Source organism: Paenibacillus sp. NPDC056933, from assembly GCF_042674385.1.
In the GTDB taxonomy this organism is placed as follows: domain Bacteria; phylum Bacillota; class Bacilli; order Paenibacillales; family Paenibacillaceae; genus Paenibacillus.
In genome coordinates, this window is the sequence record NZ_JBHUQN010000003.1 from 288,358 (window position 1) to 346,028 (window position 57,671).

Below are 57,671 nucleotides of genomic sequence, written 5' to 3' on the forward strand. Positions count from 1 at the left end.
ACAGCGGAAAAGCAGACGGAACAACGGTCTGCATTGCATCATTCAGCAGGTGGGCGAAGCTGACCCCGGCAAGCGCCCAATTGGCGGAGTGATTGATTTGCATTTTGCTTACAGCGGCTTGAGCCACGGGAGATCACCTCGAATTATTTTTTTTCCATGATAAAAGATACAGACAGCGATTGTCTTTGTGAAAAGTGCTTGGAAAGTGAGCACGATTTGCTATAATGTCAGCAGGTGAGGAAATGATGGAATTAAATATGATGCTGAATGGATTGGAATTGTGGAAGGCTTCTGGCGGATTCGCCAACGAACCCCATGTGCATGATGACTGGTATCAGGTAACGCTGCCGGTAAGAGGCGAGTGTCATCTGGTGCAGGAACAGCAGACGTATCCTTTGCAAGCAGGACTGGGGATTATTGCCCATCCCCGGATGGAGCACTTTTTCGAGATTGGTTCGGATTCGGCGGTTATCGTGATCAAGTTTCGTAATCCGCCAGAAGGCGGCTTGAGGGATTCAGATCGACAAGGGGCGCAGACCGAATTTCGGACCACACAAACCTTTGATCCTGCTGAAATCAGCAGACTGTTCCGAGGCTGGAACGCCATTTTGCTGGACGATGAGCCTGAACCATTGCACATACAGGAAACGGAGCTTGCCGTAGAGTCATATCTTGCAAGAGTGCTGTGTGGACAACAGAATAGAGGCAGCCTGACGGTAGCAGCCGCAGGAATGGATGCCACGGGGAGCGCCGGGGCGAGTCTGGTTAGCGGCCAGCTTCAGAATCTGCTTCAGCGAACAAGCAGCAACGGTGGCGCGTTCATCGACCCCCATCTGCGGCGTGTCCTGGAGTATATACATAGTGACTATACAAGTCCAATGGACATTGAATCCATGGCGGCAGTAGCGCACCAGAGCAGATACCATTTTATGCGCTCCTTCAAGGCACTGACAGGTTCAACGCCGTATCAATACGTGCTGAGTTTGCGTGTGGAGGAAGCGACCCGACGACTGCGCCATACCACAGATTCAGTGACCACCATCAGCTTTGGGCTGGGATTCTCCAATGTCAGTCAGTTTTACAGAGCGTTTCAGCGAGTGAAGGGTGTAACACCGATGGAGTATCGGAACCGGATGTGAGTGCAAAGAGGTTGAAGCCACAGGTACACGTTTCAAAAATAGAACAATCCTGCGATGCGCCAGAGCGCTGGCGAGGCAGGGCAAGAGCCGGGCAGAACGGAAGATACGCGTTCGTAGCCCTTTTTTCTTGCCTTTTTTGCCCACTAACCTGTCTTTCTGATCGGCAAAACGATACAGATCTCTTTGCAGGCATGCACTAATTTTTGTTGTTGCCAAACCAGATGGACTTTGCTAAGATGGGGAGAATAGTTTTATGTAAGCGTATACATTTAGGGCATAATTACAACGTTGTAATTATGGTCGCCTGCTTAAAAATGCCTATCGGATGCACCTTCATTTCGATGAAAATCCCATTTTAAAAAGCGATTAATTAACCATGGGTTCAAAGTTAAATATGCAAATATGAATAACGCAGTATATTTACGCGTAAAAATTCAAACGTTGTAATTTTAATGCGAAGGGGAGGCTATAAGGTGAAAAACCGCATGTCTACGCTGTTCAGCCTGATCAAACGGGATAAGTATTTGCTGCTGATGTTCTCACCCATTTTTCTGTATTACGTCATCTTCATGTATGTTCCCATGCCGGGTATGCTGCTGGCGTTCCGAAATTTCATGCCGGGGCAGGGAATGTTTAGCGGGGAATGGGTAGGTCTAAGATGGTTTGATCAATTTGTGAACTCTATCTACTTCTGGAGGCTGCTGCGCAACACGTTTTTGCTCGCCTTCCTGCCACTTCTGTTCGGCTTCTCCATCCCCATTCTGTTCGCGGTCTGTATTGTGGAGATCAAGAATCAGACGTTTAAGCGGTTCGCCCAGACCGTCACCTACCTTCCGCATTTCATCTCCACCGTCGTTGTTGCGGGCATGATTATTAACTTTCTGTCACCCACGGACGGGATCGTGAACACCCTGATTGCCAAGCTTGGTATGGAGAAAGTGAACTTCATGATGGACGCCGGATGGTTCCGAACGATATTCACCAGCTCCGATATCTGGCAGAGCTTTGGCTTCAGCTCCATTATCTACATTGCAGCCATTATGGGCATTGATCCTGAAATGTACGATTCCGGCAAAATTGACGGCGTCAACAAATTCCAGGAGCTATGGCACCTGACACTACCTAGCATCAAACCAACAATTGTCATCCTCCTGCTCCTGTCGCTTGGCGGCATTATGAGTGTAGGCTTCGAGAAAGTATATCTGCTCTATAACGGCGCTACCTATGAGACCGCAGACGTGTTATCTACCTACGTGTACCGGATGGGGATCGAAGGACAGAACTACGGATTTGCGACAGCCGTCGGCCTGTTCAACTCCATTATCACCTTTGTGCTTGTGTTTGCGGCTAATACGATGACCCGGCGCCTGACCAAGATGTCACTCTGGTAAGACCATATCCCGACCCAAAGGAGACCTGTATGCAAAAATCGAGAAGTGACCGGTTATTCTACGGATTTGTCTACCTGCTGACCATATTGGCAGTCGTCGTTACGCTGTACCCTTTCCTGTACGTGATCAGCATTTCATTCAGCTCGGTTGATGCGATCGACAAACAAAAGGTTGCGTTGTGGCCGGTAGGATTCACCTTGTCCGGGTACAAGATGGTGCTCCAATACCGGGAGTTGTGGGTGTCCTTCTACAATACCTTGTGGTACACGGTTATAGGTACATTGCTGAATATTGTAGCTACGTGCCTCGCTGCATTTCCTTTATCCAGGCAAACATTTTTCCTGCGTAGAAAGCTGAACTTTTTCATCGCCTTCACCATGTATTTCTCGGGTGGACTCATTCCGGTCTACATGCTGATTACGTCACTGGGTCTATATAACACCCGCTGGGTGATGGTGCTGCCCGTGCTGGTCATTACGTTTAACGTCATGATCTGCCGCTCAGCTTTCGAGGGTATTCCGAATGAAATCTTCGAAAGCGCCAGCATCGACGGGGCCAATGAACTGACGATGCTTTATCGCCTGGCGGTACCTATCATCAAGCCGACACTTGCCGTGCTGACGTTATATTACGCCGTTTTCCATTGGAACAACTTCTTCTCGGCCCTTCTATATCTGGGCAAACAGGATATGCAGCCCTTGCAGATGTTCCTGCGCCGGGTCCTCATTATGGCTTCACCCGAGGTCATGCAAAAGATGGGTGGTACGATGACCACGGGCGCACTGGCGGTGTCCACCCTTCAGGTTCGGTATGTGTCGATCGTGGTCAGCATTCTGCCCATCGTTACGATTTACCCTTTTATCCAGCGGTACTTCGTCAAGGGGATTACCCTCGGAGCCGTGAAAGGATAGCCTTATTGATCACCATGCTTCACCCAAGGTTGTTCATAACAAGGAGGAATAACGGATGATAATCAGAGGGGCCGGAAGAAAAAGTGTTCTCGCGGTGATACTTGCCATTAGTCTCGCCGGATGCAGCAGCAGTACAGGGACAGGGGGAGACACAGGCAGTGCTTCACCAAGCTCGGAGCCAACGTTCAATTACACAGGTGCAGGGCCGGTAACGGACCAGAAGGATGCCAAGCTATCCATTCTCGGGACCAATGCATGGACAACCAACGTGGATCTATCTACTGCCGAGATTGTGAAAAAAATTGAGAGTAATGCCGGGGTAACAGTCGATTGGGATCTCATTCCGCCGCAGAATTATGCAGATGCGGTGAATCCAAGGCTTGCAGCCGGAACAGGATTGCCGGATATCGTCTATCTCCCGGATCAGGATCAGCTCATGAAATACATTAACAGTGGTCTGTTTATTCCGCTGAATGACCTGGTGGAGAAGTATGGTGTGAATCTCAAAAAAATATACGACAAATCCCCATCCGTCAAAGCCAGTTTAACGACGCCAGATGGTAAAATGTATTATGTTCCGCAGCAAACGCTTACGAAAAACTACATGCCATTGTTTATGGTGAATGAACGCTGGCTGAAGAAGCTGGGACTGAATGAACCAACAACACTGGATGAGTTCACAGCGATGCTGCGCAAATTCAAGACAGATGACCCGAACGGCAACGGCGAGGCGGATGAAATACCGTTGTCCATGGAATCCAAGTTTGTGCCGATGGCATTTGGCCCTGCTTTTGGCCTCGATCTGTCCAATCAGTTCTATGCCGATGACCAGGGTAAGGTGCATTTCAGCTATTATGAGCCCGCCTACAAAGAATATCTGACATACCTCAATGGGCTGTACAAAGAAGGCCTGCTCGGGGTGGACTATGCCAGTACCACAAGCGATCAGGTGACCTCCCGTATCTCGCAGGATGTAACTGGAGCCACGTTTAATTTTAGCTGGTACATGTCGATGGTCTACAGTCCGTTGTTCAAAGATTACGATCCGGGGGAGCCTATCTTCAAAGGCATTCTGCCACTGAAAGGACCGCATGGAGACCAGTTTTATATTGGACGTACTCCTGTGAGTGGCATTTTTGGAATCTCCAAAGATAGCAAAAATCCAGAGCTCGCCTTCCGTTTCCTGGATTATGCGGTAAGTGAAGAAGCGCAGACGTATTATACGTGGGGAATCAAGGATGATACGTATACCGAAGAGAATGGCGTAAAGACATTCACGGACAAAGGTAAAGATAATGACTATATCCAGAAACTCGGCATTGGTCCCGTGAATCTGCCGAACATTCAGTCTACGGATTCGGCGGATTCCGTTGTGGCCGAATGGCATGCCAAGCTTGATAAGGAATTGGAGCCTTACATCCACGAGCCGTTCCCATTTGTATATGCTTTGCCAGATGAAGCGAGTGTAGAGAGCATGTCCATGCCGGACATTACAACTTATGTGGAAGAGATGAACTTCAAATTTATAAGCGGAGATACCAGTCTGGAACAGTTCGACAGTTATATGGAGACGTTGAAAAAAATGAACATTGAGCAGGTTATTGCCGGCAGGCAGGCGCAATACGACCGGTATAAGGCTGCACAGCAATAAGTTTCTCAAGGGTTGAGAGGTGTGGATTGATTTTGATAACCATTAAGGACATTGCCAAACTGGCGGGAGTGAGCTACAGCACGGTATCCAAGGCGCTCAACGGTGATCCCCGTATCAAACCGGCGACGCGGCAGAAGGTGCTCGCGGTTGCGGAGAAGCATCAATATCGAAAAAACATTATGGCTCAGCAGCTTTCCACCGGAAGAAGCAACATTATTGGCTTTGTGCTTGATGAACTGAGCAATCCGTTGTTCTCGAATATATCGGGCAATCTGCATGCGGAGCTGAAGCAGCGGGGATACCAGATGATTTTGGTCGTCGCGGATGATGGGCTGGATGTCTTTAGCCAGCTTCGCGTGGACGGATGCATCCTGTGGGATTATGCGTTGGACAATCGGGATGCGTTCTGGAAAAAGTTCGCAACACTGAACATGCCATGTTTCGTGCTGGGTACAGATGAAGCCCCGAGCTCTCCTTACATTAAGATTGACCGGAAAGAAGGGATATACAAAGCGGTTGAGCATCTAAAATCACTGGGACATAGCCGGATTGGTTTCATTGGAAACTCTCAAAATATCAAGCTTGAGGGGTATCGGGAAGCGTTGCAGCGCACAGGTCTTGAATTTGATCACCGCCATGTGCTGCCTGCACATTCCTCCTGGGAGGATGGGTATTTTGCCATTCGGAATTATACGTTTGAACCCGATTCGCCAACGGCATTTATTGGGTTGAACAACCTGGTGACCCGAGGCGCACTGCGGGCTTTGCTTGAAGCAGGCTACAATGTGCCAAGTGATATCTCGTTAATCGGTTATGATGATCTGCCGGATATGCAGTATGCCGAAGTGGCGCTAACAACCATTGGCCCGCCGCTGGATGAACTGGCAGCACAGGCAGCAGAGCTAATCGTATCGTTGATTCGTGATGAGCAGACGGATTATCCGGTGATTATCCAACCGAAGCTGAATCATCGCAATTCGACGGCCGTTTGTCGGCAGCAAGTGTCTGAGCATTAATGATAGGCTGAGTACAACATTCAAGGTCCAGGGAGGGTTCTTTTATGCAGGTACAAACGCAGTTATCTTGGTCGGAGCGAATAGCGGAAACGATTATCCAACAATGTGATGGAGAGGGCTATCATGTGTTTCCTTCGGAACGGTGGGCTTATGTTCAGGGGATGACGCTAATGGCAATGGCACGTACTGGCGAGCAATACGGCAAGGACGAGTATGTTTCTTTTATGAAAAGACATATGGATCTGTATATTCAGGAGGATGGTTCCATCGGAACGTATTCCCTGGAAGAGTACAACCTGGATCAGATCAATCAGGGCAAGAACCTGTTCGAACTGCTGGAAACCACCGGGGATCAGCGATACGCTGAAGCAGCTCATCTGCTCGCGGCCCAGCTTGCAGGACAGCCACGAACGTCGGAGGGTGGGTTTTGGCACAAAAAAATCTATCCGTTCCAGATGTGGCTGGATGGATTGTATATGTCGTCGCCTTTCCTTGCACAATATGCCAAGACGTTTGACCGACCTGATCTATGGGATGAAGTGGCTCATCAGATTTTGCTAATCGAACGCAAGACGCGTGATCCGCGCACGGGTCTGCTCTACCATGGCTGGGATGAATCGAAGGAGCAGATCTGGGCCGATTCCGTAACCGGATGCTCCGCACACTTCTGGAGCCGGGCGATGGGCTGGTATGCGATGGCGATCGTGGATAGTCTGGAGCACTTCCCGATTCATCATCCGAAACGGGGCACCATCATTGGCATCTTCGAGCGTATGTGTAATGCCTTGGTACGTGTACAGGAGCAGGATAGCGGGCTCTGGTTCCAGGTGCTGGATCAGGGGTTTCGCAAGGACAATTATCTGGAAGCTTCCGGTTCAAGCATGTTTGTGTATGCCATGGCGAAGGGTGTTCGCTTGCGTTACCTTGAGCCGCATTTCAGGCAGGCCGCAGAGAAGGGATGGCAAGGATTGACGTCCCGGTTGGTGGAAGAAACGGAGGAAGGCGTGAAGCTGAATGCGATCTGTCACGGGGCAGGGCTCAGTCTGGATCGGGATGGTTCATACAGTTACTATGTCGGCGAGCAGATTGTGAGTGACTCTTTCATGGGTGTGGCCCCGCTTCTGCTGGCTGCGCTGGAGATGGAGCGATTGCCATGAACAAGCCTATGTCACAAGGCTCGAATCTGGATCTGGGCATGAAGGGTTATCTGGTTGCTGCGGATGGAAGCGGCGATTATTCCACGATCCAAGCGGCCATTGATGCCATTCCGTCCAACTACAACGATAAGTTCAAGATTCGCATTAAGCCGGGAACCTATGTGGAGAAGCTGGATATCGTAAAATCGAAAGTTCAACTTATTGGGGAAAGCGCAGAGCAGACGATAGTTTCGTATGGCGATTATGCGCTCAAGAAATTCCCGAACGGGGAGTTGTATCATACCTTTCATTCCTATACGGTTTTTATCGGTGCTGATGATTTTACGGCAGAGGGGATTTCTTTTGTCAACTCTGCCGGACCGGGCAAGGACGTGGGGCAGGCATTGGCCGTTTACGTAGATGGAGACCGGGCAGCCTTTCGCCGCTGCCGATTTATGGGTCACCAGGACACGATCTTTACCGGACCGCTGCCGGAGCAGCCGATTGACCGGAGTTTCTTCGGGGGGCCGCGTGACGGGGCAGAGCGGCGGAAGCTGCGTCAATATTATGAGAACTGTTACATTGAGGGCGATGTGGATTTTATTTTTGGCTCGGCTACGGCGGTGTTCCAGGGCTGTGAGATCTTTGCGAAGAATCGCTTAGGCGATGTCGCTGCTGCGGAGGGAGAAGTGAATGGCTGGATTACCGCGGCTTCCACACCCGAGGATGTTCGTTATGGGTATGTGTTTATCGATTGCGATCTGACCAGCAACGCCCCCGCTCAGTCCGTATATCTGGGGAGACCGTGGCGTAATCATGCCAAAGTCTGCTTCCTGAACTGCTGGATGGGGGCACATGTGAAGCAGGAGGGCTGGCATAATTGGAACAAAACGGATGCGGAAACGACGGTGGTGTACGCCGAATATCATAGTGCCGGACCTGGGGCTGGCAATGTGATGGGCCGAGTACCATGGGCGAGAATACTCAGTGAGCAGGAGGCGGCCGAGTATGCTGTACCTCTGATTCTGTCTGGTGTGGACGGGTGGCAACCTTTCGAAGGGGAGGGAGGCTAATCGGCGGCAAGAGATGCCCTCTTCTCTGCGAAATAAAAGATAAAAGGCTGTCTTTCAAGTCTCCTAAGGACTTGGTAGAGAGCCTTTTTTGTGCGGTATATTACATTTTTCACCCCCAATAGAAATAATTTATCCCTTATCTCAATTGCATTTTACTGATTAAATACAGGGTGAGGATCTGTAAATTCCCTGTAAAATTTGGATGGTGTCTTCAAAAAAAGAAAACGAGAGGGAAGGTCCATTTTGATAAGGAAAGGGAGTGAAGCGAGCTCATCGTTAGACCGTTGTATTTGCTCTAATCGATTGCGAATCACATGTAAGTGCACCAGTGAAGCATTGTATGCAAGGTGAAAATAATCTGAATACAGGAGGGATTTTGCTTGAATCAAGCTGTTCGATTCCGCCCGGTCATTACATTCGCTTTGGCATTTCTTCTGATTATTACATGGTTTGCACCAAGAGCAGATGCCGCTGCCCAATGGCAGGCAGGCACCACATATAAAAAAGGAGATCTAGTAACCTATTTAAATAAAGATTATGAATGTATTCAGCCCCATACGGCTTTGACCGGATGGGAGCCCTCAAATGTGCCTGCATTGTGGAAATACGTCGGGGAAGGTACTGGAGGGGGAACACCAACTCCGGATACGACACCACCTTCCGTCCCTGCAGGTTTAACCTCATCCTTCGTCACGCAGACATCGGTCAATCTTACTTGGAACGCATCCACGGACAATGTGGGTGTCACCGGATATGAAGTGTACCGGAACGGTACTCTCGCGGCGAACACCTCAACGACTACGGCTGTAGTAACAGGACTGACAGCTGGCACCACCTATGTTTTTACAGTCAAAGCAAAAGATGCGGCAGGCAATTTGTCCGCTGCAAGCACCTCTCTCAGCGTTACTACCTCTACCGGATCTTCGAATCCTGGGCCTAGCGGCAGCAAATGGCTGATCGGCTACTGGCACAACTTCGATAACGGCTCTACCAATATTAAACTGCGCAATGTGTCAGCAGCCTATGACGTTATTAATGTCTCCTTTGCCGAGCCGATTTCACCCGGCAGCGGAACGCTCGCTTTTACTCCGTATAACGCTACGGTAGAAGAGTTTAAGTCGGACATTGCATACCTTCAAAGCCAAGGGAAGAAGGTACTGATTTCGATGGGAGGAGCCAATGGCACAATTGAGCTCACCGATGCGACCAAGAGACAGCAGTTCGAGGATTCCCTTAAATCCATTATTTCGACTTACGGATTCAATGGCCTCGACATCGATCTTGAAGGAAGCTCCCTGTCTTTAAATGCGGGGGATACCGACTTCCGCAGTCCAACGACGCCGAAGATTGTTAACCTGATTAACGGCGTGAAAGCGCTTAAATCACACTTTGGTGCCAACTTTGTTCTGACTGCTGCACCGGAAACGGCCTACGTACAGGGCGGATATCTGAACTATGGTGGTCCTTGGGGGGCGTATCTTCCAGTGATTCATGCCTTACGTAATGACCTGACCCTGCTTCATGTGCAGCACTATAACACCGGTTCGATGGTGGGGCTGGATGGACGTTCTTACGCTCAAGGGACAGCCGATTTCCATGTCGCCATGGCCGAAATGCTGCTTCAAGGCTTTAACGTAGGCGGAAGCTCGGGTCCATTCTTTAGCCCTCTGCGTCCGGACCAGATTGCGATTGGCGTACCAGCTTCCCAGCAGGCGGCTGGAGGTGGCTATACGGCGCCAGCTGAGCTGCAAAAAGCATTGAATTATCTGATCAAAGGAGTATCATACGGCGGTTCTTATACCTTGCGCCAGCCTGCGGGCTATGCCAGTCTCAAAGGCATTATGACCTGGTCAATCAACTGGGACGCGTATACGAATAACCAGTTCTCGAATGCACATCGTCCATTCCTGAATGGACTTAGCACGCAAAAGACAGAGGAGGTTGTGTATTAAATGATAAATTTAAATAAACACACTGCGTTTAAGAAGACTGCGAAGTTCTTCCTTGGTCTGTCCCTGCTCTTATCCGTCATTGTTCCTTCCTTTGCGCTCCAACCTGCTACGGCCGAAGCAGCAGATTCTTATAAAATTGTTGGTTACTATCCGTCCTGGGCTGCCTACGGGAGAAACTATAATGTAGCCGATATCGATCCGACCAAAGTGACGCATATCAACTATGCTTTTGCCGATATTTGCTGGAACGGCATTCATGGAAATCCGGACCCTTCGGGACCCAATCCGGTAACCTGGACCTGTCAGAATGAAAAGAGCCAAACGATCAATGTACCGAACGGAACAATCGTGCTGGGCGATCCATGGATCGATACGGGCAAGACATTTGCAGGGGATACGTGGGATCAACCTATTGCAGGTAATATCAATCAGCTTAACAAGTTGAAACAAACCAATCCTAACCTGAAGACTATTATCTCCGTTGGAGGATGGACGTGGTCCAACCGTTTCTCGGATGTAGCCGCGACTGCTGCAACCCGAGAGGTTTTTGCGAACTCTGCCGTCGACTTCCTGCGGAAGTATAATTTTGACGGGGTAGATCTGGACTGGGAGTACCCGGTATCAGGCGGACTCGATGGTAACAGCAAACGTCCTGAAGATAAGCAGAACTACACATTGCTCCTGAGCAAAATCCGTGAAAAGCTGGATGCAGCGGGAGCCGTGGACGGCAAGAAGTATCTGCTTACGATTGCAAGCGGTGCGTCTGCGACCTATGCTGCCAATACGGAGCTTGCAAAAATTGCAGCCATCGTGGATTGGATTAACATTATGACATACGATTTCAACGGGGCTTGGCAAAAAATCAGCGCACATAATGCGCCATTGAATTATGATCCTGCGGCTTCAGCTGCTGGTGTGCCAGATGCCAATGCATTTAATGTGGCAGCCGGAGCACAAGGGCATTTGAATGCAGGCGTGCCGGCCGCTAAACTTGTGCTTGGTGTTCCATTCTACGGTCGTGGCTGGGATGGATGCGCACAGGCAGGCAACGGACAGTATCAGACGTGCACGGGTGGTTCTTCCGTTGGAACATGGGAGGCAGGCTCCTTTGATTTCTATGATCTGGAAGCCAATTACATCAACAAAAACGGGTACACACGTTACTGGAATGACACAGCCAAAGTGCCATATCTCTATAATGCGTCCAACAAGCGTTTTATCAGTTATGATGATGCAGAGTCTGTTGGATATAAAACGGCTTATATCAAAAGCAAAGGACTCGGCGGAGCGATGTTCTGGGAGCTCAGCGGTGACCGTAACAAAACACTCCAAAACAAACTGAAAGCCGATCTGCCTACCGGAGGTACAGTGCCACCAGTAGATACGACAGCACCGAGCGTACCCGGAAATGCCCGTTCTACAGGTGTGACGGCGAACTCGGTAACGCTGGCCTGGAATGCTTCAACGGATAATGTAGGGGTCACCGGTTATAACGTCTATAATGGCGCTAATCTTGCGACATCCGTCACCGGAACGACAGCAACGATCAGCGGACTTACAGCGGGGACTTCATATACCTTCACGGTAAAAGCAAAAGATGCGGCAGGTAATCTGTCGGCAGCCAGTAATGCTGTAACCATAAGCACAACGGCTCAGCCGGGTGGCGATACGCAAGCACCAACTGCACCGACGAACCTTGCATCGACCGCGCAAACAACATCCAGCATCACGCTGAGCTGGACTGCATCCACGGATAACGTGGGTGTAACGGGTTATGATGTGTACAATGGAACGGTGCTGGCGACAACGGTAACCGGAACGGCAGCAACGATCAGTGGGCTTGCGGCGGATACCTCGTATACATTTACGGTAAAAGCAAAGGATGCGGCAGGCAATGTGTCGCCAGCGAGCAACGCTGTGAGCGTGAAAACTTCGGCAGGAACGACGAATCCCGGCGTTTCCGCTTGGCAGGTCAACACGGCCTATACTGCAGGACAATTGGTCACATATAGCGGCAAGACGTATAAATGTTTGCAGCCCCACACCTCCTTGGCAGGGTGGGAACCATCCAATGTACCTGCATTGTGGCAGCTGCAATAGTTAAAAATTTGATTACAACATTTTGAATTGAAGCACGCAGTAGACAAGAAAAACCACTGATCTTTGATTGAACTCCACCTCCAATTGGTAGTTGTGTCTAACAATGGGGGTGCAGTTCATCTTCGATCCGGTGGTTTTTCGCACATACGAATGATATTCTCGCCGTGGGTAGCATCCGGCAGTTTGTCTTGATTGTCCTGATGCGGTCATCAGCACTAGGAATACAGAGCTTTTCAAAATATTGAATTACTTTATTCCTGACGATATTCTGATAATGTCGTAATGCATCGCCTCAATGCGAAAAAAAGCCTCTCGTGCCGATGAAAAGAGCGCCCCGTTTAAGGCGCTCTGCGTTTCTGTACCTCACTGTAAACCCAACGGACCCAAGATAAAGAGGGAGGCTGATTGGCTGAGTTCTTTATCTTTTTTGGCAAGTGCAAGAAAGCGTAATTGGTCGAAGCCCTGTAATTGGATCAACCTTGTATTGCTTGATGTACATCTTTCTAAGTTCGGCAAGCTGGTTGGACAACTCAAGCCCAGATGCAAACAGCAATTCTCTCTCCTGTTCATCAATTTCCTCACAGACGCAGTTAGCGTAGGAAAGAACAGCTAAATGGACAGATCGAATACTTTTAAGTAATTGATCACGACAAATCATGTCTAGACCTCCTTAGAATGAAAAGTTTATTAATCTAACCACAGAATATCATATTGCGTAACGCTACGCAATATGATATTCTGTGGTTAGAGCTTTGAAGTGAACAATACAGGTGAGGGGTTCACATGTATTGTTACAACCCCATTAAATCTCTACAGTTCAGGTATTAAAACAAAAATATCCCAGAACGGGAGAAAAGGGTGATCGAAGATGCAAAACAGATTCGTAAAAGCTATTCAAGACAACGTTGCCTATGATGAAGGCTTTCACACAGCAACTCCATTATCTCAAAGTGATTCTATTGTTGGGAAAATCCTTAATCGATTGGATGTAAAGAAATTCGTGAAGTTTAATCAACTTGATCTTAATAACATTCAGAAGCATGTATACCGCGGTGCGAGATACTATGCTGTATTGATTCCAGTCTTAAAGCGTAATATTGAAACTTATGTAACTGTGCTTGTGCAGAACAGCGATGAAGATGATATGAAGACGAAAATTTTCACGATGGATTATAGTTCAAATTTGGAACTGAGATATGAAGATCTGAACGGTAACCTTGAAGTGACTGGAACATTTAACGGTGATTATGAACTTGTTCAATATAAGCGGGAGACGAGTAGAGATGTGACTACTTTAGATTTGGCGGATTGTTTACAGAAAGAATGGGCAAATTTGCCTTGGTATATTCAAGCTGCGTGTGGGGGATCTTGTGCGTCCTGTTTCGGTTTAATTGTTCCTGCATGTGTAGTATGTGCTGGTTGTTTGGTTGGTTTTGGTATTAATTGTTAAATGGATATTAATTATAATGGAGGTATTTCTATGATTGAAAATTTAAACTTGTATCCGAAAGAAGAGTTCCACATTGCTGCTAAGGTAGATATTAGTGATTCCCTTATCCAGAACCTAAGCAGCAATGCTGACTATGTAGCGTTGGCAGCTAAGTATATGCTTGTTATGGGTGAAGCAGAATGGCACTATTTTAAAGGGATTCCAACAAAAAACTTGCTTATTCCTATTCAACAGGAAACGGATAACGTCAATAAATTTATTGCAGTATACTATGATGAGCAACAGCTCATTAAGAAAGTCAAAATTATGTCTATTGAAAAAATTCAAAATGGTTTCTCACTGGCCTTCTCTGATGCAGAGGAAAAACGTGAGGTCAAAGGGATATACAAGCACAATAAGTACATTGAAACACAAGTGAACGGCCAAGCGATGGTTGTTCAAGGAGAAGTTACAACTATGGGACTTCAGGATTGCCTACAGGCTGGATTTGAGGGCCTTCCGTTATGGCTTAAATCGTTTTGTGTAGTAGCTTGTGGAGCTGTATGGACAGGAGCTGGTCTCGCAGCTTGTGCAGGATGTTTGGTAGGTTTAGGAATCGACTGCTAAAAAGTATGAGAAAAAAAGCCGGGGCTTAGTCCTGGCTTTTTTTTTCTCTGTACAAGTTAGAGATAAGAATGATAGCGATCCCAACAACCATTAAAATGATACTCATTGTTTTATATAGAGTAAATTCTTCAATGATCATGAAGGCTAGACCTACAGCAAATATTAAAGTCCCAAGAAGCGTAAGCAATTTTCTTATCAATGATTTGCTCATAATCTTCATCCCCTCCTTTATTATGTATACTGCTTTCAAAAGGCAGTATATTGAATTTATTTACATTATAACCTACAAACGGTACACAAAAAAGCTAAATGGGCTGTTTAAGGTCAGAAAGGAAAAACACATACAAACCCCGTTAGATTTTCACGGGTTTGTATGTGTAATACGAGATGAAAATTTCAATATTAGCCATCTTTCTTTTTGTCCTGGCGAATAGCTGGTTGTGAAGAGCTCTGATGAAATGTCCTAACTAAAAGATTCATTGTCTTATCAAGCTGAGCCAACCGCTTCTCTAATCCGTCCATTTGCTTGTTAAATTTTACAAGAATGGTTTGAAGTAGAATGAGACAAAGGGCAATGGGGAATCCAACGTTACCGATTAGCTGAATAACAGCCTGTAGATCCATAAGAAAGACCTCCCTTCTTTAGTTTCATTATACTATATTACGTAACGTATCGCTATATAATAAAACGAGTTATAATAAATGTCACAATAGCATATATACGTGTTATAACAGGGGTGAATAACGATAGGATGATGTTGATGGAATCGTTGCTTTGCGATAGTAGCTGCCTTCACGCCGAATGCTTCTAATCGTGTGTTGTACGCCTGAGACGTGTATTGGAAGCCTTCATCCGAATGGAGTACAGCTTCCGTGACGTCTCTTTTTTACGTTCACTGTTCCCCGTATCCAATACGAGTTGATCATCGTTCCGTTTGGACAATTGCCAGCCACAATCTCGTTGTTGATCATGATGTAAACCTACTTAATTATGCAAGATAATTAACAAACACAGAATAATATATTGCGTAACGTTACGCTATATGTTATTCTGTGTTTAGAGCTTTAAAGTGAACAATACAGGTGAGGGGTTCACGTGTATTGTTCCAACCCCATTAATCTCTATCTTCATTTGAAAATTATTCTTCAAAATTCAATGGATGAAAGGTTGATGAGCAATATGGCTTTTAAAGTAGAAGTATGTCCTCCGTGTAATGCTCTAGGATATGATATGCATGACATCCGTAATAGCGCAGTTAGGAAATGGCTCTACTATGCCAATGTTTACGGAAGTGCTTATAGTATGAATCCAGGTTTGTTACTTGCAGTAGTAAGTATTGAATCAGGAGGTGTCGTGTCTGCTGGACCGTACTATGGCTTAACACAAATTGGTACTGATATGCTTAATACGTACAACAAAGCGAAAAACACAAAGTATACCACTGCCGATTTACGTGGTAATGGTAGTCTGATTACGACTGAGAACGCAGCTGGAGGTCTAGCAATTAAAATCTTCGCAGAGTTTATTTCAAGATTGATCCGAACATTGGATGGAGCTACTGATACGTATACCAATGAAAATCTGATTAAACATTCTACTACGAACTGGAACGGAAGTATCTGTGGCGGAGAGGTTATGAATTTCACCCCGTTCACTGCCGAAAATGGGGGAACTACGACAACACGGGCCACCAGATTGTCTCATAGTTGCTATGGACAAAACGTTTATAATTTGATGAATTATGCCAGTGCATGGTGCGGTACATCGCCATGGTACAGTAATCAACTGTCTGATGTATCTTTCACAACGACCTACCGAAAAGCTGTCGGTCAAAACGTGTAAACATTTAAAAAGCCGTTAAATAGAGAGGGGAAACTTCCCCTTCTCTATTTTTATTTTATGGAATTTAGTGTAAAATATGAATATGCATTGGTATTAGTGTGAGGTTCATAATTATAAGATTGTGGGTGGTTAATATTAAGCTTTTACGTCTATCTATTATCATTGGGTGCTTAGTATTTATTTTATCAGCATGTAGTTCACAAAATCCAGAGAATGATGACGCTAAGGGTGATGGTGCATATCAAGAGTGGGTGCAGAAAATTAAGACCGTATTTGGAGATAGATCATATATACTTCCAGACTACGATCCTAATGTTGGACCGCTTGAAATGGTGTATGGAATATCTTCTACAAGTTATTCACTAGATCTATACCGATCAGACGCTTATAGTATCCAAAAAGACCTTTCCGGGCTTCATACTGTACATGATCTCTATTATTCTTATTCAAATAGTGAAGGAAAACAACTTTTAGAGGACACCGAAATATTGTCTCGTTTTGGTGTTGAAGGTGAAATTAATAGAAGGGAAATTACTAAGGGTCAGTTTATTTTAAATAACACTCTTTTGGAATTTCAAAAGGAGAACAGCGATATAAAGATATATGAACTTAAAGGATCTCAGGATATCCAAGGAAGAGCAGATACCATTATAGATTTTTTGAAAAAAAAAGGTATTAAATTAGGCCAGGTATTAATATTTGATTTAGAAGACCGTAGAAACTTGGAACTTTACTTAGCCTTCGATAATAGCCTTCAAGTAATATCTTTTACAATTCAAAATCTTAATGAATTGGACAAGTATTTAGCGGAATTAAATATACATTAAAGAAAAAGGGCATTTCTAGTTTAGATCTAGAGATGCCTTTTTTGCCATGTACAATCTAGAAAGGTGTGAGTCTTCAGGAACAGAAGGATGATCTGAAAGGAGGATATTTCTGAGCGTCCATAGAGTCGAAAAGAAAAAAATATGTTTTAAACCTCAATAGAATTAACGGAGTTTAAAAGTATAGTCAAGGGATGCGACGTCAACCATCATCCTTTTTATCTGGGCCATGAAGCGTTTTTGGTGTGCTTTGATGAAATGTCCTAACCAGCAGATTCATTGTCTTATCAAGCTGAGCCAACCGCTTCTCTAATCCGTCCATTTGCTTGTTAAATTTTACAAGAATGGTTTGAAGGAGAATGAGACAAAGGGCAATCCAACGTTACCGATTAGCTGAATAACAGCCTGTAGATCCATAAGTAAAACCTCCCTTCTTTAGTTTCATTATACTATATTACGTAACGTATTGCATCGCTATATAATAAAACGAGTTATAATAAATGTCACAATAGCATATATACGTGTTATAACAGGGGTGAATAACGATAGGATGATGTTGATGGAATCGATAGAAAAGCCTTCTAGGCTCACTGTGTATTTTTTCGAAAAAAGCTAGAACGGAGTTTGCTGAACATCGCTAATAATACTGGATTATCTCAATCGCAGCTGGTAGTGATGGCTATGCATAGTTTAATAGTTAGCTATAAGGCTTAAGGAAATACAATTTATTCAGAGTATTGGTTCAAATGGTAATGAAAAAGAGTTATAAAAGAAAGGGTAAACATATTGTGAGGCGTTACGAATCGCTATATAATATCCATAGCTGAAAAGGAGGGTAAATATGAAGTACAGTATCAACTTATTTGGATTTATGGTCGACTGTGATATTAAAATCACTGGTGAGCATTTTGGCGTAGAAGTACCGGTGGAAAATCAAAAGGCATTGAAAAATTACTTAATACGCGTATTACCTAAGTATGGAAGAGAAGCTTCTAATGATTCGTCCTTAGATTCTTTAGTAAGACTTGCCCTGGATGCTGAAAAGACATTAGACGGACGTATGGTAGAACCTAAATTAAAATTGCCCTATGAGTTTCAGCCTGAAATTAAAGAAAAGCTAATTGAGGCAGCCGCGTTACAAGAGATATCAGCGACTCAATTATTGATTCGTATCATTGAAAATAAATACCAAGAAATTATGGGGGAATAAATAATGGCATACGGAAATAAAGTTAAATTCCATTATGACGTACCTGTGTATATAAAAAAGCAACTTGCTACGACCGCAAAAAAGCTGAATATGACAGCAACTGAACTGTTATCTAAAACCATTGAAGAAGAATATGAACGTATGATAAGTGAAAAAAAGGCTAAGTGAGATTAGCCTGTATAACCAATTCGTGCATTCTATGGATTTGCCAAAAAAACCTTAGTAAGAATAATTTTGACCAATATGGTCATACGAAAATACATGAAAAACAAAATAGTTTTCTGATCTGTTGCCTTCGTTTAGATAAACATAGACATAAAGGAATTTCTGTATTTTTTATGGTTTTTAAGATGTATGTTACAATAACATATATTATATGCTATAATAAAATAGATAAAGATAGGGGGATATTAATGAAATCAAAAGAAAAGCCTTCTAGGCTCACAGTTTATCTTCCGGAAAAAGCTAGAGAAGAGCTACTGAATATTGCTAATAATACTGGCTTGTCTCAATCTCATCTGGTAGTTCTTGCTACACATAGTTTAATAGCGAATTATAAGACTAAAGGCAATACAATTTTTTCAGATTTGTTAGGCATTGGTTCAAATCTAAATGGAAATGATTTGAACCGCTATACAATAGCCGTAGCTGAAAAGGAGGGTAAATATGAAGTATAGTATCAATTTATTTGGGTTTATGGTGGACTGTGACTTTAAGATAGATGGTGAGAATTTAGGTATAGAAATACCGGAGGAAAATCAGAAGGCCCTAAAGCAGTATTTAATACGCGTATTGCCCAAGTACGGAAGAGAAGCATCTAATGATTCGCCCTTAGATACTTTAGTGAAACTTGCCTTAGATGCTGAAAAGTCATTAGATGGTCGTATGGTTGAACCAAAGTTAAAATTACCTTATGAGTTCCAGCCTGAAATTAAGGAGAAGCTAATTGAAGCAGCTGCATTACAAGAAATATCAGCTACACAATTATTAATTCGTATTATTGAAAATAAATACCAAGAAATTATGGGGGAATAAATAATGGCATACGGAAATAAAGTTAAATTCCATTATGACGTACCTGTGTACATTAAAAAACAGTTAGCTACGACTGCAAAAAAACTGAATATGACAGCAACGGAGCTATTATCTAAAACAATTGAAGAAGAGTATGAACGTGTGACAAGGGAAAAAAAGGCTAAGTAATATTAGCCTTTAGGACAAATTGATTTATCATATTGATTTGACTTGAGGAAAGACTTTGATAGGAATAGTCTTCTCCAATTTGATCACATGAAAAAAAATGATAAATGGTATACATTTCCCATGGGTTGTGTTCAATCAGATAAACATAGGCATTAGGTATTTCTGTTGTTACATGACAATAGAATTGAGATGTCGGACTAGCATCCACGATCCCCATAATATGTTGCTTTACATCCACTGGCAACAAAATGGAGCAGTTTTCAGGAAATTGATTTTCATATACTAACATAAGACAAGAGACCCCCTTTTAATTGAATAACCGTTTCTGTACTTGGTCTGTCCATTATACCAAACGTACGTTCGCGTGTTAAGGGTGTAATTTCCACAGGAGTATATTTTTTACGTCTGAATGGAGCCGTATGTTTCGATTTTTCAGGTTACAATATTGACTCTTCGTTGTTATTTTTATCAAATAATGTATTTTGAGGGAAGTGTGGTAACTTCATTTACTATAGATTCCTTTTTTTTGAAAAAGGTATTTTTTATATCATACCATGATGCGTAGTAATACGCTACGTTATAATTGTGGAATAGTAACTTTTTTCATTTATTCTCGTTCTATATAAGAATTGATTTATGTGGAAATGAAGCGGGGTGAAAAAGTGAAGGGAACGCAGAATAAAATGTACTTAAATTCAAACAAAAAATCCTTTTTTTAAATTTAATGGAAATAAGGTAGGACCTGCATCTGCAGGCGCTATCTTATTTTATAGCATCGTAAAGCTCTGTCATCCGGTCTGCTAATTCCGATTGCGGCTCCATCCGCTGATGATTCATATCGGTAGGCATCATATATGACACTTCTTTCTCCTGTTCAAAAATAGTGAGATGGAACAAAACCCCTGTTGTATCTTCTTGGTCCGGATCAAGTACGATTTTTAAGTGGCGTACCTTTTCAATCCATTCCTGAATTAGTGGTCTTTGCTTACTTCCATCTTGTTGTTTAATAAAAAAGGGTAAAGGGGCATCCTGGATGCAAACTATAAGCTCTGGAAGAATAATGAGCTGTCGGCTGTAGAATTTATGAAGAAGCTGGATCTGAAGAAGAACACTTATTACAAAATAGTGAGGTAATACGGGGCTATTGAAAAGTAGTGAGATCCGTTATCCTGTGAAACGCTAAAAAGGCATGACTCTTTGTTAATTGAGTCATGCCTTTTTTGGTTATCAATGATTAGCTCATGAGTTCAATTTTTACACTGTTTGCTCCAGAAGGTTTACCAATGCCTACCCATGCGCGATATGTCAATTCTACACCACGATTAGCAGGTGCAGTATCGGTTACCCGAACAACGATAGATTAGTTGTTGGAAAGGTTTGTGACTCTAATATACTTATTACGGTATGTGCTGCCCCAATTGTTGGTCGATGTCATGGCACACGTTAAATCGACAGGGTGAAGCACTTCTCCGTTACCCGCAGTGACGTTTGAAATATTCTGATACGCGCTCAGGTCGCTGTAGCCTGAGCATGATGGAGAGGTTGTGCCAGCCGGAGTACCTTGGCACGGGTGGCCGTAAAAATCGCAGCGTGCACTGGAAGAAATGACACTCTGCACAGAAGCGCTTGTATTTGTCGGAGCGACGAGCGCTCTAAGTGGGTTGTGACCGGCTGCGCTGGCAAAGTTCGGATTAACTGCCGCACGAATTTGGTTCGCGGTCAATAGGGCATTGTGCCACGGCACAGGGCCGGATGCCGTCATGATTGCCGTTTGTGTGGTGCTTGATCCTGTGTTGCTCCAGTGGGTCGGTTCATAGAGTTTAGACGGATGTTGTTTCCAACCGTCACTACCGTTTGTGTCGTACAGATAAGTGACCAGGCCTACATTTCGGCGTACACGTGGACAACTAATGACATATTGTCCGTTCTCATATGATGGAGTAATAAAGTCAAGATCCCGGTTAGGATCGGCAAAAATGTAATTCAAACGCTGCTTAACGGCATCTACACGAGAAAACGTGTCACCAACAATATATTTTCCATTAACGTACAAACCATATACGTCACCAGTAATTAAATTAATAGTAGCAGTATTAGCCATGAGAAAATCCCTCATTTCATTTTAGGATGAAAGAGATGGGACATTTAGAATAAGAGGGGTCCCTTCCTTCTCATTCCAAACTCTCTTTCTGATTTATAATAAAATGTAGCGTACCGTTACGTAATATAAAATCACAAAAAAAAGCCCGAAGGCTTCTAAGGAATGAGCACTAACTGGTTATCTTCAATCTTCCATTGTGAAACCTCGCCTTTGACCACTTCTGCTTTGAAGATGTTGGTTTCCTGGTCATACATCACGACAGCGGCATTCATGACTTCATTAAGATTTACGCTTACCAGGGAATCATTCTCCATTTTATAGATCGATGTTTCCGCTGCTGTACCCACGGTAGCAACGATCTCCTTAATCCCGTCCTGATCAACATCAGCCTCCACAGTATGTGCTTCTATATGCAGCACCGTTGGGGGGGAAGTGCTAAGCGACATATAATTAGAAATTGGGGCATTAGCTCCAACAGAGCCGGTCACTTTAACGTAAGATTGACCCAAAACATCAACTGTACTTGTCGAAAAGTCGCTGGCCCCTTCATACCCGATCTGTCCCATATCATAAGTTCCGTCTTTGGATTGAAGTGCAGCATAAATTTTCTCTACATTATCATTCTTTTTATAAGTTAAAACCGTGGATTCATCAACTGCTTGACTCTTCAATTGTTTAGATTGCTCTACTGCATTGATTTTGGTTAGTGGCTCGGCAGTTAAAGACGTTGTATACTTCAACTGAAACTGCTTTGTTTCAGGTGCTACTACATTGGCAGCAGGTTGCTCCGTTGCACTGGTAGTACTATTCGTTGCTGAAGGAGCATCTGAAGACGGCGTGCTACATCCCGTAACCACTCCTAATAAGATTAATGCTGCTACTTTTTTTTTCATTAAAAACCACCCCTCTTTCGTATTTGCTTTGATCTTTGACACAGATTTCAAGCATTATAGTTTCGTCTTTATAGACGATAACATTCGCATATTTGTTGTGAAAATATCCAATTTTTTTTAATTTTTTATCTCAAAGGTAAATGTGTGAATGGAAGATACACCTGATTAAAGTTGTTGAAGTTTGCCAGGGCAGGAACCAGCCATAAAAGATATTCCGTCATTATATGGTACATATGGGCAAGAACTGTTGGGGATTCAGCAGCTCTAACCGGGAAGCCAGTTAACTTCACCTTGTCTTTTGGATCGGCTTCGATAAGTGTTTGCGGAGCGGCCGTTTTTGTTTAAAATCCGAACGTTATTATCATGGCCAACGTGCCAACATTGTGTAAAACCTGAACGGAGCCAAGGTCAAAGGCATAGCGGTCCAATCAGGAAGGCATGGCAGCATCTTGTCCGCTTCGCTACATCATCGTGCCAGGGACCTGTGAGCTGAAGCAGGGAAGGTCGGATAAATGCCTATGTATAATTTGAGGAGAAATCTATATATGAAAGCGGGAGATTACGATTAAGAAACATGCTTTGCTGTTAGCGTCGTCGGCTTTATTATTTAGTTTGCTTGTTGCCTGCAATAATCAGCAAGATGCTGGACCGGCTACCCCTGTCAATACTGAAAACCAAGAAGGCACTCAAAATTCTAACAATTCATCTAGTCCAGAACAAAATCCTTCGGGTGATATAGCTAGTGTATTCCCTAAAACTTATCTCACCGATTCTATTACGATTGATTCAGTTAATGAGGAACAATCGATTCGTGCAGAACAAACAACGGATAAGGGAACACTCCTTATGGTTTCCAGTGGTAAAGAAGAACGAGGACACTTAAACGTATCGAGTACAATGGCCAGGATAAAGTTTTACTCGAGCTGCCGGCATATTTATTTGTCCAGCCGTCTGATCAAAAACTAACTTTTGAAAAAGTTAGCTTTAAAAATGCTGAAGTTTATGTTCTCACCCCACAATATCAAACAGGCATGGCTTGGAAGGGTATGTATTCGCGATCGACAAACAAAGTGGTGAGGCATTCCCACTAGAGATTGTTAAAGGGGACCAAACATCTAAGACACTTCTTTATTCTGAGACTGAACCAACACTAAATATTGAAAATGATGATTTAGTTGTTCATCCACCTGTGGGTGCTGGGACGTCTGTTGAAGATACGAAAGACGTAATTTACAAATTAGACTTGAGTAATAAGCAGTTAATTGCTGAATAAAAAGAAACTCTTCCGCTTAAAGGCGGAAGAGTTTCTTTTTATTCTACTATTTGAATACTTTAAAGGGCTTAGTATAAATTCGACAACCCATATACATTCGGATCAGTCTTTTGGATATAGTGTAAAGTGTTCAAGCAAGTGTTATTTGAGCTTATAATGGTTGTATCCATTCCATTATATCCTGCTGTAGCCCATAGGCGTCGTGTACTTATGCTATTAACGGCATACGAACTGCTAGTGCAATAAGAGGTTGCAGGGACCCCCATACTTTGCCCAATAGCCAACACTTAAAGCATTTGCTGCTGCACTTGTTTAGCGAATCTCAAAGCGAAGGGAAAACTAAAAAAATTTCAAGTGAGGTGCATTGGTAGCGTTACACTGTATGGTTCTCTGTTGTGTTGCGATTGTCGTATCTATGTCAATAACATTGGCTATAATGGGCATGGCTAGGGATTTAATCATAAGCATAAGTAAAAGTACATTGGGTGTTCCTGATTATTGGGAGTACCCTTTTTCGTTTAACAAGTTGTAACCATGGCTTGGTTTAAACCAAGCCTATATTCTAACCTTTTGCTCAAAATAAGCAATCCCATATACAGGAGTCGTTGAGGGAATATATTTAGTTTCTTCAGCGTAGTTTTCTCGAAAGGGGACTATAGTAATATTCTGGAGTTGAAATGTTACTTTTTTTAAAAAATAAAATACATTTTTTAAACTTATTGGATTTAAAGAATGTGTATACTAAAAAAAACTTGAAATGGAGGATATATATTTGAAAAAAATTATTATTGTCACAGTGGTAGGAGCTATTTTGTTATCTGGATGTGGGATGAATAATCAGTCATCAAGTCCAGCAAAGATAGATAAAAACGCGTCCAAAGAAAATGCTACAACGCCAGCTACATCGACTCCTAATACACTATTATCCGAGACTTCAGACAAGAAAATTGCTATTTATGGTGTTCAAGATAAAGCACAAAAAGACATGTTTTCGTCATTAGATGTCGTAATAAATGGAGAAACGAAAACATTCAATTGGATCAATGTAACGAACCCCTCCTTTTATCCGCAAATATCGGTCGTTGATTTAAATGCAGATGGGAAAGATGAAATTGTCATTGTTTTGACCAAAGGCACAGGGACTGGAGTACATGATTCAGAAGTGCATGTGCTTAAATCAGATTTTACAGAAATATCAGTTTCGGATCCAAGAAAATTCGTTCTAAGTAATATTAAAGTTGATCTAAAAACAGATAAGGGCATTCGGAAGTATACACTTTCCGTGGATGGTCAGGAGCACTTATTTGAATTCAGTGAGAGCGATTCAAACGATTGGTTTGAACAACCGACGGTTCAGAATATATTGAGATTTGGAATAAAGGATAATCAACTTATTGCGGAGTTACCAATTCAGATTTCAACAGGTAATTATTTAGGAGATGCGATAGTCAGATTTGCATTTGTTAATGGAAAATTAGAACCGTCTAAAATAGAGATTACAAAAGAAGGAAGCTCATTATGAGCTTCCTTCTTTTATTCTGAGTATTAATAGCCTTCAACTCTGTAAAACGTGTGGTCTCCAAGTACTTTCTTCTCTACAATTTTTTTGTTGCCTGCACCAAAGTTCCAATACTCTGTAGTCCCGGATTTAATTACTTTAGAAGCAAAGTAGGTGTTGGTTACAAACCATAAGCACGTTCCAATAGGGTTAGAAAGACGTGAAGAGGCAAGTGCTTGTTCAACCGAATCACTCCAAGCTGTACTCGATGTATTGGGTTGGCGGGCATTACTACTCGTCATTCCTTCAAAAGCATTTGTTTTAAGGATGACACCCTTGTACGTATTTCCACCAAATTCGCTCAAGTTTTTGTCAACACGGTTACTCACTACCCATGCTACACCAGCTTTACCGGTTTTGGACTGTGTAGATGCCTCAGAGTAAATGAGTCGTGCCAGCAAGTCAGTTGTATCAAGGTTATCGAATTCTGTCAGACCAGGTAAATTCGGAAGTGGATCTCCCATTGCCATAATAAATCGCTCCTTCATGATTATGATTTATCAAGATGGGGGGTTCTCTTCTTCTGAATGCCCCCTGCAATCAGTTAAGAGAAGATCTTGTAAACATATAATATCATATAGCGTTACGTTACGCAATATAAAATTAATTAGCATGTTTTTATATTATCCGGGAACGTCTTTTTCTTAATCCGTTTAATAGAGAAGAAGCACAAATAAAAAAAGCCGATTGAATAAACAATCGGCTATGGGCGAGAAACTTTTACAAGTTAATTCGCCCTTTAATTTTAACAATCATGAGGAAAAACGAGATGAGACCCTAGACATATTTTTCAAATCAGAAATCAAAGTTGTCCGGGTCAGGTCCAACGCGAACATCTTCGTTCAGAGCGCTAATACGCTCCATCTCATCACTGGACAGTTCAAAGTCGAAGATGGAAGAGTTCTCGACAATACGTTTTTCCTTAGTAGATTTCGGAATGGTGATGACTCCGTTCTGCAAGTCCCAGCGAAGGATAACTTGTGCTACAGATTTACCTTTCGCATTGGCAATCTCGGTCAGGACCGGGTTGTCCAGAAGTTGACCCTGCATCAGCGGGGACCAAGCTTCCAATTGAATTCCATTGTTCTCACAGAATGCTTTGAGTTCGACCTGGGTCAGACGAGGGTGGTACTCCACCTGATTGATCACCGGCTTCACTTCGGCATCCTGCATCAGGTCTTCAAGGTGGTGAATCTGGAAGTTACTGACGCCAATGGCTTTAATGCGGCCTGCTTTGTACAGCTGCTCCATCGCTTTCCATGCGGCTTTGTATTTGTCTGCTTTTGGCCAGTGAATCAGATACAGGTCCAGGTATTCCAACCCAAGTTTGTTCAGCGTTGTCTCATAGGCCGCAAGTGTCTCTTCATATCCAAGATCTGCGTTCCATACTTTGGAGGTAATGAACAGATCTTCACGCTTCAGATTATTTTCCTTCAAAGCCTCGGCAATTGCTTGACCCACACCGGATTCGTTGCCGTATATAGCGGCTGTATCAATACTGCGGTAACCGTGAGCAATCGCTTGTTTAACGGCCTCGATGAGTTCAGCTCCTTCTTCTACCTTAAATACGCCAAGTCCGAACCAAGGCATTGAAATGCCATTATTTAACGTTACAGTGGATTGTAAATGTTGTGCTGTCATGTGAAATCCTCCTCAAATTTTGTATCATTATAATTATATTTCTTTTCAGTTTAGCCCAGAGAAATTCTTCAATTAGATCACTATAGATCACTATGGATAAAATTAGAATCAACGTATTATATTAGAATACAATATTGGGCGAAACCGGTTCCGTATGATGCTTCATCACAGGGAAATGCATGTTAGCCTGCGGTTCTGACTGGATCTGACACTGTCTCTGATGGAGAAGAGGGATCTCTGCGATCAAGCACTCTTGCCCAACCTGTCAGAAGAACGGCAACCAGGACCATAATTGCACCAACCCATGTGGTATGAATCAGACCGATGGAGTCGGTAATTACCCCACCCAAATATGCGCCTATGGCGATTCCTGCATTAAAGGCCGCGATGTTGAAGGCGGATGCCACGTCTTTGGCCTGCGGTGCATAACGTTCTGCGAGCGTCACGACATACATCTGAAGTCCGGGTACATTCATGAAGGCAAGCAGACCCATGCCGAGAATGGTGATTAATGCTGCCAGCTTGAATGGAACGGTGAAATACAGTATGCCCAGAATGACGGTCTGAATGATAAACATATAGAAGAGCGCTCGTAGCGGATTACGGTTGGCCGCTTTTCCTCCGATAATATTGCCGATGGCAATGGCGATTCCGTACAGCAGCAGTATTCCCGCGACCGTTTTCTCGGAGTAACCGCTGATATCATGCAATAGTGGAGACAGGTAAGTGAACACGACGAACGTACCCCCATATCCTACAGCGGTAATGGCAAAAGCCAACAGCAGCCGCCCGCCCGTTACCAGCTTCAGCTGTTCGCGGAAAGCAGTCCGCGTCCCGCGTTGCAAGGTTGACGGGACGAGAACCATGTTGCCGATGAAGGCAACCACTCCTACGACAACGATCAGAATGAACGCTGCTCGCCAGCCCCAGTTTTGACCGATGAGTGTTCCCAGAGGTACTCCCGTTACTGTCGCAATAGTTAAGCCGGAGAACATGATGGCAATGGCGCTCGCCCGTCGGTTTGAAGGGACCAGGTCTGCCGCAATAGTAGAACCAATGGACATGAATACCCCGTGTGCCAGAGCGGAGACGATTCGCGCAATGAGCAGCATGGTAATTCCGCTCGAGAGTGCCGCCATGGTGTTACCAGCGATAAAAACAACCATGATCGCAAGCAGCAGCGTCTTGCGTGACACCGTTGACGTCATTGAGGTCAGAATCGGTGCCCCGAAGGTTACGCCTAATGCATATAAAGTAACGGTCAGTCCCGCTGTCGTTACGGAAATGCCCAGGTCATCTGCAATGAGGGGCAGCAGTCCGACACTGATAAATTCAGTGGTGCCGATGGCAAATGCACTGATTGCCAGCGCCAGCAGTGCCCATGTACTGCGTTTTGAATTTTGAATCATTTATTGCTCAACTCCCCAGAATGTAGATTTACGTACCGGCAAATGCTATTATGAATTATTCAATATAAAATGAATAGTACGTACTTTTTAGTACCCTACGTACTTTTTGGTGCCTATATAGCCATTGCTTTTATGAAATAAGAATACCAGGGAGGACCATCGGCATGATCAGAAAGAAATATAATATTTCGGTTGAAGCGACGCTTGAAGTCATTGGCGGCAAGTGGAAATGCGTCATTTTGTGTCATCTGACACATGGGAAAAAAAGGACCAGTGATCTCAAGCGTATTATGCCCGCAATTACACAGAAAATGTTGACTCAACAGCTTAGAGAGCTTGAAGATGACGGGATTGTGAACCGAATCGTATATAATCAGGTTCCTCCCAAAGTGGAGTATGAGCTGAGCGACTATGGCCGAAGTTTGGAACCGATTCTAAATGCACTTTGTAATTGGGGAGATCAGCATATTATCAAGGAGTACGGAGACAAATCCACGGTGTTGGAGGATAATGGATTAAACGATTTTAACTCTGACAACAAGGAGCTGATGAAGCCATGAACTATGAAATTTTATACGATGGTGCATTTGCGATGCTCAAGGTTCACTTGCAGCGGGGAGAACGGTTCAAGGCAGAGAGCGGGGCAATGGTATCCATGACGCCAACCGTTGATTTGAAGGGATCTGCTGAGGGCGGCATGTTCGGCGGAATCGGACGAATGCTCAGTGGCGAGAAATTTTTCTTTCAGGAATTGACGGCTGCAGGGGGACCTGCGGAAATTCTACTCTCACCATCAAGCATGGGGGATGTGGAGGCGATTGAACTGGATGGCTCTTATTCGCTCTATGTACAGAAAGATGGATTTCTGGCCGGAACCGAAGGTATTCAGGTGAATACCAAAATGCAAAACCTGAAGAAAGGCCTCTTCTCGGGAGAGGGTTTCTTTATTATAGAGATCAGCGGGCGAGGAACCGTGTTCTTGTCATCATACGGTGCAATCCATGCTATCCAACTGGCTGCGGGTGAAGAAGTGATCGTGGATAATGCCCACTTGGTGGCATGGCCCAATTATATGGATTATCGCATTGAGAAGGCTTCACAAGGGTGGTTATCCAGCGTGACCAGCGGTGAAGGACTGGTATGCCGATTCCGGGGTGAGGGGATTGTCCTGATCCAGAGTCGTAATCCGCAGGGATTTGGACAATGGGTGAAACAATTTATTCCTTCGCGCTAATTATTCCCTATAGAATGTACAACGTTGAAACGGATTCGCTTCAACAAACGTTATAAGATTAAGCTCAAGGTATCAACGATGGAGGTATAAGATGAAAATTTCACGATATAAAAACGCACAAGACAGTCCAGGGTACCTGTTATGGCAGGTTACAACGATGTGGCAAAAGGAAATGCGCAGGGTGCTGGAGCCTCTCGGATTGACGCAACCCCAGTTTGTGTTATTACATGCCTGTGTATGGCTGAATGAACACGATCAAGAGGGGAAAGGCGTAACCCAAGTTCAACTTGCCCAATTCGCCAACGTTGATGTTAACGTGACTTCCCAGGTGCTCCGAACTCTTGAAAAAAGAGGACTGATTGTCCGTAATCGTCATCTGACCGATACTCGTGCCAACATTATTACAACCACGCCGGAAGGAACGCGATTGGCAATTGAGGGGATCGAATTGGCTGAGGCAGCAGACAATGCATTTTTCGACCTTGTCAGTGATCGGAAGGATGAATACATGGAGATCATGCAGACATTTATCAAACATAAATCAGATCGTTAGTTCATAGCGATTTTTTCCTATATCCGATTAAACTACAGATTGTAGTGGAAGTGGGACTAATTATAATATGCGAATACGAATACGACATTCAGCATGTCCAACATAAACAAACAAACTAACAAACTAACCTCCCTCGAATTTATTCGCAGGGAGGTTGGTTTGTTTTAATCTAAGCGGTACGTGGCAAATGGCTCACCATGACGGAATGAATTGCTGAGCTGATCCAGCTCGGCGATCATGTCCTTGGTCAGCTTCATGTCCAGGCTGGCGAGATTATGCTCCAGCTGTTCGGGACGGGTAGCGCCCACAATTACGGTTGAAACGGCAGGTCTTGCCAGCAGCCAGGCGAGTGAAAGTACACTCGGGGAGCATCCGAATTCGGCTGCTTTCTGGCTCACTTGTTCACCTAAATTAATGTTACGCTCAAGCAGGAATCGGTTGAAGGCGGGATCGGTAACTGCCCTGGAACCGGAAGGTATGCCTGCTTCACCATTGTACTTTCCGGTTAGAATGCCACCGGCCAGCGGGAAATACGGAATGATGCCGACGCCCTGATCAAGGCACATCGGTATGAGTTCAAGCTCAGGCGTGCGATCAGCCAGAGAGTAGCTGGTTTGGGTCGAGATATAACGTACATATCTTTTCAGCTCGCTGGTGCCAAGAGCTTTCATCAGCTCCCAGGCTGCATAGTTGGAAGCCCCGATATAGCGGACTTTGCCTGAAGTGACCATATCGTCCAATGTGCGCAGCGTCTCATCCAGCGGTGTGTGCGGATCAAAGGTATGGATCTGATACAGATCCACATAGTCCGTTTGCAGGCGCCGCAGGCTATGTTCAAGCTCTTGCTGCAAATGATAGCGTGAGGAACCGCGCCCATGGGGACTGTCATGTCGGGGGAGTCCGGCTTTGGTAGCAAGCACAGCGTTTTCCCGTCGACCTGTAAGGGCCTGTCCGATAATCCGCTCTGATTCCGTTCCGGCGTAGATGTTGGCGGTATCGATAAAGTTGATTCCCTGATCCAGTGCTGCATGAATAATGCGGGTGGAAGCCGCTTCATCCGCGCGTTTGCCAAAGGCATTGGTGCCGAGTCCAAGTGCGGAAACACGTAGACCGCTATTCCCCAAACGTCGATATTCCATCGTTCATCACTCCTTCTGTGTCAGTTCTTGTATAGCAGATTATAACGTAATCTATTGAAAACGTGTTATTAATATAGTTAAATGATTCTAAGACCGTTATTAAAGGAGATACGATGGAAAACAGTGCCGCACATTTAACTAGACGGAAGCCGAAGAAACCAAAGAAAAGATGGAAGAAACCTTTGATTATCATCCTGAGTACTTTAATTGTGCTGGGGGGACTCGGATTTATCTATCAAAAGCAACTCGTCGTGTTTGCATTTAACCTGTTTGCTTCGGATACCGTAAAGGAAACGCTCGATGAATCCTTTAAGCCGGTTGGTGATAAAGATGCACCCGTTGTAGAACACACCGATCCATTCTCGCTGTTGTTGCTTGGTATTGACCAACGGGATAACGAGCCTAGTCGTTCGGATACCATGATCTATTCGGTTGTGCGTCCGGAAGAGAATAAAGTGTTGCTGCTCTCGATTCCACGTGACTCCTATACCGAAATTGTCGGCCGGGATGTGAAATCGAAGATTAATTCAGCCTATGCGCATGGTGAAGCCAAGATGGCGATGGATACCGTGGAGCATCTGTTGCAAAACAAAGTCGATTTCTATGCCGCAATTAATTTTAACGGACTCAAGGATATTGTTGATGCGGTTGGCGGTGTTGAGTTGCCGATCAAAAAGAATATTGAGAACAAGATGAAAGCGCATGAGAAGTTGTTTGTGGAAGCGAACAAACCGATCTATAGCGGTGAAGAAGCGCTGGGCTATGTGCGTTACCGTGAAGACTCCGATTTCAATCGGACGATGCGGCATCGTCTTTTTCTGAGTGCCTTCATGAATCGTGCGCTTGAAGTCAAAAATCTGACCAAGATCCCGGAGGTTATCCAGATTGCCGGATCGAATTTTACAACCAACATGAACTCGGACTTCATCGTGAAATTTGCCGAGTCTCTATATATGAAAGACAGCGCGCCAACAATCAGCAATTACATGCTGAAGGGTGAAGGCGCAACGCGCGGTGGAACATGGTACTATGATTTGTCAGAGAGTGATCTGCAATATGTGCGGACCCTGCTAACCAATTGGCTGGACCCGGATGCCACCGAAATTATGGAACCGGAGACGGCGGATACAAAAGATCCGGCGTAAGCAAGTATCCGAGGCTCAGTAAGATGACCGGAAGTTGTGTACGTGTGCAGAATGACTATATCAATGAATGAGAGTCCGGGAAGCTGATGCTTTCAGGGCTTTTTGTTTATATAAACTTTTGAAAAAATCCAGTAACGACTTCCAATCCGCAGAGAACGGTTGAAATGATTCTATTCCTGAAACCCCATTTTATAGCATACATATAGTAAAATATAGGAAACAAAATCAACATCAACCAACGGAGGAAGCTCATGAAAGAGTTCAAGGATCGGCTTCACCAGGTTCAGGAGCAGCAGAAACAGCTGCTAAAGGAATATAATGCGCTGCTCCAGGAGTATCAATCCGATGACCTGATCGTGCAGAACGAACAGCTGCGAACGCAATATGAAGCGCATCAACTCAAGCTGCAACAACTTGAAGCACGCACTCGCAAGATGGAGGAAGAGAATGCCCGTCTTCGGATGGCTCTGTCCGAACAGATGCTGGATGAGAAATTAAATCTCATTCGTGTATCCCAGGAGAAGATGGAGACGTATTTTCGGGGAAAGACGAGTTTACATAATGATCGGCTCGCGGCGCATGAACATCGTGCCAAAGTGAATTTGAATGCCATATTCAACAGGGCTTCAGAGGAGCTTCAGAGCGACGCCACCGAGATTAAGGAGAGAATTGATGATCTGGCTGCTGAGGTGCAGGAACGGATTGAGGCGCACAGACAGACCCTGTGGGAGAGAGAAGAGGCGCTGCGTGGGCAGATGCAGCAAGGATACGAGCATATGGCGGAAGAAGGCTTAAGCGAAGAAACCATTCAGCGGCGCATTCGCCAGAACCGGATGGAGATGAAGATTGGCCTAAGCTGGATCAACAGGGTCGCCATTCTGCTCATTATTCTCGGGGTTGGAGCGGCGTTTCGCTATTCATACGCTACCTGGTTCAACGATGAGATGAAAGGCGGCGCTTTTTTCCTGCTTGGCGTGCTCATGCTTACCGGAGGTGAATGGCTGTTCCGGCGCAGACGGCAGACGTTCGCGATGGGGCTGCTGGGCGGCGGCATTTCCGTCCTGTTTGGCTCCATCTTCTACAGCTACTTTTTACTGCATATTATCGGGTTATATATGGGACTTGCCTTGTCGGTGCTGGTTTCGGCGTTATCCGTGCTGTTATCGTTAAGGTACCAATCCCGGACGATCTGCTCCCTTGGCTTGGTTGGAGGGTATTTACCGTTAATCTCCTACATGGCCTATTTCGGCCTTCAAGGTTCGGCTGTGTATGTTGCCATGATCTATCTGTTGCTCTTAAACGGAATTATTGTATGGATTTCATTTAGCAAACGGTGGCCGATTGTGCATTATATCAGTTTTCTGTTCAACACACCGTCCATGCTCATCCTGTTATGGCTCTCACCAAGTGAGCAGATCGGCATGGTGTATTCCATTGTGACATTTGCATTATATCTCGGCATTACACTGGCTTATCCCTTCAAACATCGGGTGAAATTAAACTGGTGGGACTTTGCACTGTTGGCAATGAATACGAGTATCAGCTGTCTGATGTTGTATGTATTGTTCGATGCAGCGGGCTGGAATGACGCACAGGGCTTGCTTGCTCTGATTTTCGCTATGGTCTATTTCGGGCTTGCCCGGTTTGTCCAACAGAGGATGCCTCAGGAAAAACAGACCCTTCTATTGTTCTACGTGACTTCCCTGACCTTTGCCATACTGATTATACCGTTCCAATTTGGTGCAAAATGGCTGTCCATGGGATGGCTGATCGAAGGGGTTCTGCTGGTTACGCTTGGTCATCTGAAGCGGTTCAAATGGGTGGAGCGTGCCGGATGGGGAATCGTGCTGTTGTGCATGTTCACCTTTGTGTACTATGATGTGCTGGTTCTGTTTATCATGGGGGAGCAATCCTATTTCATGCTCAAATACTCCTGCATCACGCTGGGCGCACTGCTCATTACACTCTATTACGCCCTGGATCGCAATGGCTCTTTGTCCCAGGAGAAATACCGCTATAGCCTGACAGAACTCAGTTTTCTGAATGCATTCAAGTACGTCACACTAGCCAATCTGTGGTTATACGTGTTGTATGAGTCGAATGAATTGTATATAAAAGCCGTCGATGCCTCGTTCCTGTTATACCTGTTCTACAAATGGCTGATGTTCGCTGCGCTGACCCTTGCCTTGGCTTATGGATTGGGCAAAGTGAAGCTGCTGCGTGATCGGATCGTGCAGGTTTATATCGTCTTCCTGCATGCGGTGGGTTGTTGTATTGCACTGGCAGTAACGTTAACCATGCCAGCACTTCAGCCGGGTGTTCAGCAGCATACGGCGGCGGAAGTTGTAGGATTGCTTGTATTGATTATCTTTAACGTGGGCGTGTTCTTTGCAGGAAGGGATCTGCTGATCGCGGCAATCCGCAGGCAGTTCAAGAGCATTGAGTGGTACCCGGTTATCGCCGGGGTCTATCTGCTGGGTGTGATCACTGTATTCCTGACGATTCAGTTCCAATGGGGAGATATTGGGCTGATTTTCAGCCTGATCTATCTGCTTCTTGCCATCTTGTACATTGCCTATGGGTTCCGTAGAAAATATGTGATGATTCGGCGACTCGGTCTGGGCCTGACGTTGTTTTCCACCGGGAAAATGGTGCTCTATGATGTAGGATTGCTCACATCCGGCAGCAAAATCATTGCGTATTTCAGCTTTGGCATACTGCTGCTCGGGATTTCCTATCTGTATCAGAAGGTGTCGAGCCGGATGGAGGAAATACAGGCCAAAGAGACCGAACGGCCTAATGAATCGGGTCTGCTGGAGGATGAAAAGAACCAATTTTAGGATAGTTGACGCAGCATTCACACTCATGTGAGGAGGAATAGAACATGGGATTTGACTTGAGTATCATGTTATGGCAGTTGTTATGGATTGCTGGTCCTGTAGCTCTCATTGTGTTTGGGTGGAGGAAGTTACGCATTAGAAACAAGCGGCGTTGATGGCATGTAATTCCGCAGTAGCATCACTTTTGAAAGTAGTCATTATCGGGTGAACTTATCTGTATCCATATCATAAAACTGCATTAAAATGAGGCTCTTGAGCGCTGCTTCACAGCATCCAGGGGCCTTATTCTGATGAACGGATTAGGATGTGATCCTAATGCAGCATGGCCTGACCCAGCATAAGATGACATTCATGAAACGTTTTTCGCGGTGATCGCGTTATAATAGAGTAGAATTAAGGATGGGTGTTTAGTTGCAACCACGACGTTTCAGTTGTGGTTGTGCCTTTCAGTGATTCTCCGCCATCATCGTTCATACGAGATAACACGGTTAATGTAATGGACAGGGTGAAGGCGAGCAGCACATATATGAAAATGTTTTTTTTGTTCATAGTGAGGTACCTCTCTTGTTGATTGGGCTAAGGCATGTATACGACCGTTATGAGAAAAAAAGCACAACGTCTGGTATAGTAGAGATAAGCATATAACGATGCCTGTATACACTATATAAATTATTATGAATGCAAACAATGGAACAAATCTGATGAATTTATCATTATTTATGAACGGAACGCTCATAGAGATAGAGTGATATTTGAAGGTGGGAGAATAACATGCGGGAGACGGCAAAAATCGTCATTCGTACGCCAGGGCAGGAAAGTGACGGTTCGTTCGCTTATGTCAGCCAGGGGCGCTCCATTACAGTGGGGCGTTATACGGGTGGAGATGAATTGGACTTGTCTGTCTACAATCAGTTGATATCGAAGCGGCATTGCCGCATCCATTATGATGAGCAGCATCAGCTGTGGATTGAGGATCTGGATAGCAAAAATGGAACGGAATTAAACGGGCAGCGCCTTGTTCCCTATGAGAAATACCCCTTCGCCGAGGGAGACCGACTGACACTGGTCAACGGTCTGATCCAGCTTCGCACAGAGGGGGATCTCGAAGAAACGAGAGAGTATCGCATATCCGATCTGCTGGGTGAGGGTGTGCGTTTGCAGGATCACCTGCAAACCGTGCAGATTGGCGAAGTGGAAATTCCGCTGTCCAAGAAGGAGTACCAGCTGTTCAAACTGCTGTACAGCCAGTTGGATCACTTTGTGACTCGGGAGCAGATTGTTGGCCAAGTGTGGCCGGAGCGAAGCATGCTGGAGAGTGAGTCTGTAGGCATTGACGAGATTAACTCGCTGATTTACCGGACGAATCGCAAGCTGGGGGTTCATTTTACAATCAAGTCCGTGTACAAAAAAGGGGTATACATGAAGTCCCATGTGCCGGATTGAATGCGTGGAATGAGCAGCAGGATGGAATGAGATAAAAGCCAAATTAGAATAAGAAAAAGGGAGCTTCTGCTAGGTCTTTTTTGGACCTGGGGAAGTTCCTTTTGTTATGATGAAGGTGCAAATGCTGCCTCTTAATTAAATCCAAAGGGTTGAGGTTATGTTGATAATTCAATTTATACCATGGCTGATTGCTGTGGTGACACTTATATCCGTGATATCCATCGTGCTGGTCAGTTGGAAAAATGGAATCTCACCGATGCCGACTTCCAGCCTTGTCAGGCAGACAGTTATTCAGGAGGTCAATCGCATTCCCGGTTACGGTGACGTCATTGAAGCGGGCTCCGGGTGGGGAACGCTGGCACTGGACGTGGTCAGGCATTGCCCTGGCAAACGGCTTACGGGGATTGAAAATTCAATCGTTCCCTTGTGGGCCTCCCAACTGACAGCTTTTCTAAGTATCCACTTCCGGCGGGCGAAGAGAAAACGCCATTCTCTGGAGGGGCGGCTGCGGTTCATCCGTGGCAACATCTATACCAGTTCTTATGAACACGCAGATTGCGTCATCTGTTATTTGTTCCCCGGCGCAATGAATCGGCTCATGGACAAATTCAGCCGGGAACTGCCTCCAGGAGCAAAGGTAATTAGCGTTTGTTTTGCATTGCCAGACAAGATACCGCTACGGACCATCACGTGCCGGGATACGTTGCGTACCAAAGTGTATGTATATACGTTTTGATTAGTGGAAAATCATAAAATATGCGCTAATGAACCTAGAAGATCTTAAAAGGCGGATAATCAAGGATTACAGCGTTTGACGAACCCAAGTGACGTTATTGTGTCATTATGTGGGGTTGGAACTCAGAAAATCGACCCAATTGATGAAATAACGTCTCTGTGATTCGTTAGATCTCAGACCTGGGCAAATGGGAGCGAATAGCGTGTACCGGGTTCATTAGAACAAAAAAAACGTTGCTTGCTCAGCCGCGCGGCTGGGATCGTCAAATGCCAACCTTCATTACACCGCGCGATATAAGGGATGTCCCCCGTCATATTCATGACGTATGGGACATCCCCTTTTTTAATTCTCTATTTATATTAGCTTTAATGGCCTGAATCTTAACTTATTTCGTGGAATCGGTTGTGCCTGTAGTGTCGGTTGTTGTACCCGATGTACCGGACTCTGTTCTGTTTCTTCCGCCTCCGAATCCGCCTTGGCCACGGCCTCCTCCTGGACCACCCATACCTGAATTCGCAGTGGTTACACCGGATTCATTCACCCAAGTTACATTGCTTGTGGATTGGAAGGCAACTACTTTGGTCCCACCACTATATGTTCCGTCGGTATAAAGTCCATCCACTGCTGTGCCAGTCGAAGTTCCGCCGGAATAGATCACGTAAGAACCGTCTTTTTTCAGATCCGGAGAGCTAACAACCAATGTTTGATAATCTTTCGCTGGGGCAAAGGTCAGAATGTTGTTTCCTTCGCTGTCTTCCACATGTACCAGTGTTCCTGCTTTTTGCGTTTCAGGGAACGTCATGGCAATGGTATTTTGAGTCGATGCCTCAGATGTTGCCTGAGCCATGCCGGAACTGCCGGCTGAGACCAGATATCCGCCGCTAATCTCGAAGTCGCCATCGTAATCCAGTGCTCCGTTGCCATTATCGGTTGGGCCGTTCACAATGACGGTTCCGCCTGTCATGTAAATGGAGCCATTCGAATCCAGTCCATCGCCACCTGCATTTACAGTGAGAGCACCGCCGTTGATGTGAAGCTCACTGTTTCCAGCGGATTCACCCGGCATACCACCTGGAGCACCGCCTTGTGGGCGAGTCTTACTATTCGCGTCTGTACGTTGATCTGCTTGATCCGTGGTTGATGTTGTGCCTGTCGTCTCTGTAACAGAGATGTTGGAAGCTGCAGTTGTAACGGCTGCCTCAGTACTGTCATCTGTAGTGGTTGCAGTATCCGCATCCGTTGCATTGATTTCGCCAGATGCATTCACGCCATCATCCGATGCAGTCACATCCACATCCCCATCGTTCAGGGTGATGTTTGCACCTTCAAGTCCTTCGTAGCTCTTGGCAATGGTAATGGTTCCGCCGTTAATCGTAAGCGCCTGATCTGCATGAATGCCGTCATCGCCGGATTCAATGCTGAACTTCCCGTCATTGACGATCACATTGTTGTTGCTGTGCAGGGAATCGTCCATGGAGTCGATCGTATACGTACCGCCATTCACGGTAAGGTCTGCTCCTGCCTTAAGTGCTTTGGCACTCGTGGTTTCTTCTTCTGTTGTTGTTGCGCTTGTGTCCGCATCTGCATTGGAATCAGCAGGCGCTGTTGCATTCGCGGAGCCGGATGGTGCTGCACCTGTTGCATTCGTTCCATCATTGCTCGGCATATCGGCAGGAGGTTCTCCATCCGGTGGTGTGCCCATATCGGTTGGAGGTGTTCCGCCGCCCCATCCGCCGCCACCGCCAAATGGTCCTTCTTCTACTTTGGCTGGTGCATTGGCACTGCCGCCTGCGGTTACGATATTATATGTGCCGCCATCTGCGACCAATGCGGTTTCGGCTTGAATACCGTCGCTGCCGCTCTGGATGTTAAACGTACCCCCAGCAATGGCAACGAATCCTTTGGTGGTGTCCGTATCGTTTGTCGACTTGATGCCATCGCCTTCTGCATCAATGGTAATCGTGCCAGCTTGAATGGCGACCATATCTTTACCTTTGATACCGTCATCGGCGGATTTGACGTTAATTGTGCCACTAATGATTTTCAGATCATCTTTGCTCGTAATGCCTTCATTGTAGTTACCTGTAACCGTCAGCTTGCCTGTACCATTGAACGTCAGGTCCGCTTTACTGAAAATGGCTGCGTCAGGCTCATCCGTTGTATCATCGGCGTATACATAAGTTTTGCCGTCAGAAACAGCATTTTCTGTTCCTTCTTCCAGGGTGATTACGGCTTTGCCTGCTTTCTGGATATAGATGGCTGCACTGTCATTATCATTGATGGTTGCCCCGTTTAATACGAGATGTACGGTACCTTTATCCGCAACATTGACCACAATTTGCCCATCGGTTAGTTTGCCGCTAAGAACATAGGTACCTGCTGCAGAGATGGTTACCGATCCGTTGGCTGCTTTTGCACCTGACCCTGTGATGGAGGCGGTCGTTCCGTTCAGCTTAATCGTTGTGGAATCCGTTGCACTCCAGCTTACATTGGTATCATCAGCATCCATAGACACCAGATCAGTGTATTTCACAGATGTTTGCTCACTGACGGACACCGTTTTGGTTGTTCCTGTTGTTGACGTTGCGGCATTTGCGGTGCTGCTGGTCGCAGCCGGAGCGCTGCAAGCCGTGACCATTGCCGTAATCATTGCGATGGACCACAATTTGCTGCCAGTTATAATTTTCTTTTTCATCTTATATCGTTCCCTTCGAATTCAAATTAGTATTCTGGTGTTGGACTCATCGTTAACGAGATATCCAGATTGCCGTTTCGTGTACGAATCGCATCCAAAAATTCTTTTTGGCTTACACTCTCGTGAATGGTAACACTGTACACAAGCTCGTACAGACTGCCGAGTTCGGTCGTTCTGATTTTTTTGAGATCAAAAGGTACGTTGAATGTATGGAACACTTCGTTCAGTGCTTCTTCATAGCTCAAGTTTTCCGGAATAGTGACTTTCAGCGTTTTTTGCTGGGCTTTCTTCCCGCCGAAGTTGAAGCGGCTCAGAACAAACATCAATACACACAGGATGATGGTGAACATTACAGCATAACCGAATGCGCCTACACCGCAGGCAAGACCGGAAGCCATGGTGAACAGAACATAAGCAATGTCTTTCGGGTCGCCAGGTGCGCTTCGGAATCGGATGATGGAGAAGGCACCCGCCAGGCTGAATGCCCGGGCAATGTTGCTGCCGATCAGAAGAATGATAATGGCGACAATGACTGGAAGTACGACCATGGTTAGTGTGAAGCTTTGTGAATAGGTGCTCTGGTTGGTCTTCATGTACGTCAGGCTGATGATGCCCCCCATGATGATGGCAAGACCGATCGTTAGAATCGCATTACTAAAAGTCAGGGTGGTGTCGGTTAGTGCTGAGCTAAAAATGGAATCAAGCATATACTACACGCTCTCTTTCTGTGATTGTTTTTTCGTGTTCTATGGATGGGCTGAAGTCTGTACCCGGCACGAGTATACGTTCTGTCTGGTAATTCAGGTTCGTTGTTCTTGCCAGATGTCTGTACTCATTGCCGTATTTCGAAAATCCGGTACGATATAGGCCGTGTTCGGATAACAGTTGGGAGAGCCACATCGGAACGGTTTTTTCGGCTTTGACTTCCATCAGCCAGCGTCCGTCTTTCACCAGCGGTTCACCGTAATCTCCCTGCTCCAGTTTCAGATCATATCTGCGACTGCGGATGTTGGTGTCAAAGGTAATGCGGAGATCGCGGCTGTTCTTGTCGAACAAGGCTTTGCGTTCATAGGCCAGATACACTTTAGGTTCCAAGTCGTACAGTCGGAGGAAGTACTTGATCTCTTCAACGACCTGTTTATTCATGTAATCGGCGAGATCAGGCGCCTTGCCTGTCTGAACGAATTCATAGGCTTCATCCAGCTTCAGGGCAGTTCTGCGTTTGTTCACCAGGCCGAACACTTTCTTTTTGATCTCCAGATACACCTTGGCATTCTTTTCGGGAACTCCGTAAGCACGCAGTCTCAGTTTCTCCTTGTATTTTGGTTTGGAGAGACTGGCGCGGATCAGGGAGTCATGCGGAGTGTCGAAGTACAGGTTGCTGATGGAGTAAAACTCATGTTTCTTGTTATAAGCATCCAGCTCCATATACTTCAACAAGTCAGCATAAAAGTTCTCGTACTGCTCATCGGTCAGGAGATATTTGCTCTCATATCGGTTGAATACTTCAATGGCCATTCGGGTTCAGTCCTTTCGTCCATGTTTTGTATGTTTTGTCTCATCGTGTATTGCTTCCATGTCTGTATCTTAGAGGGCCAACCTTGAATGAATCTTAAATGATTTTACATTCCGTTGATCTTTTTTTACCTTCCTTTAATAGTTCTCGGAAAAAATGAATTAAGATTGATTCAAGGTTCCGTTGATATAATCGTTGGTATAATAGATTGAAATATTTCGAAACCAATTCATGCAGAGGAATGAAGAACCGATGAGAATACTTATTGCGGAAGATGAGGTTCATTTGGCGGAAGCCGTGTCACAAATATTGAAGAAAAACAATTACTCCGTGGACATAGTCCATGACGGGAGAACGGGACTGGACTATGCCCTAAGCGGCATCTATGATCTGCTGCTGCTTGATATCATGATGCCGGAAATGGACGGAATCACCGTATTGAGGAAACTGCGCAGCGAAGGAAATCATACCCCGGTTATTCTCCTGACGGCCAAAGGAGAGCTGTCGGACAAGGTTACCGGATTGGATTATGGCGCTGATGACTATATCGCAAAACCGTTTGCAACAGAGGAACTGCTTGCCCGGATTCGGGCAGCCCTGAGAAGGAAGGGAGAAGTCGTCCCAGAGGATGGACTGAAGTTCGGTGATATCGAACTGAACACCACGCAACTGAAGTTGAGTGTTCAAGGCAAGGAGATCAAGCTGAATCTGAAGGAAAATGAACTGCTGGAACTGCTGATCACGCGCAAACAGGCCATTACTTCCAAAGAGCAGATTATTGAGAAGCTGTGGGGATTCGATTCGGAAGTGGAGTATAACAACGTGGAGGTGTACATCTCGTTTTTACGTAAAAAGTTGACCTTCTTGAACTCTGCAGTTCGCATTAATACGATTCGTGGGGTGGGGTATGTACTTGAGGTGACGTCCTGATGTTCAAGAAGCTCAGAAATCGATTTCTGATTGTGAATCTGGTATCCATTTCGATTATGATGCTGGTTGCTTTTGCAACGATCTATATCATTACGTACCAGAATGTACAGCGTGAAACCAACATGGAGCTGTTCAAAGTGTCCGATTTCTATCATGGTCCGTACAACTCCAGCAAGATGCCGCGCGGCGATGACAGGGATTCAGGGACGGGGTCACTACCGTCGGATTCCATTGGTAATGGAGCGCCAGGAGGAGATCCGAACTCACCGCCGGGGCGTTCCGTATCGTTTATGATCAAGACTGACAGTGCATGGAAGATCACGGATACGAACTCCAGGTTTGATATGGAGGAGACGTTCTATGCCGAAGCACTGCAAAAGGTCGATAAAGTGGATGACAGGGACCGAAAGACTGGCCAATTCTCACTGGATGGAACAGATTGGGCTTATGTGATCGATCCGAGCAGCGAGGGGCACATGATTGTTTTCATCGATGTGACGGCCCAACAGGGTATCCTCACGAACCTGATCTATACGTTTGCCGTTGTCGGATTGTTCATGGTCATCGTCATCTACTTCCTAAGCCGTTATTTCGCCAATCGTTCCATTGCTCCGGTGAAGGAAGCATTTGAGAAGCAGAAACAGTTTATTGCCGACGCCTCGCATGAGCTGAAAACGCCGCTTGCGATTATTAACACCAATACAGACGTACTTCTCGCGAACCGGGAGGATACGATTGAAAATCAGGCCAAATGGCTGCATTACATCAAGTCAGAGACAGAGCGGATGTCGGGACTGACAAATGATCTGTTATATCTGACTCAGATTGACGATTCGCGTGCCTCGATGATTCACTCCAAATTTAATATGAGTGATGCGGTCGAAACGATTATTCTGACGATGGAAGCTGTCATTTTCGAGAAAAATATATCACTGGATTACAGCATTGAACCACAGCTCACGGTGCATGGGAACAGCGAACAGATTAAACAGGTCATTCTGATCCTGCTGGATAATGCCGTGAAATATTCCAGAGCCAAAGGTTCGGTCAATGTATCACTGAAGAAACAGAATCATGAGGTTGTGCTGGCGGTTTCCAATACAGGGGACGGCATCGCGCCGGAACATCTGGACCGGATTTTTGATCGATTTTATCGTACGGATGCTTCCAGAGCGCGGAAACATGGTGGACACGGACTGGGTCTTGCGATTGCCCGTTCGATTGTGGAGCAGCACAAGGGCGAGATCTACGCTCGAAGTGTTGTAGGTGAAAGTGCAACATTCTACGTCCGCTTGTCCTAAAGCTGGAGATGAAGTGATTTTTTCAATTACGGGAATACGGGACTGGAAAAAGAGTTAACGATCGTCAAGCATAAGTTCTGCCTGTAATGGGTTAACCTATGCTACAATGGCAACAGAATGTATGAATCAAGGAGCTGACAGAACGTGACTGAATCGAATGCGATTAATGAACAGGAAATGATGGAGTATATTGCAGAGAAGACCAAGGCGAGCCAAGCGAATATCGCCCTTGTTCTGAAGCATGAGCAAGCTTACATCAACAAGGCGCATGAAAATGCCAAAGGTGACGTGGATATCGACGGTGATGATCTGGCCGACTATATTCTAAGCCGCAAAGATGTGAAGCTGGATGAACTGACCGTTGAAGGCATTCTGGATGCCGAGATGGACTACTTAATGGAAAAAGGCCATGCAGGCTACGTGGATTAAGAAGGCAAACATCTAACGAACCTGATTGAGGCTATTCAGGCATTTATCACTTGTCTGATCATTTAACGAATCCGAGTGACGTTATTCTCTCGCTTTCTGTGGTTTTTCGGTGCAATTGCAGCTTATCTGCGGAATTAGCGTGTCTGAGGTTCGATAGTTCGGGAACTAAGCTCTATCGACCGTTATAAGGTTTCCTGGATTCTGTAGGACTAGTTAGAAAAGAGACCTCAAACTCCACGTTATTGTGGTGTTGAGGTCTTTTTTAGTTTGTACCGGCCGGGCTTCGCACACGTCCTTTCGGATCGCCCATCGGTACAGCTTTTTATTGACCCATCATACCGCCATCTACAGTGTAGAGTGAAGCTGTCACATAGGAAGCCTCTTCGGACAGCAGGAAATTCATGATTGCTGCGACTTCTTCCGGCTCACCGTAGCGGCCCATCGGAATGCTGGCTACGGTAGCGGATTGATAATCTTCCACATTACCGGAGTTCGCTTCAATTTGACGCATCATGCGTGTGTTAATGGTTCCTGGCAATACGGCGTTAACCCGGATGCCGTAAGGCGCAAGTTCATTTGCTGCTGTACGGGTAAGACCAACAACGGCATGTTTGGACATGATATATGGAGATACGGCAGGAGCGCCCATAAGTCCTGCAAGGGAAGATGTATTCAGAATTGCACCGGATTTTTGTTTTTTCATGACTGGAATCACATTCTGCAAGCCAAGGAATACGCCCCGCACGTTGACGTTATATACAAGGTCGAGTGCTTCAACGCTCAGGTCTTCGATCAGTCCGGTTGGACCTTCAATCCCGGCGTTGTTGGCAAAATAATCGATTCGGCCAAACGTATCAAGTGCTTGCTGCACATAGTTTTTTACGTCTGCTTCCTGAGATACGTTCGCTTTTACCGCAATAACGTGCTCTTTGTCGAGACCCAGATCTGTAATGGTTTGCTGAATGGCGTCTTCGTTCAGATCGACCAGTACCAGATTAATTTTGCGTTCAGCGAGACGGCGTGCCAATTCTTTACCAATGCCTCCGGCTGCTCCAGTAATGACGGCTGTTTGGGTATATGTTGTACTCATGATTTGTTCGCTCCTTATGAATTGAGATCAGGTGAATGAAAAGAAACCATTCAACCTGTGGTCTATCGTTCCTGTCTTAATGTTAAGATATGCATAGGAATGTGACAATCATCATTGACAGCGCATATGTCTGCTATCGGACAGAGATGTAAGCGGTGTTCATTTAGGTTACAATAATGGACAAAGGAGGTGGAAATGTTGATTATCGAACATCCCCAGGACCGGAGAGCACGAAGAACGCAGGATGCCATCATTGCGGCGACGGTTACATTGATATTGGAAAAGGGAGCTGACGCCGTTACTATCCGTGATATTACGGAGCGGGCGGACTATAATCGGGGAACTTTTTATTTGCATTTCCCTGGCAAACCGGAGCTGCTGCAATTCATTTTGGATGATTTCATGCAGGGCGTGGGACAAGCCTATGCGGAGCCTTACGCGAAGTTGAAGGAGGTGGACATGACGGCATTGCTGCCATCCACGATGCCGGTGTTTGAATATATCGAAGCTCATCAGGATATTTTTCGGGCCTTAATGACGATGCACAGTGATATGGCTTCCCGGTTAAGCAACATGTTCCGCACCTATTTAACGGAAGACTTCATTCTCGTAACTGAAGACAGCGAATATACCATTAATTATGATATTATGCTGAGTTATCTTGTTTCAGCAACGGTCGGCGTCATTATGCATTGGGCCGAGATCGGGTTTAAATATTCGGCGCATTACATGGGGGAGCAGCTGACAGCGCTAATTAACATCAAACCGACCCGTCTGCTGATTGAACCAGGGCAGAAGGGTCGGACGATTCATGAACGTATGATGTTGGATTAGCTATGGAAGATTTCGGTTACCCTGTCAGGGAGGCGTTAGCCGTCTGCTGAAGTTGAAGGACCTGTTCGCGTACATGGACGGCCTCTCCAATCATAATTAGCGCCGGATTACTCACGTTTTGCGACAGGGCGAGTGAATGAAGTTCGGCAAGTGTACCTGTAATAATTCGCTCCTGCGAGGTGGTACCTCGTTCTATCAGCGCCGCTGGTGTGCAGCCGCTTTTGCCATGGTGAAGCAATTCGTGCTGAATCTGGGGCAATTGACTGATGCCCATGTAGATCACCAGGGTGTCTACACTATGGGCGAGCAGGTCCCAGCGGACAGAGGATACGTTTCCGTCACTCCCGGTTCCGGTTACACATGCGAAGGATGAAGCCGCTCCGCGATGTGTTAACGGAATAAGAGATGAAGCGGATGTCCCCACAGCTGAAGTGATACCCGGAATAACTTCGAATTGAATTCCCGCTTGTGCAAGTACAATGGCTTCCTCACCTCCACGCCCAAAGATGAATGGATCGCCGCCCTTGAGTCGAACCACCTGTTTGCCTTCTGCAGCATGCGCGGCCAATATACGTCCGATCATTTCCTGAGTCATTGAATGCAGACCCGGAGCTTTGCCGCAGTAAATTCGGAGCGCGCCTTCACGGGCTTCGGCAAGCAACTGCTCATTAACAAGTCGATCATACAGGATGACATCTGCGGACTGGATGCGTTTCAGGGCTTTTACCGTAATCAGCTCAGGATCTCCAGGACCTGCACCAACGATACTTACCAGGCCCCGGCTCATGATGGTGTCCCCAGCTTGGATGCAGTATCAGGACTGGCTAGTCCTGAACGGCCACCCGGAATGGTTGCCAGCGTGGATGAAAGCTTGGCAGGACTTCCCCATCTATGAGCTGCATAAAGGCCAAATCCTGTGAATATTGCACCGCCAATGAAGTTGCCCAACAGCACGGGAATCTGATTCCACAGCCACCAGTCTGCGATACTGACATCGGCGCCCAGCATCATGCCTGCCGGAATGACAAACATATTCACTACAGCGTGTTCGAAACCTTGTGCGAAAAAGATAGTAATGGGCAGCCACATCGCTGCAATTTTACCGAGCGTGGAAGTGGAGGTCATCGCCATGACCGCTCCGAGCGTGACCATCCAGTTACATAGAATCGCTTTGATGACCACAAGAACGATACCTGCTCCGCCCAGGTGTTGATACCCCAATGTTTTGGCTTCACTGGTCTGGATCAGCGTTTGGATGAGCGGGTTGCTCATGTCTGTCCCCATTTTGGTAAGAGTCAGCCCATATAATAGAGCATAGAATAAACATCCGATCACATGGCCTGCAATGACCCAGAAGTAATTGCTCAGCATATCCATCACACTGACTTTGCGCTTCATCACTGCGAGCGGGATCAGGGCAAAGCTCCCGGTTACGAGTTCAAGCCCCAGCAGAATGATAATGACGAACCCCGCTGGGAAAATCAATGCACCTGCCAAACCAACGGAAGTTTGAGATACAGCGGTATACGCCAGGGTTGTTGCAAAAGCAAGGATAGCTCCCGCCAAAAAACCTCGGATCAGCAGCTGTACCGGGTTCATTCTGGCTTTGCTTTCTCCTGCCTCGACCATTGATTGCAATACTTCTGCCGGTTTAACAAAATCCATAGCGTATTCCTCCTTGATGTCAGGGTAACTTAACCTTTAACCTGCAACGGTGATGTAGATTTCCCCGCTGTTTCCATCCACTTCTGTCGGGTACGTGTTCAGACAACCTTCATCCGGTTCGTGTACCTTGCCGCTGCGAAGATCAATCTTCCAATCATGCAGGGGGCAATGGACTGCCGTCCCGCATACCATGCCTTCGGACAGTCTGCCGCCCTTGTGAGGGCAGCGATTCTCTACAGCGTGCAGACTTCCGTCACTCAATTTGAAAACAGCTATTTCAGTATCCTGTACCTTAAATGTTCGTGATCCTTTCTCATCAATATCCGTAAGATGTCCAATTCGTAATTTATTCATGGCTGGTCCTCCTCTTCTAGTGGGCTGTCGGCTGTGCATCAGTCAAGGGAGTGAAGTTTTTACGCAATTTTTCGTTATCAATGATTTCTTTCCATGGATCGACGGTACGCCCCAGGGTTAATTCAAGTCTTTCTACCAGTGCGAGACGTACGTCGCGGTCTTCCAGTGCTTTTTTTACATGATCCAGACCGACCCGTTCAATCCAAGCCGCTGTTCTCTCATTCCATCGTGCATTCTCTCTATAGTATTGAAGGTAGGCGTAAGTCCACTCTTCCACTTCAGCGTCAGTCTTCACCGTACATAACAGCTCGGCTGCACGGACCTTAACTCCACCGTTGCCACCGACATGCAGTTCCCATGCTCCGTCAATTGCAACAACACCCAGATCCTTAATCGTGGCCTCTGCACAGTTCCGTGGACAACCTGAGACAGCGAGTTTCACTTTGGCAGGAGCGACCATCTTGTCGAGTTTTTTCTCCAGACGAATGCCCATCTCAATGGAGTCCTGTGTTCCGAATCGACAGAAAGTGTTGCCCACACATGTCTTGACGGTTCGCAATGCCTTGCCATAACCGAAGCCGGAAGGCATATCAAGCTCTTCCCAAATCTTCGGCAGATTTTCCTTCTGTACACCGAGCAGATCGAGCCGTTGCCCACCCGTGAATTTCACCATGGGTACGTCGTATTTCTCCGCAACTGCGGCAATCTTCATCAACTCTGCCGGGGAAGTGACACCGCCATAGATCCGTGGAATAACGGAATACGTGCCGTCTTTCTGGATGTTGGCGTGATACCTCTCATTTGTGAATTTGGATACCCGCTCATCCTCATATTCGGTCGGCCAGATCATGCCGAGATAATAGTTGAGGGATGGACGGCATTTGGAGCAGCCTTCAGGCTCATTCCAACCGAGTACATTCATAACTTCCTTTACGGTTTTCAGTCCCATCTCCTTAATCTGGGAAACAATCTCATCACGGTCATAGGAAGTACAGCCACAGATGCCTTCTTTCACCTGTTCACCCACAGCATCGCCTGCATAATGGACAAGCAATGATTCCACAATCGGTTTGCATCCACCGCAGGAAGCTGAGGCTTTGGTACAGGACTTAATGGCTCCGAGTGTGTTGCATCCTTTGTTCAGCACAGCATCACCGATGGCAGCTTTGGTAACACCATTACATCCACAGACGATCTCTTCATCTGGCATACTTGCCATGCGTTCAGCAATGGATGGACCAGAGCCTGAACCGGAACCTGAGGGTACGCCGAGCAATATTTCTTTTTCGCGTCCACTAATGTTCTCACCACTTTTAATGAGGGAGAAAAGGGATGCACCATCTGTTGTATCGCCAAACAATACAGCTCCAATCAGCTTTCCGTCTTTCAGGACCATCTTTTTGTAGACACCATCCACGTCGTCCTGTATACGAATGCTGCGGGTGTCCGCTGAATCCTTGAACTGTCCTGCGGAGAAGACGTCTACACCGGATACTTTCAGCTTCGTCGAAGTCACAGATCCTTCATAACCTTCCGTTGCCGCACCCGCAAGACGCTTCGCCAGTACCATGCCTTGCTCATATAATGGAGCCACCAGTCCATATGCAATCCCGCGGTGCTCTGCGCATTCGCCCACAGCCGAGATGCCAGGTATGCTGGTGTTCATATAATCATCCACGATGACACCTCGGCTCACGTCCAGGCCCGCCTGACGGGCCAGTTCAACCTGGGGCCTTATTCCGACGGCCATGACGACCAGATCGGCTTCAAGCACCGTTTGGTCTGTGAATCGAATGGCTTTGACCCGATGTTTGCCTGTGATTTCTTCGGTATGTTTGTTCAAAAGGAACTTCATACCCTGCTCCTCAAGCTCCCGCTGGAGCATTAGACCTGCTGGCAAATCCAGATTCCGGTCCATCAGATGTCCGTTAATGTGGATGACCGTCACGTCCATGCCCAGATTGAGCAGGCCCCGCGCAGCTTCCAGTCCAAGCAGGCCACCTCCAATGACGGCGGCTTTGCGATACGTTCTCGATGCTGCCATCATCGTCTCGCAGTCCTTGATGTCCCGGAAACCGATCACGCCTTCTTTGTCCGCTCCCGGGAGTGGCAGGATGAAGGCTTGAGAGCCTGTCGCCATAATCAGCTCATCGTAGGTTGCGCGTACACCATTCCGGGATACAACCTCCTTGCGATTGGCATCAATCTGGATGACAGGGTCACCCGGGTATACCTGAATGCCATTGTCTTCGTACCAGCTCCAATCATTGATCACAATATCTTCAATACTCGTGCCACCTGCGAGGACAGAGGAGAGCATAATGCGATTGTAGTTGGGATGCGGCTCAGCGCCGAAGACGGTGATTTCATAAGCGTGTGGTGCGAGCTTGAGAATATGTTCAATGGTTCGGATTCCTGCCATGCCATTGCCGACCAGTACCAATTTTTTCGTTGTACTCATTGTAGTTAGCCCCCTTGGTTCCATTCTGCTAAATGCCCAAAACATTGCTCTAAAATAGAAAAAGCCTGTTATGCCTCGGAGGACTGCGCATACACATACGCATCCCTTGCTCCGAGATTGCAAAACAGGCTTCATTGCCGTTTCAACCAGCTACGCCGTTGTAGCTGTGATCGATTCAAATATGGAGTTGTTATGGCCTAACTATAAAAGATCCGTCTCTCCATGTCAATATAGTTAACATAAAAAAGTATTTGAAATTTAAAGTTAATTATGTTTACATGTGTTTATCGACATTATGAGCGAACGACATAGATTCACTTCAACAATGGATGTCATCAAATACAGATTTGTTTATTTTGTGAGGTAATGTGACATAAGTGCGGGGCAGAGAACAGACAATGCTCCCCTTTTATCTGAGTATGCCAAATGTAATAGGGAGGGATTGATCCATCATGCGATCTTTATTGGTCATCCGTGTTCAGCCAACACTATCTGCCTCGATTGATGCAATCCCTCTGACACCGGAGAAACTACTGGGAGCGAATGGGTATCATGTGCAGGTGACAGACAGTGAGACGGAGGCGCTGAAGTTGGCTGGCGGAGCTGACGCATCCATCCTTCATTTGTCTCTGGCAGACATGGAATATTGGGGGCAATCTCTGGGAAAGGGGAAGTCGGACACGCCACTGCTCTGGTGGTGTGCCCCGGATACGGCCTCTTCTTCGGCAGAATCTTGCGAGGTGGAGACGTCCTTTGACGGAATACTCACCCCCTCCATGAGCGGGCCGGAGATTCACTGGACCCTTCATTTTGCAGCCAAGCGTTATATGGAACGCAAGCAGTGGGAGCAGGAGCGCAAGCAGCTGCAATCCAGGCTGGAGGACCGGAAATGGATTGATATGGCCAAAGCAATCCTGTGTGATCTGAAGCAGATTTCCGAATCGGAGGCCTATGACTTGCTGCGCAAGAAAGCGATGGATGAACGTAAACGGATGGTGGATGTGGCAACAGCCATTGTGAAGGCGCATCAACTGCTCCAGTCTTAATGGGAAGGAGTTTTTTTTGTGGATATGTCCGAGATACTCAGGGAAGTCGGGCGAGGGAAACGAGGCTCGCGTGATCTGCATTATGCGGAGGCACTGGCTGTAGCAGAAAAAATTCTCAGACAGGAGGTATCGCCTGCCCAGACGGCTGCCTTTCTTATGGCTGAGCGAATGAAGATGGAAAATGTCGAAGAGCTTGAAGCGTTTGTTCATGCTTGCCAGAACCATGCGGAGCGTCTGTCCATATTTCGGGACGGACTGGATTGTGCTGGCCCGTATGATGGACGCACCAAGTCCTTTATGGCCACATTTCCGACTGCGTTTGTGCTCGCTGCTGCAGGCCTTCCGGTGACATTGCATGGAAGTGAACCTCTGCCACCGAAGTGGGGAGTTACGTTATCGGTTTTGTTAAGAAAAGCGGGGATTAATACATGGGAGATGGATCGTGAAGATGCCAGAAGTGCTGCCCTGCGTACCGGAGTGATGTATGTTTCATCCGAGGAGTGGTGCGCCCCTCTCCGGCAACTCCGTCCTTTGCGGGAAGAGCTTGGATTTCGTACAGTTCTGAACACGGCGGAGAAACTGATTAATTTTAACCAATCGCCATATTTGGTTTTTGGTGTATTTCATAATACGTTTCTGGATCGGATTTCCAAGCTGCTCACCCGTTTCCAGTATCGTCGTGCTTATGTTGTACAGGGGATGGAGGGTTCGGAAGACCTGTATATCGATCGGCCAACTCGGGTCTATGCCGTGGAACAGGGCGAAATGAGGCTTGAATTGGTAGACCCGGCCGCCTATGACCTGGATATTCCTGCACCGGAGCTGGTGTGGACGGCAGCCAAACAGCTTGAAGTAGGTGAAGCCGTGTTAAGCGGGAATGGGCATATCGCTTTTGTGAACCAGGTTCTGTTGAATGGCGGATTCCGTCTATATGCGACGGGGCGTGTCAATTCGATAGAAGAAGGTATCTATACATGCCAGGGGTTGCTGGAGAGCGGCGCTGCCTATCGCATCTATCAACAGTGGTGTGTCGCCATGGGCGGCGAACTGCCGGATAGCAGAGCAATATCCACATTTCCGGCATCGTCCAGATAAGCATGTTGAATGACCCCTGGATTTGTGAAGCTGGAGTGATTTCTCTTATTCCCAAGGGTAGGTAACGGTAAGGAAGTCGGCAAATTTTTTGCTTTCTTCCCGCCGTTGTTTCCGCATGGCAGCCCGGGCTGGAGCTGTCTCGTATAATTTCTTCTCTTCTTCCGTCTCCGGAATGATGCGGGGTACGATGAGTTTACGGTTATTTTCGTCCAAAGCGACAAAGGTGAGGAATGCGGTCGCCGCAATCTTCTTTTCCCCGGTCTTGAGGTCTTCACGGATCACCTTCACAAAAATCTCCATTGAGCTTCGTCCCGTCCAGGAAGCAAAGGATTCCAACGTCACCGAATCTGTCGGGTTAATCGGATACAGGAAATCGACTGAATCGGTTGAAGCTGTGACGGTATTTACCCTGCACAACTTGGATGCTGTAATGGACGCGATGTCATCGATGTAGGACATGAGTTTTCCGCCAAATAACGTGTTATGATTGTTGACATCAGTAGGGAACACTCTTGCCGTCTTGAAACAACGTGTCTCCCGCATGTATTTTTTCTCTATTTGGTCAAACTCTGTAGGTTTAGGTATCTCTCTCATCCACTTTTTCCTCCTGACAGTATGGCTAATGCACTCTGAAAGATTGCCGGGTCCATCGTCTCTATATGTTAGTTCTAGTATAGGTGTCCGTCAAATGGATATTCAATTGAAGGCATAATTCAAAAAAAACCGCCTGGCGCGGACCGGCGCGCGGGCGGTTTGATGCTGTATATTAAGCCTTGGGTCTGAAAATGCCGGACGGCTTGCCGATCGGCAAGAACGTGTAGCCAAAATGAGCATTCAGTACAGAAGCGCCTGTGCCGTACAAGGACACGATTCCAATTCCCATTTCAGCATATGCTGCGATGGTATGGAAGATATGAGGAGCTACGCCGAAAGCGTCAAAGGTCAGACCAAGGAACAGGAAGTCGATGAGAATGAATATGATGAGCAGCACTTTGTTGGCTTCCACGGCACCCAGTGTCATAAACAGGGTGAACACAAGATATCCGGCAAAAGCAAATCCGAGCTGCTTGCCATCTGCTTGTTCTGCCAGAGTGGAGCCGAACACGCCCATTTTGATCAGCCAGTTGGCGCCCATGGCGAACCAGAAGAATGCGTATGCGCCGAAGGCAGTTGTGCCGAACGTATTGTTGCGTTTGGAATCCTGAATGCATGCGAACAACTGGGCAAAGGCACCCAGGAAGATTGCCCAAGGAATGGCATAGCTAAGGCCGTCTGTAATGCCAAGCTTTTGGGAGGAAGCGACCAGAGTGACGATGGCCAACCCAAATAATCCCATCGCGCTGGGATCGGCGTTTATGATTTTGACTTTAGTCTGTGAATCGGTTTGCATGGTGTTGATGAGCCTCCAAATAATCAAATCAGGATGATCGGTTAGAACCGAATCGTCCTCTATACTTCGTAATTCGTATCCGCCTGGTCCGGACACACACATCGCCCTATTGTACCTGAATGACCCTCGTATGAAAAGGGATTTTATTACCTTTTGAACTGTCATCCGATCCCTTGTGAGACTTGTGTTAGAGATCACGAACGAAGAAATCGGTATTTTGGTGGAAAAAGACGGAAATTTACATGTTCATTCCCTGGAAGAAGGGATAGTATCGAGGGGAAATGAAAACCTTTGCCTCAAAGTTTACTAATGTGAAGCGTTAAAGAGCTTGAAAACTAAAATTAAAGAGGTGAGCAATTAATCAAAAAGTAGATCTTTTAAAACAACAAAATGCAAGCGCTTACTTAAAGATTGTACCATCGTTCTGCCTATAATCATTCCATGATGAGAAACGAAAGGATGGGTGTTCATGATCGCGAAGACGCGGCGAGTTGGCTTGGTTTTGCTTCTATGGGTATTTACGATTTCCAGTCTGGGCTGGGGTACGATGTTTGGCACGCCAACCGCAAGTGCAGCCGTATCGGATGGGGAAGCATCCGGCGGGGGCACTTATAAATATGACTTTGGCTCAGGAGCTGTTGCGAATGAATATACAGGTGTGGACGGTACGTCTGCCTATTCGGTGGAACAGGGGTATGGCTTCACGGATTTGTCCAAGGTAATGGTTCAGGATCGGGGTACAAGTGATCCGGTGAAATCGGATTTTGCCAAAATTACCGATGGGGGCGGATTTAAGGTAGACCTGCCAAACGGTGATTATACTGTCTCCCTGGTCGCTGGCGACAGTGCAGGCAACACAGATATAGCCATCAAGGTGGAGAGCATGAACAAGGTTCAGCCGAACACCAAGGCAGCGGGTGAGTATCTGGAGATGAGTTTTGATATCGCTCTGGTGAATGGGCAGATGAACTTTGAATTTTCCGGAACGGCTGCGAATATCAATGCACTGGTAATCACCAAACAGCAGGAACGCGAAGCAGGTAACAAGCCTGCGGTGTACCTTGCGGGTGACTCCACGATGCAAACGTACAATCCGTATTGGGAGCCCCAAGCCGGTTGGGGGCAGATGTTCCCGTCCTTCTTCAGTGACGCCGTGGAAATTAAGAACCATTCCATCGGTGGACGCAGCTCCAAATCCTTTATATTCGAAGGGCGATTGGATGAGATTCTGCGCCTCATTCGTCCGGGAGATTATCTGTTCGTGCAGTTCGGACATAATGATGCAACGATCAGTGTTCCAGACCGCTATGCTTCACCCGCCGATTACAAAAACTATCTGAAAACCTACATAGACGGTGTGCAGCAGCGGGGAGCTACCCCAGTCTTGGTAACCCCAATGGGTCGCAGGGACTTTAACGCAGACACAGGAAAGTTCAATGTGTCCTTCCCTGAATATGTGCAGGCGATGAAAGAAGTAGCTTCGGAGAAAAATGTGAAGCTGATCGATCTAAGCGCACTAAGCATTGCGTACTATGATTCCATTGGGCCGGAAGCGACGTTGTCTGTCTTCCTCCATGTCTCACCGGGTATCTATCAGGCGTTCCCGAACGGGGCAACAGATAATACCCACTTCCAGGAATATGGGGCCATTCAGATTGCCCGTCTGGTTGCAGGCGCTGTTCGTGAACTGGATCTGCCATTATCGGAAGTGGTCCAGGATGCTGAGGTGCCGGCTGAGCTGCCAGCCAAACCCGCCGGATTGAAGGCGGGCAGCATTAGCAACGCTGGAGCGGTATTGAAATGGACGGCGGATGATACCGCAGACATCTACAAAGTGTACCGTAAGCTTTCAACAGAGCCGGAGTCTGCCTACAAGCTGGCAGGAACGGCAACTATATCTACTTTAACACTAACCGGTTTGGTGGAAGGCAAGTCGTACACGGTTCGAGTAACCGCTGTGAATGGCCGCGGAGAATCCGAACCTTCGGATGAGGTCAGCTTCACCACCAAATCGGCAACGTATCGATATGATTTTGGCCCGGTAGGATCTCCGGTTGCTGAAGGGTATACGGAAGTCAATCGGAATACGCTGTATACGCCTGAGCGGGGTTATGGATTAACGTCTTCCGCCAATATGGCAGATCGGGATCGTGGCAGCGCGACGGATCATCTGCGTCGTGACTTCGTCATTTATTTTAACGGTTCATATGAATTCAAAGTGGATCTGCCGAATGGTACCTATTCGGTCAAGACGTACACGGGGGACTGGATTGGATCAGCAAAAACCAACATTAACATCGAAGGCAAAGATTATGGAACGGTATCTTCCGGTGCCCAGAATATTGCCGAAAAAGTGATCAACCAGATTAGCGTTCAGGATGGGCAGATGAATCTGGTCTTCAGTGGGGCTACGGCGCATCTCAACGGACTTGAGATTACACCTGTATTGGTGGCCCCTTCCAATCTGAAACTGGATGGCCTCAATCTGGAGAGTGATCCGATCACTGCTGCATTGTCATGGGACGCTGTCGCGGATGATGTACAGTATAAGGTGTACCGTCAGTCAACTGGAGCAGCCAAGGCTGAGTTGCTGGCAACCACGGATACAACAACCTATACCGATAACAAGGTCGACCTGGGCATGGATTATGTATACACGGTAACGGCTGCGGATCGTACAGGTACTGAATCGGTATCCTCCAATGCATTGCCTGTATCGACGATTGATTCATCTGTAGACAAGGCAGAGGTCCCTTCAGGTCTGTCGTTACAAAGCATCAACAAAAATGACGTTTCCTTCAGCTGGACGGAAGCAGCAGGTGCGCGTGCATATCAAATCTATCGCGCTGTAAAGCAAGATGGGCCGTATGATCTAATCGCTCGCACCAAGGAGACGGCATACACAGACTCCACCATTCTCAGCACCATTCCTTATTTTTATAAAGTGGCGTCTGTGAATGCGGGTGGGGTATCCGAACTGTCGGTGGTACTCGAAACACCTGTAGCAACAACGCTGAATCGTGAAATGGAATATCTGGACCGTGCTCCGGTCGCTGTAAAAACAGAAAACGGCAACTATATCGGCTGGCGCATGCTGGGTCTGGATGCGGAGACGATTGCTTTCAATCTGTATCGGGATGGTGTGAAGCTTAACGATGAACCGATAACGGGAAGCACCAACTTTACGGATGCCGAAGGCACGGATACTTCCAAATACCGTGTCATGACAGTAGAAAACGGCGTTGAAAAAGCGGCAACGAAGGAATTCGGCGTTTGGCAGGAGCAATACCTGTCTGTACCTCTGCAAAAGCCTGCCGATGCATATACGAAAGACGGACAGCCGTATTCGTATTATGCGGGTGATGCCAGCGTAGGCGATGTTGATGGTGACGGTG

The 57,671-nt window shown here is 46.2% G+C and carries 57 protein-coding genes (2 of these 57 only partly in view); 34 read left to right on the top strand and 23 right to left on the bottom strand.

Going from position 1 to position 57,671, the window contains the following annotated elements; translation table 11 throughout:
- Positions 1 to 127: the beginning of an MFS transporter gene (locus ACFTRD_RS21525; protein ID WP_379383583.1), read on the bottom strand. It extends 1,100 nt beyond the left edge of the window; the window shows 127 of its 1,227 coding nt (coding positions 1–127); its start codon is at positions 125 to 127; its stop codon lies beyond the left edge, outside the window.
- Between the two features lie 115 nt (positions 128 to 242).
- Between ACFTRD_RS21525 and ACFTRD_RS21530 the strand changes: the two genes are divergently transcribed.
- From ACFTRD_RS21530 to ACFTRD_RS21570, 9 genes are all read left to right on the top strand, one after another.
- Positions 243 to 1,139, top strand: coding sequence for a helix-turn-helix domain-containing protein (locus ACFTRD_RS21530; protein ID WP_379383585.1), 897 nt, complete (start codon positions 243 to 245; stop codon positions 1,137 to 1,139).
- A gap of 473 nt (positions 1,140 to 1,612) precedes the next feature.
- The gene (locus ACFTRD_RS21535; RefSeq protein ID WP_063565906.1) at positions 1,613 to 2,530 is read left to right on the top strand and encodes an ABC transporter permease; all 918 of its coding nucleotides are present in this window, start codon (positions 1,613 to 1,615) and stop codon (positions 2,528 to 2,530) included.
- Between the two features lie 29 nt (positions 2,531 to 2,559).
- Positions 2,560 to 3,441, top strand: a complete 882-nt coding sequence (locus tag ACFTRD_RS21540) for a carbohydrate ABC transporter permease (RefSeq protein ID WP_379383587.1) — start codon at positions 2,560 to 2,562, stop codon at positions 3,439 to 3,441.
- A 55-nt stretch (positions 3,442 to 3,496) separates the two neighbouring features.
- Positions 3,497 to 5,092, top strand: coding sequence for an extracellular solute-binding protein (locus ACFTRD_RS21545; protein ID WP_379383589.1), 1,596 nt, complete (start codon positions 3,497 to 3,499; stop codon positions 5,090 to 5,092).
- A gap of 32 nt (positions 5,093 to 5,124) precedes the next feature.
- On the top strand, positions 5,125 to 6,108 hold the full coding sequence (locus ACFTRD_RS21550; RefSeq protein ID WP_379383591.1) for a LacI family DNA-binding transcriptional regulator: 984 nt from the start codon (positions 5,125 to 5,127) through the stop codon (positions 6,106 to 6,108).
- Between the two features lie 44 nt (positions 6,109 to 6,152).
- On the top strand, positions 6,153 to 7,265 hold the full coding sequence (locus ACFTRD_RS21555) for a glycoside hydrolase family 88/105 protein (RefSeq protein ID WP_379383593.1): 1,113 nt from the start codon (positions 6,153 to 6,155) through the stop codon (positions 7,263 to 7,265).
- A complete protein-coding gene (locus ACFTRD_RS21560) occupies positions 7,262 to 8,317 on the top strand; it encodes a pectinesterase family protein (protein WP_379383595.1) in 1,056 nt (351 codons plus the stop codon). The genes ACFTRD_RS21555 and ACFTRD_RS21560 overlap by 4 nt, the downstream gene beginning before the upstream one ends.
- Before the next feature lie 380 nt (positions 8,318 to 8,697).
- Complete coding sequence (locus ACFTRD_RS21565) at positions 8,698 to 10,269, top strand: chitinase (protein WP_379383597.1); 1,572 nt, start codon at positions 8,698 to 8,700, stop codon at positions 10,267 to 10,269.
- Complete coding sequence (locus tag ACFTRD_RS21570) at positions 10,270 to 12,369, top strand: glycosyl hydrolase family 18 protein (protein ID WP_379383599.1); 2,100 nt, start codon at positions 10,270 to 10,272, stop codon at positions 12,367 to 12,369.
- 418 nt (positions 12,370 to 12,787) lie between these two features.
- Here ACFTRD_RS21570 and ACFTRD_RS21575 read toward each other — a convergent pair whose 3' ends face one another.
- On the bottom strand, positions 12,788 to 13,027 hold the full coding sequence (locus tag ACFTRD_RS21575; RefSeq protein WP_379383601.1) for a hypothetical protein: 240 nt from the start codon (positions 13,025 to 13,027) through the stop codon (positions 12,788 to 12,790).
- A 210-nt stretch (positions 13,028 to 13,237) separates the two neighbouring features.
- Between ACFTRD_RS21575 and ACFTRD_RS21580 the strand changes: the two genes are divergently transcribed.
- Together ACFTRD_RS21580 and ACFTRD_RS21585 are read left to right on the top strand one after the other, a co-directional pair.
- A complete protein-coding gene (locus ACFTRD_RS21580; protein ID WP_379383603.1) occupies positions 13,238 to 13,819 on the top strand; it encodes a hypothetical protein in 582 nt (193 codons plus the stop codon).
- 30 nt (positions 13,820 to 13,849) lie between these two features.
- Entirely contained in the window at positions 13,850 to 14,425 is a 576-nt protein-coding gene (locus ACFTRD_RS21585) for a hypothetical protein (protein WP_379383605.1), read from the top strand.
- 25 nt (positions 14,426 to 14,450) lie between these two features.
- Here the strand turns inward: ACFTRD_RS21585 and ACFTRD_RS21590 are convergent, their stop codons facing one another.
- The 3 genes from ACFTRD_RS21590 to ACFTRD_RS21600 form a co-directional block, all read right to left on the bottom strand.
- Positions 14,451 to 14,636, bottom strand: coding sequence for a hypothetical protein (locus ACFTRD_RS21590; protein WP_379383607.1), 186 nt, complete (start codon positions 14,634 to 14,636; stop codon positions 14,451 to 14,453).
- A 191-nt stretch (positions 14,637 to 14,827) separates the two neighbouring features.
- Complete coding sequence (locus ACFTRD_RS21595; protein WP_379383609.1) at positions 14,828 to 15,049, bottom strand: hypothetical protein; 222 nt, start codon at positions 15,047 to 15,049, stop codon at positions 14,828 to 14,830.
- Between the two features lie 184 nt (positions 15,050 to 15,233).
- A complete protein-coding gene (locus ACFTRD_RS21600; protein ID WP_379383611.1) occupies positions 15,234 to 15,368 on the bottom strand; it encodes a hypothetical protein in 135 nt (44 codons plus the stop codon).
- A 411-nt stretch (positions 15,369 to 15,779) separates the two neighbouring features.
- Between ACFTRD_RS21600 and ACFTRD_RS21605 the strand changes: the two genes are divergently transcribed.
- From ACFTRD_RS21605 to ACFTRD_RS21635, 7 genes are all read left to right on the top strand, one after another.
- Complete coding sequence (locus ACFTRD_RS21605; RefSeq protein ID WP_146217237.1) at positions 15,780 to 16,268, top strand: hypothetical protein; 489 nt, start codon at positions 15,780 to 15,782, stop codon at positions 16,266 to 16,268.
- 125 nt (positions 16,269 to 16,393) lie between these two features.
- A complete protein-coding gene (locus ACFTRD_RS21610) occupies positions 16,394 to 17,095 on the top strand; it encodes a hypothetical protein (RefSeq protein WP_379383613.1) in 702 nt (233 codons plus the stop codon).
- Positions 17,096 to 17,933: 838 nt separating this feature from the next.
- Positions 17,934 to 18,302, top strand: coding sequence for a hypothetical protein (locus tag ACFTRD_RS21615; RefSeq protein WP_379383615.1), 369 nt, complete (start codon positions 17,934 to 17,936; stop codon positions 18,300 to 18,302).
- Between the two features lie 3 nt (positions 18,303 to 18,305).
- Positions 18,306 to 18,470, top strand: a complete 165-nt coding sequence (locus ACFTRD_RS21620; protein WP_379383617.1) for a hypothetical protein — start codon at positions 18,306 to 18,308, stop codon at positions 18,468 to 18,470.
- 245 nt (positions 18,471 to 18,715) lie between these two features.
- Entirely contained in the window at positions 18,716 to 18,979 is a 264-nt protein-coding gene (locus ACFTRD_RS21625) for a hypothetical protein (RefSeq protein ID WP_379383619.1), read from the top strand.
- Positions 18,969 to 19,337: a hypothetical protein gene (locus ACFTRD_RS21630; RefSeq protein WP_379383621.1), complete on the top strand. Its 369-nt coding sequence runs from the start codon at positions 18,969 to 18,971 to the stop codon at positions 19,335 to 19,337. Before ACFTRD_RS21625 ends, ACFTRD_RS21630 begins: the two co-directional genes overlap by 11 nt.
- A gap of 3 nt (positions 19,338 to 19,340) precedes the next feature.
- Positions 19,341 to 19,505 carry a hypothetical protein gene (locus ACFTRD_RS21635; RefSeq protein WP_379383623.1) on the top strand — a complete coding sequence of 55 codons (165 nt, stop codon included), beginning with the start codon at positions 19,341 to 19,343 and terminating at the stop codon, positions 19,503 to 19,505.
- On the opposite strand, the gene ACFTRD_RS21640 is transcribed toward ACFTRD_RS21635, so the two are convergent.
- The 3 genes from ACFTRD_RS21640 to ACFTRD_RS21650 form a co-directional block, all read right to left on the bottom strand.
- On the bottom strand, positions 19,498 to 19,794 hold the full coding sequence (locus ACFTRD_RS21640; RefSeq protein WP_379383625.1) for a hypothetical protein: 297 nt from the start codon (positions 19,792 to 19,794) through the stop codon (positions 19,498 to 19,500). The two genes, ACFTRD_RS21635 and ACFTRD_RS21640, sit on opposite strands and share 8 nt — an antisense overlap.
- Positions 19,795 to 20,865: 1,071 nt before the next feature.
- Entirely contained in the window at positions 20,866 to 21,606 is a 741-nt protein-coding gene (locus ACFTRD_RS21645; protein WP_379383627.1) for a hypothetical protein, read from the bottom strand.
- Positions 21,607 to 21,761: 155 nt separating this feature from the next.
- On the bottom strand, positions 21,762 to 22,499 hold the full coding sequence (locus tag ACFTRD_RS21650; protein ID WP_379383629.1) for a hypothetical protein: 738 nt from the start codon (positions 22,497 to 22,499) through the stop codon (positions 21,762 to 21,764).
- 1,036 nt (positions 22,500 to 23,535) lie between these two features.
- On the opposite strand from ACFTRD_RS21650, the gene ACFTRD_RS21655 reads away from it, so the two are divergent.
- Together ACFTRD_RS21655 and ACFTRD_RS21660 are read left to right on the top strand one after the other, a co-directional pair.
- Positions 23,536 to 23,772 carry a hypothetical protein gene (locus ACFTRD_RS21655; RefSeq protein WP_379383631.1) on the top strand — a complete coding sequence of 79 codons (237 nt, stop codon included), beginning with the start codon at positions 23,536 to 23,538 and terminating at the stop codon, positions 23,770 to 23,772.
- 772 nt (positions 23,773 to 24,544) lie between these two features.
- Complete coding sequence (locus ACFTRD_RS21660) at positions 24,545 to 25,294, top strand: hypothetical protein (protein ID WP_379383633.1); 750 nt, start codon at positions 24,545 to 24,547, stop codon at positions 25,292 to 25,294.
- Between the two features lie 23 nt (positions 25,295 to 25,317).
- On the opposite strand, the gene ACFTRD_RS21665 is transcribed toward ACFTRD_RS21660, so the two are convergent.
- From ACFTRD_RS21665 to ACFTRD_RS21675, 3 genes are all read right to left on the bottom strand, one after another.
- The gene (locus ACFTRD_RS21665) at positions 25,318 to 25,800 is read right to left on the bottom strand and encodes a cell wall hydrolase (protein WP_379383635.1); all 483 of its coding nucleotides are present in this window, start codon (positions 25,798 to 25,800) and stop codon (positions 25,318 to 25,320) included.
- A gap of 325 nt (positions 25,801 to 26,125) precedes the next feature.
- Positions 26,126 to 26,971, bottom strand: a complete 846-nt coding sequence (locus ACFTRD_RS21670; RefSeq protein ID WP_379383637.1) for an aldo/keto reductase — start codon at positions 26,969 to 26,971, stop codon at positions 26,126 to 26,128.
- Between the two features lie 182 nt (positions 26,972 to 27,153).
- Positions 27,154 to 28,380, bottom strand: a complete 1,227-nt coding sequence (locus ACFTRD_RS21675; RefSeq protein ID WP_379383639.1) for an MFS transporter — start codon at positions 28,378 to 28,380, stop codon at positions 27,154 to 27,156.
- Positions 28,381 to 28,544: 164 nt separating this feature from the next.
- On the opposite strand from ACFTRD_RS21675, the gene ACFTRD_RS21680 reads away from it, so the two are divergent.
- From ACFTRD_RS21680 to ACFTRD_RS21690, 3 genes are all read left to right on the top strand, one after another.
- Positions 28,545 to 28,940, top strand: coding sequence for a winged helix-turn-helix transcriptional regulator (locus ACFTRD_RS21680; protein WP_379383641.1), 396 nt, complete (start codon positions 28,545 to 28,547; stop codon positions 28,938 to 28,940).
- On the top strand, positions 28,937 to 29,614 hold the full coding sequence (locus tag ACFTRD_RS21685; protein ID WP_379383643.1) for a TIGR00266 family protein: 678 nt from the start codon (positions 28,937 to 28,939) through the stop codon (positions 29,612 to 29,614). The genes ACFTRD_RS21680 and ACFTRD_RS21685 overlap by 4 nt, the downstream gene beginning before the upstream one ends.
- 91 nt (positions 29,615 to 29,705) lie before the next feature.
- Positions 29,706 to 30,167 (top strand): MarR family winged helix-turn-helix transcriptional regulator, encoded by a 462-nt coding sequence (locus ACFTRD_RS21690; protein WP_379383645.1) that lies wholly within the window; start codon positions 29,706 to 29,708, stop codon positions 30,165 to 30,167.
- A 164-nt stretch (positions 30,168 to 30,331) separates the two neighbouring features.
- Here ACFTRD_RS21690 and ACFTRD_RS21695 read toward each other — a convergent pair whose 3' ends face one another.
- The gene (locus tag ACFTRD_RS21695; protein ID WP_379383647.1) at positions 30,332 to 31,306 is read right to left on the bottom strand and encodes an aldo/keto reductase; all 975 of its coding nucleotides are present in this window, start codon (positions 31,304 to 31,306) and stop codon (positions 30,332 to 30,334) included.
- A gap of 113 nt (positions 31,307 to 31,419) precedes the next feature.
- Between ACFTRD_RS21695 and ACFTRD_RS21700 the strand changes: the two genes are divergently transcribed.
- Together ACFTRD_RS21700 and ACFTRD_RS21705 are read left to right on the top strand one after the other, a co-directional pair.
- Positions 31,420 to 32,451 carry an LCP family protein gene (locus tag ACFTRD_RS21700; RefSeq protein WP_379383649.1) on the top strand — a complete coding sequence of 344 codons (1,032 nt, stop codon included), beginning with the start codon at positions 31,420 to 31,422 and terminating at the stop codon, positions 32,449 to 32,451.
- Between the two features lie 251 nt (positions 32,452 to 32,702).
- Positions 32,703 to 35,291 carry a DUF2339 domain-containing protein gene (locus ACFTRD_RS21705; protein WP_379383650.1) on the top strand — a complete coding sequence of 863 codons (2,589 nt, stop codon included), beginning with the start codon at positions 32,703 to 32,705 and terminating at the stop codon, positions 35,289 to 35,291.
- Between the two features lie 393 nt (positions 35,292 to 35,684).
- On the opposite strand, the gene ACFTRD_RS21710 is transcribed toward ACFTRD_RS21705, so the two are convergent.
- Entirely contained in the window at positions 35,685 to 35,840 is a 156-nt protein-coding gene (locus tag ACFTRD_RS21710) for a hypothetical protein (RefSeq protein WP_192271799.1), read from the bottom strand.
- A 222-nt stretch (positions 35,841 to 36,062) separates the two neighbouring features.
- Between ACFTRD_RS21710 and ACFTRD_RS21715 the strand changes: the two genes are divergently transcribed.
- Both ACFTRD_RS21715 and ACFTRD_RS21720 read left to right on the top strand, forming a co-directional pair.
- Positions 36,063 to 36,734, top strand: a complete 672-nt coding sequence (locus ACFTRD_RS21715) for an FHA domain-containing protein (protein ID WP_379383653.1) — start codon at positions 36,063 to 36,065, stop codon at positions 36,732 to 36,734.
- 157 nt (positions 36,735 to 36,891) lie between these two features.
- Positions 36,892 to 37,470 (top strand): class I SAM-dependent methyltransferase, encoded by a 579-nt coding sequence (locus ACFTRD_RS21720; RefSeq protein WP_379383655.1) that lies wholly within the window; start codon positions 36,892 to 36,894, stop codon positions 37,468 to 37,470.
- A gap of 385 nt (positions 37,471 to 37,855) precedes the next feature.
- On the opposite strand, the gene ACFTRD_RS21725 is transcribed toward ACFTRD_RS21720, so the two are convergent.
- Genes ACFTRD_RS21725 through ACFTRD_RS21735 form a run of 3 tightly spaced genes read right to left on the bottom strand, consistent with a single transcriptional unit; the run spans position 37,856 to position 41,683 of the window.
- On the bottom strand, positions 37,856 to 40,165 hold the full coding sequence (locus ACFTRD_RS21725) for a carbohydrate-binding domain-containing protein (RefSeq protein ID WP_379383657.1): 2,310 nt from the start codon (positions 40,163 to 40,165) through the stop codon (positions 37,856 to 37,858).
- Between the two features lie 26 nt (positions 40,166 to 40,191).
- On the bottom strand, positions 40,192 to 40,872 hold the full coding sequence (locus ACFTRD_RS21730; protein ID WP_379383659.1) for a DUF4956 domain-containing protein: 681 nt from the start codon (positions 40,870 to 40,872) through the stop codon (positions 40,192 to 40,194).
- Positions 40,865 to 41,683, bottom strand: a complete 819-nt coding sequence (locus ACFTRD_RS21735) for a polyphosphate polymerase domain-containing protein (protein WP_379383661.1) — start codon at positions 41,681 to 41,683, stop codon at positions 40,865 to 40,867. Before ACFTRD_RS21735 ends, ACFTRD_RS21730 begins: the two co-directional genes overlap by 8 nt.
- Before the next feature lie 250 nt (positions 41,684 to 41,933).
- Here ACFTRD_RS21735 and ACFTRD_RS21740 point away from each other — a divergent pair, with 250 nt between their 5' ends.
- The 3 genes from ACFTRD_RS21740 (at position 41,934) to ACFTRD_RS21750 (ending at position 44,341) form a co-directional block, all read left to right on the top strand.
- Positions 41,934 to 42,611 carry a response regulator transcription factor gene (locus ACFTRD_RS21740; protein ID WP_379383663.1) on the top strand — a complete coding sequence of 226 codons (678 nt, stop codon included), beginning with the start codon at positions 41,934 to 41,936 and terminating at the stop codon, positions 42,609 to 42,611.
- Positions 42,611 to 43,912 carry a sensor histidine kinase gene (locus ACFTRD_RS21745; RefSeq protein ID WP_379383665.1) on the top strand — a complete coding sequence of 434 codons (1,302 nt, stop codon included), beginning with the start codon at positions 42,611 to 42,613 and terminating at the stop codon, positions 43,910 to 43,912. The genes ACFTRD_RS21740 and ACFTRD_RS21745 overlap by 1 nt, the downstream gene beginning before the upstream one ends.
- Positions 43,913 to 44,089: 177 nt before the next feature.
- The gene (locus tag ACFTRD_RS21750; RefSeq protein ID WP_192272987.1) at positions 44,090 to 44,341 is read left to right on the top strand and encodes a hypothetical protein; all 252 of its coding nucleotides are present in this window, start codon (positions 44,090 to 44,092) and stop codon (positions 44,339 to 44,341) included.
- Positions 44,342 to 44,663: 322 nt separating this feature from the next.
- On the opposite strand, the gene ACFTRD_RS21755 is transcribed toward ACFTRD_RS21750, so the two are convergent.
- Complete coding sequence (locus ACFTRD_RS21755) at positions 44,664 to 45,431, bottom strand: SDR family NAD(P)-dependent oxidoreductase (RefSeq protein ID WP_192271785.1); 768 nt, start codon at positions 45,429 to 45,431, stop codon at positions 44,664 to 44,666.
- Positions 45,432 to 45,626: 195 nt separating this feature from the next.
- Between ACFTRD_RS21755 and ACFTRD_RS21760 the strand changes: the two genes are divergently transcribed.
- Positions 45,627 to 46,265: a TetR/AcrR family transcriptional regulator gene (locus ACFTRD_RS21760; RefSeq protein ID WP_379383668.1), complete on the top strand. Its 639-nt coding sequence runs from the start codon at positions 45,627 to 45,629 to the stop codon at positions 46,263 to 46,265.
- A 16-nt stretch (positions 46,266 to 46,281) separates the two neighbouring features.
- On the opposite strand, the gene cobA is transcribed toward ACFTRD_RS21760, so the two are convergent.
- From cobA to nirB, 4 genes are read right to left on the bottom strand one after another with little or no spacing between them, the layout of a single operon-like run.
- The gene (gene cobA / locus ACFTRD_RS21765) at positions 46,282 to 47,052 is read right to left on the bottom strand and encodes a uroporphyrinogen-III C-methyltransferase (RefSeq protein ID WP_379383670.1); all 771 of its coding nucleotides are present in this window, start codon (positions 47,050 to 47,052) and stop codon (positions 46,282 to 46,284) included.
- Entirely contained in the window at positions 47,049 to 47,930 is an 882-nt protein-coding gene (locus tag ACFTRD_RS21770; RefSeq protein WP_379383672.1) for a formate/nitrite transporter family protein, read from the bottom strand. Before ACFTRD_RS21770 ends, cobA begins: the two co-directional genes overlap by 4 nt.
- Before the next feature lie 36 nt (positions 47,931 to 47,966).
- Positions 47,967 to 48,284 (bottom strand): nitrite reductase small subunit NirD, encoded by a 318-nt coding sequence (gene nirD, locus ACFTRD_RS21775; protein ID WP_379383674.1) that lies wholly within the window; start codon positions 48,282 to 48,284, stop codon positions 47,967 to 47,969.
- Positions 48,285 to 48,300: 16 nt separating this feature from the next.
- Positions 48,301 to 50,745, bottom strand: coding sequence for a nitrite reductase large subunit NirB (nirB, locus tag ACFTRD_RS21780; RefSeq protein WP_379383676.1), 2,445 nt, complete (start codon positions 50,743 to 50,745; stop codon positions 48,301 to 48,303).
- A gap of 452 nt (positions 50,746 to 51,197) precedes the next feature.
- Between nirB and ACFTRD_RS21785 the strand changes: the two genes are divergently transcribed.
- Positions 51,198 to 51,791 (top strand): ANTAR domain-containing response regulator, encoded by a 594-nt coding sequence (locus ACFTRD_RS21785; RefSeq protein WP_379383678.1) that lies wholly within the window; start codon positions 51,198 to 51,200, stop codon positions 51,789 to 51,791.
- 18 nt (positions 51,792 to 51,809) lie between these two features.
- Complete coding sequence (locus ACFTRD_RS21790) at positions 51,810 to 52,886, top strand: anthranilate phosphoribosyltransferase (protein ID WP_379383680.1); 1,077 nt, start codon at positions 51,810 to 51,812, stop codon at positions 52,884 to 52,886.
- A gap of 45 nt (positions 52,887 to 52,931) precedes the next feature.
- Here ACFTRD_RS21790 and ACFTRD_RS21795 read toward each other — a convergent pair whose 3' ends face one another.
- Together ACFTRD_RS21795 and ACFTRD_RS21800 are read right to left on the bottom strand one after the other, a co-directional pair.
- Positions 52,932 to 53,480 carry an acyl-CoA thioesterase gene (locus ACFTRD_RS21795; RefSeq protein ID WP_379383682.1) on the bottom strand — a complete coding sequence of 183 codons (549 nt, stop codon included), beginning with the start codon at positions 53,478 to 53,480 and terminating at the stop codon, positions 52,932 to 52,934.
- Positions 53,481 to 53,652: 172 nt separating this feature from the next.
- The gene (locus ACFTRD_RS21800; RefSeq protein ID WP_062322933.1) at positions 53,653 to 54,276 is read right to left on the bottom strand and encodes an acetate uptake transporter; all 624 of its coding nucleotides are present in this window, start codon (positions 54,274 to 54,276) and stop codon (positions 53,653 to 53,655) included.
- A gap of 469 nt (positions 54,277 to 54,745) precedes the next feature.
- On the opposite strand from ACFTRD_RS21800, the gene ACFTRD_RS21805 reads away from it, so the two are divergent.
- Positions 54,746 to 57,671: the 5' portion of a rhamnogalacturonan lyase family protein gene (locus ACFTRD_RS21805; RefSeq protein ID WP_379383685.1), read on the top strand. The gene runs 2,270 nt beyond the window's last position; 2,926 of the gene's 5,196 nt are visible here — the first part of the coding sequence; its start codon is at positions 54,746 to 54,748; the stop codon falls past the right edge of the window.

Bases quoted from the DNA above. Each gene is read 5' to 3' on its own strand.
- nirD (WP_379383674.1), bottom strand. From the start codon at position 48,284: ATGAATAAATTACGAATTGGACATCTTACGGATATTGATGAGAAAGGA.
- ACFTRD_RS21680 (WP_379383641.1), top strand. From the start codon at position 28,545: ATGATCAGAAAGAAATATAATATTTCGGTTGAAGCGACGCTTGAAGTC.
- ACFTRD_RS21575 (WP_379383601.1), bottom strand. From the start codon at position 13,027: ATGATTTGTCGTGATCAATTACTTAAAAGTATTCGATCTGTCCATTTA.
- ACFTRD_RS21730 (WP_379383659.1), bottom strand. From the start codon at position 40,872: ATGCTTGATTCCATTTTTAGCTCAGCACTAACCGACACCACCCTGACT.
- ACFTRD_RS21640 (WP_379383625.1), bottom strand. From the start codon at position 19,794: ATGTTAGTATATGAAAATCAATTTCCTGAAAACTGCTCCATTTTGTTG.
- ACFTRD_RS21770 (WP_379383672.1), bottom strand. From the start codon at position 47,930: ATGGATTTTGTTAAACCGGCAGAAGTATTGCAATCAATGGTCGAGGCA.
- ACFTRD_RS21645 (WP_379383627.1), bottom strand. From the start codon at position 21,606: ATGGCTAATACTGCTACTATTAATTTAATTACTGGTGACGTATATGGT.
- ACFTRD_RS21555 (WP_379383593.1), top strand. From the start codon at position 6,153: ATGCAGGTACAAACGCAGTTATCTTGGTCGGAGCGAATAGCGGAAACG.
- ACFTRD_RS21545 (WP_379383589.1), top strand. From the start codon at position 3,497: ATGATAATCAGAGGGGCCGGAAGAAAAAGTGTTCTCGCGGTGATACTT.
- ACFTRD_RS21690 (WP_379383645.1), top strand. From the start codon at position 29,706: ATGAAAATTTCACGATATAAAAACGCACAAGACAGTCCAGGGTACCTG.
- ACFTRD_RS21585 (WP_379383605.1), top strand. From the start codon at position 13,850: ATGATTGAAAATTTAAACTTGTATCCGAAAGAAGAGTTCCACATTGCT.
- ACFTRD_RS21715 (WP_379383653.1), top strand. From the start codon at position 36,063: ATGCGGGAGACGGCAAAAATCGTCATTCGTACGCCAGGGCAGGAAAGT.
- ACFTRD_RS21795 (WP_379383682.1), bottom strand. From the start codon at position 53,480: ATGAGAGAGATACCTAAACCTACAGAGTTTGACCAAATAGAGAAAAAA.
- ACFTRD_RS21665 (WP_379383635.1), bottom strand. From the start codon at position 25,800: ATGGCAATGGGAGATCCACTTCCGAATTTACCTGGTCTGACAGAATTC.
- ACFTRD_RS21760 (WP_379383668.1), top strand. From the start codon at position 45,627: ATGTTGATTATCGAACATCCCCAGGACCGGAGAGCACGAAGAACGCAG.
- ACFTRD_RS21725 (WP_379383657.1), bottom strand. From the start codon at position 40,165: ATGAAAAAGAAAATTATAACTGGCAGCAAATTGTGGTCCATCGCAATG.
- ACFTRD_RS21530 (WP_379383585.1), top strand. From the start codon at position 243: ATGATGGAATTAAATATGATGCTGAATGGATTGGAATTGTGGAAGGCT.
- ACFTRD_RS21620 (WP_379383617.1), top strand. From the start codon at position 18,306: ATGGCATACGGAAATAAAGTTAAATTCCATTATGACGTACCTGTGTAT.
- ACFTRD_RS21570 (WP_379383599.1), top strand. From the start codon at position 10,270: ATGATAAATTTAAATAAACACACTGCGTTTAAGAAGACTGCGAAGTTC.
- ACFTRD_RS21720 (WP_379383655.1), top strand. From the start codon at position 36,892: ATGTTGATAATTCAATTTATACCATGGCTGATTGCTGTGGTGACACTT.
- ACFTRD_RS21740 (WP_379383663.1), top strand. From the start codon at position 41,934: ATGAGAATACTTATTGCGGAAGATGAGGTTCATTTGGCGGAAGCCGTG.
- ACFTRD_RS21635 (WP_379383623.1), top strand. From the start codon at position 19,341: ATGGCATACGGAAATAAAGTTAAATTCCATTATGACGTACCTGTGTAC.
- ACFTRD_RS21590 (WP_379383607.1), bottom strand. From the start codon at position 14,636: ATGAGCAAATCATTGATAAGAAAATTGCTTACGCTTCTTGGGACTTTA.
- ACFTRD_RS21675 (WP_379383639.1), bottom strand. From the start codon at position 28,380: ATGATTCAAAATTCAAAACGCAGTACATGGGCACTGCTGGCGCTGGCA.
- ACFTRD_RS21650 (WP_379383629.1), bottom strand. From the start codon at position 22,499: ATGAAAAAAAAAGTAGCAGCATTAATCTTATTAGGAGTGGTTACGGGA.
- ACFTRD_RS21670 (WP_379383637.1), bottom strand. From the start codon at position 26,971: ATGACAGCACAACATTTACAATCCACTGTAACGTTAAATAATGGCATT.
- ACFTRD_RS21710 (WP_192271799.1), bottom strand. From the start codon at position 35,840: ATGAACAAAAAAAACATTTTCATATATGTGCTGCTCGCCTTCACCCTG.
- ACFTRD_RS21735 (WP_379383661.1), bottom strand. From the start codon at position 41,683: ATGGCCATTGAAGTATTCAACCGATATGAGAGCAAATATCTCCTGACC.
- ACFTRD_RS21800 (WP_062322933.1), bottom strand. From the start codon at position 54,276: ATGCAAACCGATTCACAGACTAAAGTCAAAATCATAAACGCCGATCCC.
- ACFTRD_RS21595 (WP_379383609.1), bottom strand. From the start codon at position 15,049: ATGGATCTACAGGCTGTTATTCAGCTAATCGGTAACGTTGGATTCCCC.
- ACFTRD_RS21615 (WP_379383615.1), top strand. From the start codon at position 17,934: ATGAAGTACAGTATCAACTTATTTGGATTTATGGTCGACTGTGATATT.
- ACFTRD_RS21700 (WP_379383649.1), top strand. From the start codon at position 31,420: ATGGAAAACAGTGCCGCACATTTAACTAGACGGAAGCCGAAGAAACCA.
- ACFTRD_RS21625 (WP_379383619.1), top strand. From the start codon at position 18,716: ATGAAATCAAAAGAAAAGCCTTCTAGGCTCACAGTTTATCTTCCGGAA.
- ACFTRD_RS21540 (WP_379383587.1), top strand. From the start codon at position 2,560: ATGCAAAAATCGAGAAGTGACCGGTTATTCTACGGATTTGTCTACCTG.
- ACFTRD_RS21745 (WP_379383665.1), top strand. From the start codon at position 42,611: ATGTTCAAGAAGCTCAGAAATCGATTTCTGATTGTGAATCTGGTATCC.
- ACFTRD_RS21755 (WP_192271785.1), bottom strand. From the start codon at position 45,431: ATGAGTACAACATATACCCAAACAGCCGTCATTACTGGAGCAGCCGGA.
- nirB (WP_379383676.1), bottom strand. From the start codon at position 50,745: ATGAGTACAACGAAAAAATTGGTACTGGTCGGCAATGGCATGGCAGGA.
- ACFTRD_RS21705 (WP_379383650.1), top strand. From the start codon at position 32,703: ATGAAAGAGTTCAAGGATCGGCTTCACCAGGTTCAGGAGCAGCAGAAA.
- cobA (WP_379383670.1), bottom strand. From the start codon at position 47,052: ATGAGCCGGGGCCTGGTAAGTATCGTTGGTGCAGGTCCTGGAGATCCT.
- ACFTRD_RS21685 (WP_379383643.1), top strand. From the start codon at position 28,937: ATGAACTATGAAATTTTATACGATGGTGCATTTGCGATGCTCAAGGTT.
- ACFTRD_RS21695 (WP_379383647.1), bottom strand. From the start codon at position 31,306: ATGGAATATCGACGTTTGGGGAATAGCGGTCTACGTGTTTCCGCACTT.
- ACFTRD_RS21580 (WP_379383603.1), top strand. From the start codon at position 13,238: ATGCAAAACAGATTCGTAAAAGCTATTCAAGACAACGTTGCCTATGAT.
- ACFTRD_RS21560 (WP_379383595.1), top strand. From the start codon at position 7,262: ATGAACAAGCCTATGTCACAAGGCTCGAATCTGGATCTGGGCATGAAG.
- ACFTRD_RS21630 (WP_379383621.1), top strand. From the start codon at position 18,969: ATGAAGTATAGTATCAATTTATTTGGGTTTATGGTGGACTGTGACTTT.
- ACFTRD_RS21785 (WP_379383678.1), top strand. From the start codon at position 51,198: ATGCGATCTTTATTGGTCATCCGTGTTCAGCCAACACTATCTGCCTCG.
- ACFTRD_RS21750 (WP_192272987.1), top strand. From the start codon at position 44,090: ATGATGGAGTATATTGCAGAGAAGACCAAGGCGAGCCAAGCGAATATC.